Here is a 57671-nt window from a genome sequence, read left to right as displayed (position 1 = left end):
AACTGTTCGCCTTTTGTACCATCAAAAAAATCGGTTGATAACGCAGGAAATTTAGATCGATTAAAAAACTTCTTTCTACCAATTTCAAACGTTTTGTGAATTATATCGGAGAAATTTCCGTTGCCGGTATTTCTTTTAGCAATATTCTTTTCTGCCAGATTTCCTTTATGCAACGATGCTATTTGGTTTAAAACCTTTTCTTTTCGGTCGGGATAATGTGTTTCTAACCAATTTTTAAAAATAGGTTCCACTTCATCGTTCAAACCTACTAAAGTATATCCAAAAGAATTTGCTCCGTTTTCAGCAACTGTTTTTAAAATAGGTAGAATTTCCATGCTGTTTAATCCGGGGATTATCGGCGCAACCATTACGTGTGTAGGAATCTTGTTTTCCGCTAAAGTTTGTAGTGCTTTCAGCTTTGTTTTTACCGATGATGTTCTGGGTTCTAAAACCCGACGCAAATCTTCGTTTATGGTAGGAATACTTAAGGATACATTAACCAGATTTTTAACAGCCAGTTGTTTTAAAATATCTAAATCGCGCAATATTAAGGCGTTTTTTGTTATGATACTCACCGGATGGCGGTAATCTAGGCACAACTGTAATATTTTTCTAGTGATTTCTAATTTGCGTTCTAAAGGTTGGTAGCAATCTGTGTTGCCTGAAAGTTGAATGGTTGATGCTTTGTAACCACGCTTTAAAAAGAATTGTTCTAAAAGTTCCGGAGCATTTTTCTTTACTAAGATAATGCGTTCAAAATCTACACCGGCGCTAAATCCCCAATATTGGTGCGTAGGTCTAGCGTAACAATACGCGCAACCGTGTTCGCAACCCTGATACGGATTTACAGAATACAGAAAAGGTAAGCTGTTGCCTTTTACTTTATTGACAATGGTTTTTGGAAAAACTTCTAATATCTGAGTTTTTGCAATATCATCTTCATAATCATCTTGATAGATCGACGTTTTATACCTGTTCTTAAAAAACCGATTGTGAATGTTCTCTACAGCTCCTTGTCCTTTTATAAATTCCTTTTTCATAATAACGATTATTGCACACCATAAAATTAATAGGCTAATATGGCATTAAACGTCGTTTATAAAATGAAATCTATAACTTCAAATAAAAATCTTTTGTTAGGTCGATGTATTCTGGGGTGTATTTGTGGCGATCTGTTTCAATGATTAATTCATCAACAAATGGTTGTTGTTCTATTCGTGAAAAAGCTAGTAAACTACGTTTGATTTCAGATGTTCCATTTCCTTTAACGCGAGTTATTTTCAATGGAAATAATCCAATAGATTGCGCTAGTTCTATAAAACTTTCTTCTTCTTTATAAGGAATAATAACCGCGAAAATTCCGTTTTCTGAAAGTAATGCTTGTGCCGATTCTATTAATTCATCAAACGGTAAAGCTTCCTGAAAGCGTGCTTGGTCTCGTTTGTCATTACCTGATGAATAATTTTCGGAATAAAAAGGTGGGTTCGATACAATTAAATCGTATTCTTCTTCGTCTTCAAAAAGTTCTTCGGTGAATTCATCAATCGATGCATGATAACAAAACAACCGATCGTTCCATTTACTTTGTTCAAAATTTTCTACGCATTGTTCGTAAGCTTCTTCGTCAATCTCTACCGCATCTATCTGCTGTGCATGGCTTCTTTGAGCTAACATTAAAGAAATTAAACCGGTGCCTGAGCCAATATCTAATATATTAAATGGTTTATGGGAAATAGGAGTCCAAGCGCCTAACAAAACGCCGTCTGTACCAACTTTCATGGCACAACGATCTTGTTCTATGGTGAATTGTTTAAATGAGAACATTGAAGTAGAATTTACTTCAAAATTACTGTTTTAAAATGAAAATAAGTGGTAATTAAATATACAAATCAATCAATCCCTCTGGAGTATTGAAGAGAATTGACTTGTTTTCGCGGTTTACTTCAATGATGAATTCATCAATTAAAGGAATTAAAATAATGGCTTCGTCTTTTTGAACTTCAAACAAAGCTTGTACGCCATTATCTAAAATTCTTAAAACGGTTCCGAAGTTACCTAATCGCTGATCTATGGCGTCAAAACCAACAACTTCGTGGTAATAAAATTTATTGCCTTCTAAAGTAGGAAGCATAGTAAGAGGTAAGTAAACATCTTTGCCAACAATGGTATCTGCTTCTTCTTCAGATTCCATATCTTCAAACTTTGTTCGAAGGAATTTTTCTCTATGGATTGATGATCTTTCAATAAAAAAAGGAACCAAATGTCCGTTTGTTTCAACGAACATTGATTCCAATTCTGTGTACATTTCAGGTTCATCCGTATCTAAATAGACCAAGACTTCGCCTTTGAAACTAAATTTCTTTGCGATTTTTCCTAAATAAAAACAATCTTTTTTACGCATTAAAAATCGCTTACAAATTATGCTTCAGTTTCTTCTGTATTTTCTTCTACTTCTGGAGTAGCTTCTTCTGCAGTTGCAGCTTCAGCAGCAGCTTTAGCTTCTTGTGCAGCAGCAATACGTTTTGCATTTACTTCTTTTTCTGCATTTAATGCAGCTGTTCTAGTAGCAGCTTTATTGTCAGCTAATCCAGAAACTTTTGTGCCTACTTTGTTTGCTTTTTCATCTAACCAAGCAGTGAATTTAGCTTCAGCTTGCTCTTCTGTTAAAGCACCTTTACGAACACCTCCGTTTAAGTGGTGTTTCAATAATGCACCTTTGTAAGATAAAATAGCGCGAGCAGTATCTGTTGGTTGTGCACCGTTAAATAACCATTTTGCAGCAGCGTCAACGTTTAAGTCAATTGTTGCAGGGTTAGTGTTTGGATTGTAAGTTCCGATTTTTTCTAAGAATTTACCATCTCTTTTAGCACGTGCATCAGCAGCTACTACCCAGTAAAAAGGTTTTCCTTTTTTACCGTGTCTTTGTAATCTAATTTTTACAGACATAATCTTTAAATGATTTAATTGAGGTTCCCGACCTCTTTGTTATTATTTGAAGTGCAAAAGTAATTATTTTTTTTTTATGATTGATTATAAACCATTAAAAGTTAGTGTTAAATTGTTAAAATTAAAAAAAGTTAAATAATTATTAAAAAAAATGATAGCCTATAAAGAAAAAATTCTATTTTTGTTTGGTAACATTGAATTCAGAATCTATAACGAATATGAAAAAATACTTTTTATTTGCATTAATGGCGTTCTCATTGGTTTCGTGCGAAGAAGAACTAACTATAAATAACCCAACGTTTGAAGCTATGAATAGCTACGATTTTTGGAGAGCTACCAAAATGACAGCTAATGTTGATAACGGTAATTTAGTAATTGTTGGTGCAACCGATTCAGAAAACGTTACTTTATTCATACAAAACTATGAATCAGGGAAAGAGTATGAATTAGGTACAACTAATTATCATGTTGCTACTTACTCTAAAATAGAAAAAGATACGGTTTATCTTTACAGTACCTCTTCATCAACAGGAAAAGGTTATATTAAGTTAGATGCTCCAGAAAAGCAGCAAGATGGAACAATTTCAGGAACGTTCTATGCCGAAATGGTTCCAGTAGATCCAACGTTGGTTTTACCAAATACACCGCTTGTTAATTTTAATAAGGGTGTGTTTTTTAGAATTCCTATAGTTTATCCACCAATAGTAGAAACTCCAGAAACACCAAATCCGTAATAAATAAACGTGATTAATATATACTTAGGTCGTTCTTTTTAAGAACGACTTTTTTTTATTGTAACTTTGTATAAAATCAACCTAAATTTTAACCATGTATATTATTTTTGATACAGAAACAACTGGTTTACCTAAAGATTGGAACGCACCTATTACAGATGTTGATAACTGGCCGCGTTGTATACAGATTGCTTGGCAGTTGCATGATGAAATGGGAAATTTAATAGAACACGAAGATTATCTTATTAAGCCCGCTGGATTTGATATACCTTACGATTCTGAACGAATTCACGGTATTTCCACTTTATTAGCTACCGAAAAAGGTGTCGATATAAATTCTGTTCTTGCCAAGTTTAACACGGCTTTGGGTAAAGCTAAATTTGTTGTAGGACAAAATGTGGGTTTTGATTTGAATATTATGGGAGCCGAGTTTCATCGTGCTCAAAAAACTACTCCCCTAAACACTATCGCGGTTTTAGATACCTGTACCGAAGTTACGGCAAGTTTATTGAAACTCCCAGGTGGTCGTGGTGGTCGTTTTAAATTACCAACTTTAACAGAATTACACGAATATTTATTTGGAGTGCCTTTTGGCGAAGCGCACAACGCAACTGCCGATGTGGAAGCTACTACAAGATGTTTTTTTGAATTGATTCGTAAAAATGGTTTTACTGAAACGCAATTACAACAACCAAACGGTTATTTAGAGAAATTTAAAGAAGTAAATCCGCAACCTTTTCAGTTAATCGGGTTAAAACACATCAACCTTAAAAAAGCATCCGAAGAAATTCGCAAGCAGTTAGAAGCTGCTGGTGTTATTAAAGACGAAGCTCAAAAAACTACGATTTCTGCCGATGTTAAAAAAGCATACAACGAAGCTGTTTTTGCTCATTTACATAATCATACGCAGTTTTCGGTTTTGCAATCAACCATTGATATTGGTGCAATGATTAAAAAATCGGCGAAAGAAAAAATGTCAGCCGTTTCTATGACCGATCACGGGAATATGATGGGCGCTTTTAAGTTTGTAAGTGCAGTTTTAGATCATAACAAAAACGTAAAGAAAGCCAACGAAGCTGCAATTGAAAATGGAGAAGATCCTACGGAAACCGAGATGAAACCAATTGTTGGTTGCGAGTTTTTTGTGTGCGAAAATTATACAGATAAATCAAAAAAAGACAACGGATATCAGATTGTTCTTCTGGCAAAAAATAAAAAGGGATATCACAACCTTGCGAAATTATCGTCAATAGCGTCAATCAATGGTTTTTACTACGTTCCGCGTATCGATAAGCAAGTTCTTTTGCAATATAAAGAAGATATTATTGTGCTTTCCGGAAATTTATATGGTGAAGTGCCAAGTAAAATTTTGAATATTGGTGAAAAGCAGGCAGAAGATGCGTTGTTATGGTGGAAAGAACATTTTAAAGATGATTTTTATTTGGAAATCATGCGCCATAATCAGGAAGATGAAGATCGTGTAAATAAAACACTGATTGCGTTTTCTAAAAAGCATAACGTAAAACTAATCGCGACAAACAATACTTATTATTTAGAAAAATCCGATGCCAATGCACACGACATTTTACTGTGTGTAAAAGACGGTGAAAAGCAGGCAACGCCAATTGGTCGTGGTCGCGGTTATCGCTACGGCTTACCAAATCAAGAGTATTTTTATAAGACTCAAGATGAAATGAAGGCACTTTTTAAAGATCTGCCCGAAGCTATTATTAATATTCAGGAAATTGTCGATAAAATTGAAGTGTATTCTTTATACAGAGATATTTTACTTCCAAAGTTTGATATTCCTGCCGAATTTATTAATCCAGAAGATGATGTAGATGGCGGTAAACGTGGTGAAAATGCTTATTTACGATATTTAACGTACGAAGGTGCGAAGCGACGATACAAGGAAATCGACGATGTTATTACCGAACGATTAGATTTCGAACTAAAAACAGTAGAAAATTCTGGTTATCCGGGATATTTCCTAATTGTTCAAGATTTCATTGCCGAAGCGCGTAAAATGAATGTGTCGGTTGGGCCGGGTCGTGGATCTGCAGCAGGTTCAGCGGTGGCTTACTGTTTGGGAATTACCAATTTAGATCCTATAAAATATGATTTGCTTTTTGAGCGTTTCTTGAATCCCGATCGTGTGTCGATGCCCGATATTGATATCGATTTTGATGACGAAGGTCGTGGTCGCGTAATGGATTATGTAATCAATAAATATGGTGCAAATCAGGTGGCGCAAATTATTACCTATGGTAAAATGGCAACAAAATCGGCTATTAAAGATGCGGCGCGTGTATTAGATTTACCTTTATATGAATCGGAACGAATCGCTAAAATGATTCCGACTATGATGCCAAGTAAGTGGAATTTACGTCGATTTTTATCTGAACCCGAAGATGTAATCAAAAAAGCATTGCGATCTGATGAGTTTGATGCTGTAAAAGAATTAATAAGTATTGCCAATCAAAACGATCTGCTTTCGGAAACCATTCAACAGGCAAAAATTATCGAAGGATCTATGCGTAACACGGGAATTCATGCGTGTGGAGTAATTATTACGCCCGATGATATTACCAATTTCGTTCCTGTGCAAACCGCAAAAGATTCTGCTTTATATGTAACTCAGTTCGATAACTCGGTTGCCGAAAGTGCCGGTTTGCTAAAGATGGATTTCTTGGGCTTAAAAACCCTTACACTAATAAAAGATACAGTTGCTATTATAAAACAGCGTATTGGTTTAGAGATCGATCCGGAAGAAATTCCTATTGACGATGTTAAAACCTACGAATTATTCCAACGCGGAGAAACGGTTGGGGTTTTTCAGTACGAATCGCCCGGAATGCAGAAATATATGCGTGAGCTTAAGCCTACGGTTTTTGGTGATTTAATTGCCATGAATGCTTTGTATCGCCCGGGACCGTTAGAATATATTCCGTCGTTCGTTAAAAGAAAAAATGGTGAAGAAGAAATTACGTATGATTTAGATGCGTGCGAAGAATTTTTAAAAGAAACCTACGGAATTACCGTTTATCAGGAACAGGTAATGCTTTTGTCGCAAAAATTAGCTGATTTTACAAAAGGTGAAGCTGACGTTTTGCGTAAAGCAATGGGTAAAAAGCAAAAAGATGTTCTGGATAAAATGAAGCCTAAATTTGTAGAACAAGCAGCTGCAAAAGGGCACGATCCTAAAACATTAGAAAAAATCTGGAAAGACTGGGAGGCTTTTGCATCCTATGCCTTCAACAAATCGCACTCTACCTGTTATGCGTGGGTGGCGTATCAAACTGCCTATTTTAAGGCGCATTATCCGGCAGAATATATGGCTGCGGTACTGTCAAACAACATGAACGATATTAAATCGGTTACGTTTTTTATGGAAGAATGCCGTAGAATGGGATTAGATGTTTTAGGACCTGATGTGAACGAATCGCACTATAAATTTGCGGTGAACGAGAATTATCAGATCCGTTTTGGAATGGGTGCGATAAAAGGAGTGGGCGAGGGTGCTGTGAATACCATTATTGAACATAGAAAAGACGGGAATTATAAATCTATTTTTGATTTAGCGAAACGAATCGATTTAAGATCAGCCAATAAGAAAGCATTTGAAAACCTAGCATTAGCTGGTGGTTTCGATTGTTTTACCGATACACACCGCGGACAGTATTTTTATACAGAAGGCGACGGAATTACCTTTTTAGAAAAAGCCATGAAGTATGGTGGAAAGTATCAGGATAACGAAAATTCGGCACAAGTAAGTCTGTTTGGCGAATCAAGCGAAGTGCAAATTCCCGAGCCTGTAATTCCAAGTTGTGATGAATGGACAACCATGGAAAAGTTGGCTAAAGAAAAAGATGTGGTAGGAATTTATATTTCGGGACATCCGTTAGATGATTTTAAGTTTGAACTGAAATATTTCTGTAACGTGAAGCTGGAACAATTGAAGTATTTAGATCCTTTGGTGGGCAGAACGGTAACTTTTGGTGGAATGATTACAAATGTGCAGTTTAAAACATCGTCTAAAGGAAAAGATTGGGCGATTTTTACGGTTGAAGGATACGATGAAAGTATTGAAATGCGCATGTTTAACGAAGATTATTTGAAGAACCGACATTTTCTGCTGAACAATACCTTTGTGTATTTTAAAGTATATATTAAAGAAGGGTGGATTAAGAAAGATACCAACGAACGATCTGAACCGCGCATGCAGTTTGTGGAATTAAAGCTGTTAAACGAAGTAATACCAACGTTTGCAAAAAAACTAATTATTCAGATCGATGTTCGTAAACTGAAAGAAATGGAAGTTGAAAAAATAAGATTTGTAATGGATAAAAATCCAGGTACAAAGGCGGTTGTTTTTGAAGTGTTTGAATTAGAAGAAGTTCAAAACAGACTACAAACACAGGTGGTCCACAAACTTTTAGAAGATACATCGGAAGAATTTCCAGACGATGTTTCAGAAGAAATCGAAGAAAAAACACCCGAAATTGAAGTGCCCGAAGTACAGTATCTAAAGAAAAATCTGTTAGAAATGCCAAGCAAAAATATGCGCATTGAAATATCATCAGATTTGTTGGAAGAGTTAGAGCGTATGCAGGTTTCGTTCCGTTTAAATTAAAAACCTTTATGTGTTATAGATATTAGTTATGGTTGTTAACTTGTGACAATTAAAAAAATAACTAAATTTGTATATAATAGATTTAAAAACTAAAATTATGGCTTTAGAAATAACAGATGCAACATTTGAAGAAGTAGTATTAAAATCAGCTCAACCAGTAGTAGTAGATTTTTGGGCAGAATGGTGTGGTCCTTGTAAAATGTTAGGTCCAACAATTGAAGAATTAGCTGGCGATTTTGAAGGAAAAGTAGTTGTTGGGAAAGTAGATGTAGATGCAAATCAAGATTTTGCTTCACAATACGGCGTAAGAAACATACCAACAGTGTTAATTTTCCAAAACGGAGAAGTTGTAGGTCGTCAAGTTGGTGTTGCGCCAAAACAAACTTACGTTGATGCACTTACCAAATTGTTGTAAACAAAACAAAATATATTAAAAGATACCAGAATTTAGTTCTGGTATTTTTTTTGTAATGTACTGAAAAGTAGCGTGCTGAAAAAAATATTTAAAAACACCTCTTATTTTTTTTAAAAAATGTTTGCACCGTTAGTAAATGGTCGTATATTTGCACCGTTGAAATGATGAAGCAATAGCAACATTAAGTTAACAAACGGTTTGGTAGTTCAGTTGGTTAGAATACATGCCTGTCACGCATGGGGTCGCGGGTTCGAGTCCCGTCCAGACCGCAAAAAAAGAACACGGTTCTTAATTTTGCGAAAGTAAAATTTCTTTGACATAAAACATTATCTTGGTTTGGTAGTTCAGTTGGTTAGAATACATGCCTGTCACGCATGGGGTCGCGGGTTCGAGTCCCGTCCAGACCGCCAAGATACAATAGCCCTTCGGTTACGAGGGGCTTTTGTGCCCTATAATGTTTTGGTTTGGTAGTTCAGTTGGTTAGAATACATGCCTGTCACGCATGGGGTCGCGGGTTCGAGTCCCGTCCAGACCGCGAGATTCTCGCTTTTTAGAATCAAAAATAGTTGTGTTGTTTAGGTACGCAAGTACCTGGTTTAGTAGTTAGACCAATGAAAAGCTTTCCAAATAGGAGGGCTTTTTTGATTTTTATCTTTCCTTAGAAAACCATAGTTTTGTGTTTAACAATACATAGCCATGAAAAAAACACTTTTAATACTATTTGTATTTCTTACTTACAACTTTTCAGCATTAGCACAAGACGAGGTTAAATCATTTGTTCAGCAAAAAGCATATCCAAAAGAAGGCTTGCAAGTTTTTATGAAAGAATTTGTAAATAAATTCGATTATAAAAACGCAGATAAAATACCTAACGATGTTACCGAAATTAAATTACGTGTAAAATTTATTGTAGAAAAAGACGGTACGTTTAACGACATAAAGTTAATTGATGATACCTACAATTTTAAAAATGAAGTAATACGTATTTTAAACGAAATGCCTGTTTGGAACGCCGCTATGCACGAAGGTAAAAACGTTCGGTCTGCATTCACATTGCCTATAACTATTAGAATAACTCCATCGGAAGTAACTTCACCAGACGAAATTGTTTTTAAAACACCAGACGAAATAAATACGTTCAAGGCTTCTTTAAAATCGAATAAAGTCGATACTGATTATTTTGATTTAACTTGTAATTGTACGTTAGCGAGAAGTTCAAAAAATGATGAATTGAAATCCGAAGAATTTTATATGCCTTCACAAGATCAAACTGCATCTTATAACGTAGCTTTCAGAAAATTAAGTTCGCAACAAGCAAAAGAAGAAATTGAAACTATTAAAAGTGATGCCGTAAAGCAAAATTCTGTTGTTAAAAAAGTGTCATTTAATGGGATAGAAGCTACAGAACTCCATGTAAATGTTCCTAACGGGGATTATGTAAATGTTTACCGAATGCTGTTTTTTTATCATAATGAACACGTTATCGCTGTAAGTGTAGTTACGTATAAAAAGCAAATAGCAGATTTGTTATTTGAGCATCTTAAACAAAACTTTAAATTAAAAATATAATTATATTTATAAAAAAAAAAACAGAAATATGAAAAAGATAGTTCTTTTATTTATTTGCCTATTATGCGTTATTTATGCACAAGCGCAAGAAAAAATATATAAAAACAATGAAGTTGATGTGGTTGCCGAACCGTATGAAGGAATAACAACATTTTACCAAACAGTTGCTAAGAAAATTAATGTGGTTAATACAGATAAAGCCGATTTTAACGTGTTTTTTGTGGTGGAAGCAGACGGAAGTTTATCTAACTTTAATGTAGAAGGCGTAAGTTTTGGGCAGGCAGAAAATGTAATTACCATACTAAAAGAAATGCCTAAATGGACAGCTGCTGTATATAAAAGCGAAAAAGTTCGTTCGCAAATTGTTTTACCCATAAAAGTAAAAAATAATAGAAATAAAGATTAAATGAAAAATAGTTTAGTTATTGTAATTGCATTTTTAATAGGCTTACAGCTAACAGCACAAGAGTTAACAGTAACAGAAGATAAAATTCACTCTTTTGTACAAGAAAAAGCATCTCCAATAAACGGATTTGAAGATTTTTATCAAGCTTTTGCAGCAGAATTTGATTTAAATGCCGCTGTACTTAAACAAGACGAAGTTACTTTTAAAGTAAAATTAGTGATTGAAAAAGACGGCAGTTTTTCTAACATTCAATTTCTGGGTGATGATTATGGTTATAAAGAAGAAACAAAAAGAGTTCTATATTTAATGCCTTATTGGAAACCCGCGAAACATAAGGATACCATTGTTAGATCTTACTTTACATTACCAATAAAATTAAAGAAACCTACCGAGCCTATTTTGTCCAAAAATACCGTTGTTGAAACAAAAAAAGCAGAACCAAAAGAAGGTTTGGCTGTGTTTATGAACGATTTTGTAAAGCAGTTTAAGTACGATAAAAAAGCAGTTAAAAAAGCTAAAGAGTTTAGTTTTAGGTTGGTGTTTTATATTGAGAAGGATGGTAGTTTAACGGATATACAAGTGATTGAAGATGAGTTTAATGTAGGTCAAGATGCTGTTAGAATAATGAAATTAATGCCAAGCTGGAATCCTGCAATGCATAACGGTTATATTGTGCGTTCACGTTTTACTATACCAATTAAAATAAGAGTAAATTAAAGTGTTACTAACTAAATGTATAAAAATAGAATATTTAGGTGTTTTACAGTTATAATTTTTATGCATTTTGGTGTATTACAGTCCATTACCCAAGAATCAAATGAAGTTGATCCGGACAAAGTATATAGATTTGTTCAAAAAAAGGCAGAACCAAGGCAAGGAATGTTCAAATTTTTGCAAGCCTTTACAAGTGAATTTAATTCGTTAGTTATTCCGCCGAAATTTGATGAGATATCTTTTAAATTAAAATTCATTATCGAAAAAAATGGTACGCTTTCTACTATCGAAATAGAAGAAAATGAGCATGCTTACGCTTACATCGAAGAAATTATAAGAGTTTTAAAAAAAGCACCTGCCTGGAAACCTGCCGAAATTAAAGGAAAAATAGTACGGTCTGTTCATGTAGTGCCTATTAAATTAAGGTTTCCAATGAGGAATGTTGATAAAGCACTATTGGAAAAATCAATTTTAGAAAGAACAGTAAGCACGGAATATTTTCAGTTTGAGTGTAATTGTAAGTTAATCAACAGCAATACAAACCAATACAATAAGGTTAAAGAATTTGCTTATAACACAGCAGATAACAGCGTTTTTTATTCAATTACTTTAAGGGAAATATTGTTAGCCAATGTAGAAAATCATTTTGATATAATTAAAGCCAATGCTGAAAAGCAGAACGCAACAACTAATGCGGTTGATTATAAAAATTACCAAGCTTTAGAAAGTAATTTTGCTGTTAATGGTAACGAAAATACGTTTTATAACAATACAATCCACTTTATCGCTGGTAATTATTTAATAAATATAACGGTGATTTCAACAAACGAACAAATTTCAAAATTTAATTTTGCCGATTTAAAACAAACGTTTAAGCTAAAAATAGATACATTATGAAAAATACAATATTAGTTTTCTTTTTTCTCTTCATAGGATTTAAAACAATTGCACAAGAAACAATAGATGTTGATGATATTAAGGTTCACAGCTTTGTGCAAAGAAAAGCTGAACCTAAAGAAGGTTTACAGTATTTTTATAAAAATTATATGCGTAAATTCAATTCAGCAAAATTTTCATCATCCACCGGCACATTAGATGTAAGATTAAAATTTGTTGTAGAAAAAGATGGTACTTTTAGTGGTATTCAAGTTCTAAATGAAAGTACTGAAGGTTTAGGCGAAGAAGCAATTCGTGTTTTAAAGACAATGCCAGTTTGGAAACCAGCTACTCATAACGGCAAAATTGTTCGTTCTGCTTTTACTCTACCAATCAAAATACGTGTTAATGAAGAAGATGAAAAAACTGAAGATATTGATGAATTAGAAGAAACAGACGCTATTATAACGGCTTCAATAGTAGAAACCGAATATTTTAAATTTGATTGCAATCAATGTAGTGTTCGGGATACAGGTTTGGCAACAGCCGATTACAGAATTGAGAATAAAGATAAAACTGTGGAATATCAGGTAACTATAATGCAAATGCCTGAAGATTTAGGTAATGAAATGGTGGAAATGTTAGATAATAATGTAAAAGACCCTTTAACAACTTTTGAAATTTCATTTTTAAATATGTCTATGAAAGAATTTGGTTTTTATGATGTGTACTTGAAAAATCCATATATACAAATTTTTTCATTTTACAAAAATGGTCATTTTATCAGCATTAGTGCGGGATCGTACAAACCAGAGTTAGCTGTGAGATTTATGAATGAATTAAAAGAAACCTTTAAACTTAAATTATAAATATGAAAAATATTTTTTTAGCCATTTTTATTCTTTTCGTAGGATCACAGGTAGTTGCTCAAGAATCAGATAAGGTTGATAATAACAAAGTACATAAGTTTGTTCAAAAAAAAGCTGAACCAAAAGAAGGTTTAAAGAAGTTCTATGAAAAAATGAGTGAAGAGTTTGATTCAAAAAAAATTCCGCCTGTTGATACTAAAGAAGTTCGTATTACCATTATGTTGACGGTTGAAAAAGATGGTTCGCTTAGTAATTTTACAGTATTGAAGGATGAATTTGGTATAGCAGAAGAAACAATTAAGATTTTAAAAAACATGCCAAAATGGAATCCTGCCCAAATAAATGGCAAAGCTACAACTTCACGTTTTAGTTTCCCAATTAAAATATCTGTAAATTAAAACCAAACACTCCAATATTTCCAAACGGTGTGAATGTAAATTCCAAATAAAACCATACAAAACACAAACTTTATAAAGGTAGATGCCAGAAAGCCTAAAAAGGATCCGGTTGCGGCTTTTAACGCTCGTTTAGAATCGTTTTGATCGAAAATCAGTTCACCAATAAAAGCACCCACAAATGGTCCGATGATAAATCCAAACGGAATAGGAGCCAGAATGCCTACGATCAATCCAATATTTGTGCCCCAAATTCCGTACTTGCTTCCGCCAAAACGTTTGGTTCCCTGTGCAGGAATCACGTAATCTAAAATCACAATGATCAGCGTAAAAACAAAGGTAATTCCCAATGTCCAATAGTCAAATTCAATGCTTGGCATGGTATAAAGTATCAACAAACCAATCCAACTTAAAGGCGGTCCTGGTACCGCAGGCAGCACACTTCCTGCAATGCCCACAAGCACAAACAATAAACTTACAATGAGTATTAAGATTTCCATAGTTATTTTGTATTTTTGCTTTTAAATTTACGATTTAATTTTTCATGAAAAATTATTGGGCATTTGTTTTTTTTACTTTTCTGCTTACTTCCTGCAATTTTGTTCAGAAAGAATTACCCAATTCCCAAGAGTTGCTAAGACGTGAACTGCATGCGATTGACTGGAGTAAGGTAGACACGTATCCTTCTTATGATTCATGCGAAAAACTGACCGATGCCATTGAAAATAAGGAATGTTTTTTTGATCGATTGAATTTCGAAGTGGTTAGAGTTTTAAAAACCGATTCTCTTGTTAAGATTTCTACGATCGATTCGGTTCAGCTTAAGGTCAGTATTTCATCAAACAGTGAAATTGATTTTAAGACGGAAGCTGTGAACGAAAAATTAATTCCGAAATTTATGTTAGATAGTATTCTGAAACAGCATCGTAAAAGTTTTTCTAAAATACAGCCAGCAACAAAACGCGGAATTCCAGTTACAACTCAGTTTGTGCTGAATGTAAAGTTCGATCCTTCTTCGGATTAAAAATTAGCAAAAAGAAACTTCCAATCGAAATAGGAATTACTAAATTCAATAACCAAATTAGTGCGGCAACAAGGGTTACGATCCAGCCATTAACACCAAAAAAGCTGAATAAATAAATAGCGACACTTCCTTTTAAAGCAAAATCTACCGCTTGAAAATTTGGCAAGCTCGATGCCAGCAGATAAATACTTGCAACAACCGCCAATAATACAAAATACGGAATTTCGACACTGAAAAGCGTGTACAGAATAAAGTACTGATGTATTAAAACCAAATACCTTAACAACGCCAGCCCCATGTTTTTTCGATGGATACTTTTAGGGATTTCGTTTAAACTTTTAAACAATGTTTGTAAAGAATAACCTTTTATTCTTATGTTTTTTACTAGAAGTATTACTAACACAATCGCGGTTAAAATCCCAAAAAACAATAAAATATATTTGGTGTCAATAAATTGGTGTAATGAATTTATGTAAATCGTACCAATTAACCCGAAAGTAACAGAGAAAATCACCTGAATTCCGTTGCATACCGCGTTTAAAAAAACAATTTTAACGGCGTCTTTTTTGTCGTAAAACCAAGCCTTGCCTGCATATTCGCCAATGCCGTTTGGTGTAACAATGCCAAATGTAATGCCAATTAAAACTTGTTTGGTACTTTCCCAAATGCTTATTGGTTTTACAACTTTAGCTAAATTCTGCCATTTTAAAATCTCTAAAAAACGGTTTAAAAATGTTAGCAGTAAAAGTATCGATACTAAAATCCAAGCATTGGTTTTTTGTAATGTTTGCGAAATAATATCCCAATTAAAATCTTTTTCTGTAAGCTGATTTCTTATAAAGAAAAAAGCACCGCCCACTACCAGTAACTTAAGTAGTAATAATAAGATTTTTTTAAGTTGGGGCGTCAGAAATTTCATACTGCAAAGGAATGATTTTTTTAAGCATACACATACTAAATTAACGATTTATATTGATGATTAATTTTGAACCTTAAAAAAATGCTCCAAAATTTTTGGAGCATTTTTTTGATAATCTTGAATTTGTAAAGTGTGTTATTAGATAAATTATCTTTTTGAAACTATGGATCAAAAAATATTATCTAATTCTTTATACATATCGTCACTTCATAGTAGCGCAACGTATCGAGAAGTTCTCGACAAGCTCGAACTCACGAATAGTTCATAAATTCTATTCTAGATAAAGTTTTGAATAATCATTATTTAATTTTAATTAAACTTCTTCGTTTTCTTTATCTAAATATTCTTGAACAATTTCAATAGCGTTTGTAATAACATCGCTTAACGCAGTAATAAAAGTTCCGTCTTCGGCGCTGTTTATTGCGTGTTTAATTGCTTCGGTTTCTTTAGTGATGATTTCATAAGTAACGGTACGTTCAGAACTAGAAATCCCTTCCATTATCAAGTCGATGATTTCTTCTTCGGTTCTGCCACGCAAATGTTTTTCTTGTCGAATAATAATATGATCGAACATTCGTGCAGCAATCATGGCACATTCTTTAATATCTTCGTCTCTACGATCGCCAACACCGGCAATAATTCCGATCTTTTTAGTAGCATCAACTGTACTTAAATATTCTTCCACACCTTTGTATCCAGATGGATTATGAGCAAAATCAATCAATACTTTAAATTTCTTGAAATCGAAAATATTCATTCTTCCCGGAGTTTGTGCGGCACTTGGAATAAATGTCTGTAACGATAAACTAATATCTTCAATTTTAAAACCTTGTAAATAAGCCGCTAAAGTTGCTGCTAAAACATTTGCAATCATAAATTTAGCCTTTCCGCCTAATGTTAACGGAACGTGCGTAGCTCTTTCAACTCTAATTTTCCATTCACCTTTTTTAATAGTTATAAAACCGTTTTCATAAACAGCTACAATTTCGCCTTGTTTTGATAGTTTTTTTACTGTTTCAGAATCTTCATCCATACTAAAGTAGGCAATATTGCAATTTAATTCGTTTGCCAGTTTCATGCAATATTCATCGTCGGCATTTAAAATAGCCCAACCTTCTTTATTCACACTTTTAACAACAGTTGCTTTAACACGTGCTAAATCTGCTAAGGTATCAATGTCGCTTATACCTAAGTGATCTTCTTGAATGTTGGTGATGATTCCAATATCACAACGGCTAAACCCAAGACCTGATCTCAAAATTCCTCCACGGGCAGTTTCTAAAACAGCAAATTTTATGGTTGGATCTTTTAAAATATATTCTGCAGAAATAGGTCCTGTGGTATCACCCTTTTCCATCATGTGATTTTGAACATAAACCCATCAGATGTTGTAAAACCAACTTTGTAACCATTGTTTTTTACAATGTGTGCAATTAATCGGGTAGTGGTGGTTTTACCATTGGTTCCGGTAACTGCAATAATTGGAATACGGCTTGGTTTTCCAGGTGGATACAACATATCAATCACTGGCGATGCAACGTTTCTAGGCAAACCTTCGCTTGGTGCCAAGTGCATTCTAAAACCTGGAGCAGCATTTACTTCTAAAATGCAACCACCGTTCTCTTTTAATGGCTGCGTTAAGTTTTCTGCCATAATATCAACACCGCAAACATCTAAGCCAATTACTCGCGAAATACGTTCGCAAAGGAAAATGTTTTCAGGGTGCATCATATCGGTAACATCTACCGAAGTTCCCCCAGTACTTAAATTAGCGGTCGATTTTAAATAAACAACTTCTCCACGGTTAGGAACGGTTTCTAAAGTATAGCCTAATTTCTCCAATAGATCTGTTGTATCTCTGTCAACATCAATTTGCGTTAAAACATTTTCATGTCCGTAACCACGTCTTGGATCTTGATTGGTTTCATCAATTAATTGTTGAATGGTTTGCGTGCCATCGCCATTTACATGGGCAGGTTCTCTTTTGGCAGCAGCAACCAGTTTATGATCAATAATCAATACACGAAAATCAAATCCGGTAATAAATTTTTCAACAATAACTCGGCGACTGTAATTTTTTGCATACGCTAATCCAGTAACGGCATCTTCCCATTTTGTTACATTGATAGATGCGCCTTTTCCGTGATTTCCGTCTAAAGGTTTAATTACAATCGGGTAACCGATTTTTTTAATTACATCTTCTAAATCTTCTTCATCAACACAAATTCCGCCACTTGCAACAGGAATTGATGCTAATTCTAACATACGTTTTGTTTCTTCTTTATCGCAGGCAATATCTACTGCAATATTACTTGTTTTACAGGTTATGGTAGCCTGAAAACGCATTTGGTTAATGCCGTAACCTAGCTGTACCAGTGAATTTGTTCCCAAACGAATCCAGGGAATGTCACGAGCAACAGCTTCTTCTACGATACTCCTGTAGATGGCCCCAAACGAACGCGTTCACGAATTTCTCTCATTTTCTGAATATCGGCTTCTACATCGTATTCAGTTGCTGAGATTAAAGCTTCGGCAATTCTTACGGCACTTTCGGCGGCAAACATACCTACGCTTTCTTCGGTATAACTGAAAACTACATTGTAAACGCCCGGAGTTTTCGTTTCTTTAGTTCTTCCAAAACCGGTTTCCATTCCAGCTAAAGTCTGAATTTCTAAAGCAATATGTTCAATCACATGCCCCATCCAAGTACCTCTTTCCACACGTGAAAAGAAACCACCTCTGCAACCTTCTGAACAACGATGTTCAATCATGGTAGGAAACATAGTTTCAATACGTTCCCTAAATCCTTCAATCTTATTTGTCGGAAATTGTTCCATTTCTTCCAAATCTAAACGCATTTGGATTAACTTTTTTCTTCTAACACTCCAAATGTTTGGCCCTCTTAATGCTTGTATTTTTAATATCTTTATAAAAAACAATAATTTTTTTTCAAAGTAGTCATTATTTTGTTAAATACAATAATTTATATTATTTAAGGTTGATTTTTACAGATAATTTTATTAAGAATAATGTTGAGCTGTTTTATGTATGAATTATATTAAGGAAGTTTTATTTTGTTGTAGATTTTTCAAAAAAAACATTTATTTTATTAGATTGATTTGTGCACTTTAAAGAAATAGTTATTTTTACCACATGGAAATATTAGGAAAATTAATAATTATTGGGGGCGCTGTAGATAAAGGAAGTTTTACAGAGACAAATTTAGATAAGGATGCTGTAAAGAATCTGAATTTTTTTGAAACAGGAATTCTAAAAAGAATCATTCAAGAATCAAAATATAAAGAAGAATCTCGTATTGAAGTGATTACAACTGCTTCAAAAATCCCAAGAGAAATTGGTCCAGAATATGTAAAGGCATTCAGCTATTTAGGGGCGAATAATGCCGATGTTTTATATATTGAAAAACGTGAGCAATCAAATGACCCGGAAGTTTTAGAACGATTACAAGCGGCAGAAGTTGTTATGTTTACCGGTGGTGATCAATTGCGTTTGACTTCGATTTTAGGCGGAACACCTTTTGTTGATTTGTTGATTTCGAAATACCAAAATACAGAATTTATTTATGCAGGAACATCGGCAGGTGCTGCTGCAGCTTCAAATAATATGATTTATCAGGGCAGCAGTTCTGAAGCATTGTTAAAAGGTGAAGTGAAAATTACATCGGGCTTAGGTTTGATTGATGATGTAGTAATTGACACGCATTTTGTACAAAGAGGACGAATTGGTCGTTTGTTTCAGGCAGTTGTTGGAAATCCAAAAGTAATGGGTGTTGGTTTAGGTGAAGATACTGGTTTGTTGATTACTAAAGGGCATCAAATGGAAGCTATTGGATCCGGTTTGGTAATTTTGGTTGATGGAAGAGAGGTTAAAGATACCAATTTAACGCAGGTAGAATTAGATCAGCCTATCTCTATCAATCATTTGGTTACACACGTAATGAGTCACTTTGATAAATTCGATCTGAACACGTATAAAATGAGCATCCATTCTTCGCAATACACCTAATCACAAACAAAAGAGTAATGAAAATCATTATACATGGCGGTTTTTTTTCTGAATCATCTACAAGTTCAGAAACAAAAATTGCAAAACAACAGGCACTTTTACGCATTGTGAAAGATTCGTATGCGTATCTCCAAAATCATTCGGCATTAGAAACCGTGGTATATGCAGTTTCTCAATTAGAAGACGATGAATTGTTTAATGCAGGAATTGGATCGCAAATTCAATCTGACGGAAAAATTAGAATGAGTGCTTCTTTAATGGATGGCGAATCGCAGAAAATGAGTGGTGTTATTAATATCGAAGATGTGAAAAATCCCATTCAGGTAGCACCCGTTTTAATGCAGGTTGATGACCGAATTTTAGGCGGAAGTGGAGCTACAAATTTTGCCAGACAAAATGGATTTGAAGCTTTTTCGACTGAAATTCCACAGCGAAGAGCCGAATACGAAGCAAAAGTAAAATCTTTAGGAACAGGAACCGTTGGATGTGTGGCTTTAGATAAAGACGGAAAAATTGCAGCAGCTACTTCAACCGGTGGAAAAGGTTTTGAAATTCCGGGAAGAATATCCGATTCTGCAACAGTAGCTGGAAATTACGCAAACGAATTTTGCGGTGTAAGTTTAACGGGTGTTGGCGAAGATATTGTAAGCGGAGCGGTTGCTGCAAAAATTGTAACCCGCGTTACCGATGGATTTTCATTAGAAAAAGCGTTTGAAAAAACATTTACCGAATTAAAACCTTACGATGGTTTTGCTGGCGCAATAGCTATTGACAATCATGGAAATATGCTGCATCAAGATTCTCATCCAAGCATGGTTTTCGCTAGTTTTGATGGTGTTAATGAAGAGGTTTTTCAGTAAACAAACGTTTATCAGATTGAAAATGTTTGATTTTTCCAGATTTCTATTTTAATTAATAAATTAGAATTTATATAGATACTTGTCATTCCGGACTTGATCCGGAATCTCATAGTATTTATGAATAATGAGAAGCTGAAACAAGTTCAGCTTGACAATTGATAATAAATCATTGCAAAATCTTTAAATAATAGTTGTAACTTTCGTTGGTAAAATTTAATTTATTATCTATTTGATAATAAATTGTTTGTGTTTTAAATTTTGCATTACGTAAATCAACAAAGACTATTTTGGCTGCAGAACGAATTATATTAGGGATTGATCCCGGAACTACAATTATGGGTTTTGGTTTAATTAAGGTTGTGAAAAATTCTATGGAATTTATACAGCTAAACGAACTGAATCTTGCCAAAATGAGCGATCCGTACTTAAAATTGCAACGTATTTTTGAACGAACTATTGAGTTGATTGATACGCATCATCCCGATGAAATAGCAATCGAAGCTCCGTTTTTTGGGAAAAATGTGCAATCCATGTTAAAATTGGGTAGGGCACAAGGTGTTGCCATGGCAGCTGGATTATCGCGTCAAATTCCCGTTACCGAATACGAACCCAAGAAAATAAAAATGGCAATTACTGGTAACGGAAATGCCAGCAAAGAACAAGTTGCAAAAATGTTGCAGCAATTGTTGGGCTTAAAAGAACTGCCTAAAAACCTTGATTCTACCGATGGTTTGGCAGCAGCCGTTTGTCATTTTTTTAACTCAGGAAAAACTGTTGTCGGCAAAAGTTATTCGGGTTGGGATACCTTCGTTAGTCAAAATGCAGACCGCGTAACCAAAAAATAATGGCGGGCATTTACCTACATATTCCTTTTTGCAAGCAGGCGTGTCATTATTGCGATTTCCATTTCTCTACTTCTTTAAAAAAGAAAGAGGAGATGATTTCGGCTTTGCGTCGTGAGCTTTTCTTGCGTAAAAATGAAATTACAGAACCTATAGGAACCATTTATTTTGGTGGTGGAACTCCAAGTGTTTTATCGAGCAATGAAATTAATCTGTTAATTGACGAGATTTATCAGTTATTTGATGTTGCTGAAAATCCAGAAATCACTTTAGAAGCCAATCCTGATGATTTATCTGAAGATCGAATCAAGCAATTGGCAGAATCAAAAATTAATCGTTTAAGCATTGGAATTCAATCGTTTTTTGATGAAGATTTAAAAATGATGAATCGTGCGCATAATGCAAATGAAGCTTGGAATTCGTTACAGGAAGCCAAAAAGTATTTTGATAATATTTCAATTGATTTAATTTACGGAATTCCTGAAATGACGTTAGATCGCTGGCAGCAAAATGTACAAAAAGCGTTAGATTTAAATATTCCGCACATATCAAGTTACGCGCTAACCGTTGAACCAAAAACGGCATTGGCTAAATTAATTAAAAACGGAAAAATCCCAACACCTGATGACGGTATAGCTCACGAGCATTTTTTGATGATGATTGAAATGTTAGAAAAAGCAGGATTTATTCATTACGAATTATCTAATTTTGGTAAGCCTGATTATTTCTCTAAAAACAATTCTGCGTATTGGTTAGGAAAAAAATATTTAGGAATTGGTCCGTCTGCGCATAGTTTTAATGGAACAAATCGTTCGTGGAATATAGCCAATAATTCGTTGTACATAAACGCCATTCAGCAAGATAGATTACCGAACGAAGTTGAAACGTTATCAATAAAAGATCGATACAACGAATATGTTATGACAGGTTTACGAACCGTTTGGGGCGTATCATTTAAAAAAATTAAAAACGATTTTGGACAAGATTATTTAGATTATTTGCTTAAAAATGCCGACGTATTTCTTACAAACGAAAAGCTGATTATTGAAAATACTATTTTAAAAACAACTTTAAAAGGTAAATTCTTTTGCGACGGAATTGCAAGCGAATTGTTTATGATAGATTGATTAAAAAAGTATAAGATGGAAAAAATTACTTATAAGAAACTACTAAAATCAATTTTTCCTTTGTTGGTTACAAATTTAATGATTCTTTGTGTCTTCTATTATTGGTTTTCAGATGATGTATCTATATTTAAGAACACTTTTTTTATTATAGGAATTTTTTCTATTTTGATTATTCCTGTTATTATTCAACTAATAATTTTTATTAATCATTATAAAATTAATAAACAAACAATATTAAATGTTAGCAATAATAAAGTCATTATAACTTATAACAATAAAACGTTTACTATTTGCGATAATAATATTTTATCTTGGCAATTAATAGGTACATCAAGTAAAATAAAAGATAGTTCTATTAAATTTTCTCTTATTGATGATTTGTTTTATGTAAGGATTTATGTAAAAGACATTAACGAACCGATAATATTAACATCGTTATTAAATTCTAAAATAGATATTTTACTTCAAGTATTATTTCCTTCACAAAGATTAAATGATACTTCAAGTATATTTCCGTTTATAAGACCAAATACTAATTAATTGAATGATTTTTAACAGTAAATTGAGATAGAAATATAAAAATGAAAACAACCATACAACATAATAACAAAACATACGAAATTGATCTGTTGAAACCAATCGATATTTCTTTACCTATTCAAAATAACGAACAAAACCCAATTGCGTGGTATTTAGATCAGCCCGAAATAAATCCGGTGGTTATGGGCGATTTTGTGGGCAGTGTAGCATCGGGAAAATCATCTACAAACTTTAATAGTATTTTGTTCAATCCGCACGGACATGGAACACATACCGAATGTTTGGGTCATATTACAAAAGATTTTTATTCGATCAATAAAACATTAAAAACCTTCTTTTTTACAGCCGAATTAATTTCTATTGAACCTGAAATGATTGATAATGATTTTGTTATCACAAAAAATCAGATTGAAAAATCATTGAATGGTAAAACATCTGAAGCTTTAATCATAAGAACGCTTCCAAATTCAAACGAAAAAAAGCATAAAAATTATTCTAATACCAATCCGGCGTATTTATCAGAAGAAGCGTCTGTTTTTATAAGAGAAATTGGTGTTGAACATTTACTGATTGATTTACCAAGTGTTGACAAAGAAGTTGATGAAGGCAAATTAGTGGCTCATAAAGCCTTTTGGAATGTGAAAAATGTAAACGAAGTGAATGTCGACGCGCGTTTTGACTGTACGATTACCGAATTGGTATTTATTGATAGCGAAGTTACAGACGGATCGTACATTTTAAACCTGCAGATTTCATCGTTCGAAAATGATGCATCGCCAAGTAAACCCGTAATTTATAAATTGCTATAAAAAGAAACTCCTTCAATTTGAAGGAGTTTTATATGTAATTAATCTTGTTTTTGACCGTGATTAATATCGTTTCTGTGTTCTAAAACATCCAAGTTTTCGTCAACAAAATAAGCACTACCAAAGCCATTAACGTACGATCCTTTAACTGGGTTTAAAGCCAATAAAATAAAATCTTCCATTGGGGCAATAACTTCAACAACTTTACCGTGTGTTTCTTTTAATTTTTCAACAACCGTATTCCATTGGTCAGAATTTCTTGCGACTTGCGTAATGGCAACATCAAAAGTTAATCGTTCACGAGCATAAATCTGTTTAGAATTACTTTCATCTGCAATAAACATCATTGATGCTTTTTTCTGATCTCTTAAGTTTTTTGTATGGCGCGCCATAAAAGAAACTAAAATGTAGAACTTATTGTCAATATTTACGAAAGGTGCGTAGCTAGAATTTGGATTACCTTCAGCATCAACCGTTCCTAAAATAATCGATTTAGAATTTGCAACTAATTCTTTTACTTTTGGTGCTATAGGTTTAACCTCTTTTTGTGTAGCCATAATATTATCTTTATCGCTTACAAATATAGCTATTTATATTGGTTTTAAATAATTAGTTTCGATTTTTAATTGTTATTGGTATAGTAAATTTTGAGCGAACTGGTTTGCCATTTTCAATAGCAGGATTCCATTTAGACGATTTTATTATGCGTATTACTTCTGAATGAAAGAGAGGAGTATTGGCTTCTGCTACTTCTATATTTGTAAGTGTGCCGTCTTTTTCTACAAAAAATATTAATCGCATTTTAATATCATAATTTACTTTATTACTATCAAATTTAAATTCTTCTATAAATCGGTTCATAAAATTTCTCACTCCATCTTTTGGAGTAGCTTTTCTATAGACTTGTCCGTTGATTGGCTCTTCTTCAATGGTGTACTGTATAGGTATAACCAAATTAAATGCTTTTCTAGAAACTACCGCCATTCCGTTTTCGGTTTTAGGATTCCATTTAGGCAATTTTTCAAGAGCTTTTTTTAAGGATGATTCTAATTGTAGCGAATCATTTTGAATTTTTGGGTTAAAAACTGAACCGTCTTTGGTAATCGTCAGAATAAAAGTGATATCAATAGAACTGTTTTGATATTTCTTGCTGATTTCCTCAGGAATTTCTAAGTTGGTAGCCAATAAATCTAAATATTCATTCGTAGGAATTGTCGTTGAAGCTTCCTCCGTTTGTGCTTTCATTTTAAATGAGAAAGCAATAACAAAAAGTAAAAGTAGTGTGTTTTTCATGATTAATTTTTTTGCAAAAACAAGAAAAATTGTTCTTGTTAATATTAGGTTAGGCGTGTATCAACCTTAAAAATTTTCATAAAAAAGATCGTGGTAAAATAAAGTTTAGTAATTTTGTGAAGATTAAAAATAGTCATCACTACATTCTCAGTCGACTAGTGATTTGAAAGAAGATTTACATATTTATGGATAAAAAAGATTTACGAAGCGTTATTTTTCGTCATTTAGACGGAATTGTAACGCTGCCGGTTTTGGTTACGCTTAATAATGCCGATATATTACAGTTTATTTCGAACAATGAGAAAGTAACTTTGAACGAGCTTGCAACTCAATTTAATGCCAATGAAGGCTACTTAAATGTTGCTTTACGCGTGTTGGCGTCGCAAGGTTTTTTAAATTATCAAGTTACTCCGCAAGTTTTGGTTCAGAAAACTATAAAGTTCGATCAAATGTTACGCTATGTAGATTCGTTGAAACCGGTCATGGAAATGATCCAGTTTTCGCAAGGATTTCATAATCGTTTGTTCGAAAAAGAACCATTTTTAAAATTGAAACCACTGTTAGAAAGTTATCAGAACGATACACTTTTGCCTTCAGCTTTAAACGATGAAGACAATGAGATTCGTAAACAGTTAAATTATTATGTGGAAGGTTGTTTGGTTGGCCCCACAATTGTACGATTGGGAATGAACGGAATGTTCCACAAATATTTTATGGAATCGAGTTTTAAAGCTGAGGAATATCATAAAGATCCGGAAAGTTTCGAAAAACTGCTTGATTTTCTTACGCATTTAGGCTGGTTTCAAAAGAAAAACCACAACTACAGTTTCACAGATCAGGGCTTGTTTTTTGCACGTAGAGCAACTTCGTACGGCGTTACGGTTTCTTATTTGCCTATGTTGAGTCAAATGCAGCATCTGTTGTTCGGAAATGTTTCAGAAGTTAAACAAGACAACGGTGGACAGCAGGAAATTCATGTAGACAGAGCCATGAACGTTTGGGGAAGTGGTGGAGCACATGCAACGTATTTTAAAGCGGTTGATGAGTTGATTATCGAAATTTTCAACAAACCTTTGAACGAACAACCAAAAGGAATTTTAGATATGGGCTGCGGTAACGGTGCTTTGCTGGAACATTTGTTTGAAACTATTGAAAACAGAACGTTGCGTGGAAAACATTTAGAAACGCATCCGCTGTTTTTGGTGGGTGCCGATTATAATCAGGAAGCACTGAAAATTACGCGTGCCAATTTAATTGCGAATGATATTTGGGCAAAAGTTATTTGGGGCGATATTGGAAATCCTGAAAAATTAGCAGCCGATTTAAAAGACGAATACAATATTGAATTGAATGATTTGTTGAATATGCGAACCTTTTTAGATCATAACAGAATTTGGGAACAACCCGTAAAAATTGACAATTTGCAAGAAAGTCTTTCAACAGGAGCATATGCAACCAACGGGATTTTGTTGCCGAACGAATGGGTTGAACAAAGTTTGGTTGAACATTTACAGAAATGGCAGCCTTTTATTTCTAAATTCGGATTGTTGGTAATTGAACTTCATACGATTGACCCTGCAATAACATCAAAAAATATCGGATTAACAGCAGCAACAGCTTATGATGCTACGCATGGTTTTTCTGATCAATATATTTTAGAATTAGCTGTTTTTGAAGAATGTGTAAAACGGTCGGGATTATCTATTGATGATAATTATACTCGTAAATATCCTGCTGATGAACGCGCAAACATAAGTATTCATCTAATAAAATAAGAAAAGCCGCTTTTTAAAAGCGGCTTTTATATGACTAATTTTCTAACGGAAGAAAATGATAGTTTTTAGAATAATACAACATTTGTTCTGCAAACGTTTTAGGGTAGGTTACCACAATATCGGTAATTTCTCCTTTATCGTTTGTAATTGGAACCAATACCGGATTTACAAATCCGCGGTAAGGTGCGTTATTGAATTTTTTGCTGCGTTCTAACACTTCTTTATGCAGTTGGTTGTCAACTTTTACGCCGTAATTTTCAACCAATTCTTTCGCTGCTTTAAAATCTCCTTCTGATTTTATACGTTGTGTTTCACGCAACAATTGTCCGAATAAATCATGCAAACGCGCATAATCATTTATTTTAAAATAGGTTTTATTGTCGCGAACAACTTTTTCAATCACATTGAATTCTTTCCCTTTTTCAAAAACCCAAGCAGAAACCCATTGACGGTTTCGCATGTGTGCTTCTTCAATATCCTGACCTGGTTCAATGCGAACCAACTGTGTCATTAATCCGTTGCGAATGTAATCGTTATAAGCCGTCATTCCCAGATTTTGCCAGTTATCAACCAAACCTAAATCTTGAATTTTTTTATCGTATAAATAATAAAGTGCAACCAAATCGGCACGACCTTCTTCTAAAGTAGATGCATAACTTTTCAGTGTTTCTTTTGGCGTACCCACTCCCGGGTTTAACTGACCCGATGCATGCCCAATTACCTCGTGCAACGCTGTGTGTAACTTATCTGCCAATTCGCTGTAACGTTGTGAAAGTTTAATTTCGTTTTCATCAAAAGCAAATTCTTTTAATTTATCGCCACCGCTTGCTTTGTTGTACGCGTCGATGATGTTTCCTAACGAAATTGATTTAGAACCGTGTTCTGCACGAATCCAGTCTGCATTTGGCAGATTCACACCAATTGGCGTTGCTGGTGACGTATCGCCACTTTCGGCAGCCACAATAACGGTTTTGTATGATACACCAACCACGTTTTTCTTTTTATGTTCGGGCATTAAAGGCGAGCTGTCTTCAAACCACTGTGCACTTTTAGAAATAACTTCCATTTTTGCCGACATGTCGAAATCTTTAATCTGAACCGTTGATTCATAAGATGCTTTATGTCCCAATGGATCATTGTAAACTTCGATAAATCCGTTGATGTAATCAATATTTCCTTCGGTAGCTTTTACCCAAGCCACGTTGTAATCGTCCCATTTTTTAAGATCACCGGTTTTGTAAAAATCAATCAAAATCTTCAATGCATCGGCTTGTGGTTTGTTTTCGGCAACTTCCACGGCTTTCTCTAACCAATAAACAATTTTATCAATCGCAGCACCGTACATTCCGCCACTTTTCCAAACACGTTCTTCAATTTTTCCCGATTCTGTTCTGACCAATTTTGAATTCAATCCGGTAGATAAAGGTCGTAAAGTGTCAGCAGGAATCATACTTCCGTAAAAACGTTCTACATCTTTTGCATTTAAACCTTTTCCGTAGAAATTAACTGCAGATCCTTGTACCAAACCTTTAGATTCGTTTAAATTTACTTTTTTAGCATCAACATCGTTAAAAAGAACTTCAACAATAGTAGCATCTAAATTTGTTTTGGTTTCTTTTAGTAATTTTTGAAGATATGTTTGCGGAAAATCAGGTTTTATTTTACTATTTGAATAATGATGGTGAATACCGTTAGAAAACCAGATGCGTTTTAAATAAATTTCGAACTTTTTCCAGTTCGCCTCATTTTTATCGCCTTTGTAGTTTTTGTAAACATTTTCTAAAGCGGTACGTATTTTTAAGTTGTTTTTGTAGTTTTGATCCCAAAAGATATCTCGACCCGAATACCCAGCCTGAGCCAAATAATAAACCAGTTTTTTCTCTTTTAACGTCAGTTTTTCCCAACCAGGAATATCGTATTTTAAAACCTGAACATCTGCAAATTGTTCTGTTTCAAACTGCACGCTTTGCAAACTATCTGTAACGCTATTGTAATTGCTTGTTTTATCGTGTTTGTTGCAGGCTGTTAACGTTGCAACAGCTATTGCTATAATGGTAAACTGACTAAATTTCATGCTTAATATGTAATATGAAAAACAAATATATTAAAATTTAAATTGTGATTTTTTACTGTTGTTGAAACTATTATATAAAAAAAGAGCTTTGAAATTTTCAAAGCTTATTAATTTTGGGGTAAAACGTTTTTAAGAAATTCGTTTAACTGATCGAACAAATCTTTCGGACTTGAATACAAAATATGAAAATTGCTTAAAGCAAACAGTAAATCGTTTGTTTCGGCTTCGGCTTTTTGCAGGTATACAATAGGTTTTCGTTTTGCCTTTGCATAGCCTAATTCAATACACGATGTTACGTTAACCGATGTGGCTTCAATGATTAAAAAGTTGCTAGAATCTATTTCTTTCATTGCTTTCTGCATTAGTTCGGCTTCTTGACCGGCTTCAAACGGATATTTATCAACAAAGATAAATTGTTCCACATTTGCCGTGCTCATTGCCATGCCTAGTGCAATAATTTCTTTTCCTAAAGATTTTCTTGTAATTGTATCAACCGATATATATGCTTTCATTAACTAGCAGTTTATGTGGTAAAGATAATTAAATTATTCGGTAACAACGGTTTCTCTGTCGCTTTCTTCGGCTTTTCCTTCTTCAATCATTTCGGTAACTTCTTTATAATCGTTTTTCTCCAAATGTTCTACCAAATCTTCCTGATCGTCGTTTATTTTATCGATAAAAAACTTGCAGTATAAAGGCAAATGGTCAGACCCAACGGTTGGCATCGCTTTTAATTCTTCTACAAAAATATCTGTGGTATGAAACATTTGATCGATCGGGAAACGCAACAAGCGGTATTTTGCATGAAAGGTTGATATTAAACCGCGACCAATTCTGGGATCAATTGTTCCGGATGTTTTTCTGAATAAAATAGATGATTTTGCCCACGCCACATTATTAAAATCACCAATTACTATGGTAGGCTTGTGATTTTCTTTCACTTTTTTGGCAACCGATAATAATTCGCCGTCACGCTCTTTTGCATTTTCTTCTTCGGTTGGACTTGGTGGTGGCGGATGCACTCCAAAAAATACAAACTCAAAACCGTTTTTTGTTTTAAAAGTAGCCTCAATACTCGGAATATCATCGGCAACATAATAATGAGTCAGGCAGTTGGTCATTTCAATTTTAGAATACAGATGCATTCCGTAGGTGTTTTCTAAACCAATTTCACAAAAATACGGATAGTTCGGTTTTAAAGCTTGCAACGCATGTTCCCAATCTTTGTTCGATTCCATTGTAAGGATAATATCGGGATTTTCGTTCTCTAAAAACTTCAAAAATCGATCGTATTCTTTATTAAACTGATAAATATTGGTGGAAATAATTTTTATACTTTCAGACGATTTATCGGTTTTCTGCTTTTTTTCGATCTTATAAAAAGGCGTGTACGGGTACAGCAGATAAATTTCGTAAACCATACAGCCTACCAAAATTAACTGTGTAATGTAAAAACCGGTGGTTTTTTGCAGAAACGCCCATGCAACAATAAAAACGATAAACTGTAATACTAAAATTTGGACTTTACCAAAATCGAAAATCCTGAAAAACCAATGTTGATCTTGTACCAGCGGAATTAACGATGCAAAAATTAAAAGGGTTGATAAGCTGAAAAAGGCAATTTCCATTACGGTCTTTTTTACAAATCTAAAAATTTATAACCAAGCATTTTATAACCAACTGCAAATAGTTACGGTCTTTTAACTGTTAAAGTAATGTTTTGCTGCGTTCAAGAGTTTTTTGCCGTTCGGTTTGATAAATTATTTTGAGTAGATATATATTGTAATGTTAATTTTTATATTTTTAAGCAAATGAAACTATTATGAAAAAACTACTGTTACTACTTACATTGATTGTTCAAAATAACTTAACAGCTCAAGTTGATGATTCAAAATTAATGCAATTAAACAAGCGCAAAGAAATTAAGAGCGATTTAAATCCTGATTTTTTTTTAAGACTAATAGAAATATATCCAAATTTCAATGATAATGAACTACTTATAATAGAGTTTTATCCTAAAAGTGAAAAGTGTACGCTAAATTTAGTTGAAGAGGAGATGCAACAATATACCCTCGAATTTCAACAAAAAGTTAATAAAGTTACAGAAAAAAAAACGATATGTATTGTAGAAAATCAATTAAACAAGAATGATCAAAATGATTATATGAGTGAAATAATTAATAAATTATTATTAACCCAATCGTACCATTGTTACAATAGAATTTTAGTTTATAAAAATAAATTTATTGCCTTATTGGGAGATTATAATGATGATGAAGCTTTACAAAGAATTAAGAAATTGATAAAATAAAAAGTACTTAAAGTAAAAGAAGGTGAGGAGTTGTATGATTAATAAATCAATAATAAAACTATATGAAAAAACTACTGTTGTTATTTGTATTAGTTGTCCAAAATACAGTTAATGCACAAAGCTATTACGACGCGGATAATAACAAAATTGACAAAGCTACGTTTAATAAATTGCTTGCTGGTAAAGAATATTATCATGTAGAAAACGATTCTTTAAAAGCTTTCAAGTTAATGTATCGAAATAACAGAGGAGAAAAAGGATCATTAGGCGATTCAGAAAATTTATTTAAAGAATTAAATGAAAAACTCAATTTAAAGCTCGATTTCAGCAAACCTTTGATAATTTATTATTACCCTGGAAAAGATCCTTGTAATTCTAGTGGAACATCCACTCAAAAAAGTCAAATTCAGTGGAATAAAGAATTAGAAAAGAAAGTAAAAAAAGTTGCCGATGTCAATGTATTAAGAATTTACAAAGACAAAGAAGGTATAAAAACGATAAATGATTACGATTGGAAAAAAGATCCCAATGCATTAATTGAGAATCTATTCTTTAATTATCATTATGGTTGCCGAAGTTTTATAATTATTAACAAAGATAAATATTCGGCTTTTTTTGGAGAATACGGTCAAGATCAAGTGGCAGAATCTTTAAAAGAAATCTTGAAAAAATAACTTGAAATGAAATATATAATAGTGCTATTTCTTTTAGTACAAGTAAATGTTTTCGCTCAAGAAAATAAATTAATTTCTCAAGAAGCAAACTATCAATTAAAAAACGAACAGTTGGTTTATCAACTTAAAATGAAAAATGGTAAACAATTATCGGTTTGTATTGATAAAAATGAGAACTATATTGTTTATAGATATGGTTCGAAAAATAAAATCGAGTTGGAATATCCTAAAGAAAAAAATTTATCAAGTTTTGATATGTTTGAATATTCTGAATATAAGAGGTGGAGGTACTCAAAATTCAGCAATGGAATTAACCTATTTAGCTTTTACTAATAATGGAATTAAATATGTTATTTACGATACCTATTTTTCAGAAGTAGATAAATTAGAAGCAGGAATAAAAGTAAAGGAATCAGAAACCAATATCACGGATTTAAAAGGATTGACAAAATCAAGAAAAGGAAATTTATCTGATTTGAAAGATAAAGTAAAAGAAGGTGAGGAGTTGTACGATTAAACAAAAAAATCGCCTTTAAAAGGCGATTTTTAATGAAACACTAATTTAATTATTTAGCGTCAGCATATTTTTTAGCAACAGCGTCCCAGTTAACAACATTGAAAAATGCGTTAATGTAATCTGGTCTGCGGTTTTGGTAATTTAAGTAATAAGCATGTTCCCAAACATCTAAACCTAAAATCGGCATACCTTCGCATCCAATTCCTGGCATTAAAGGGTTGTCTTGGTTTGCAGTAGCACAAACTTCTAACTTACCATTTTTAACACATAACCAAGCCCAGCCCGATCCAAATTGTGTAGCACCAGCTTTAGCAAAAGCATCTTTAAAAGTATCGAATGATCCAAAAGCTTCGTTAATTGCAGTAGCTAATTCACCAGTTGGCTCACCACCTGAGTTAGGCGCCATAATTTCCCAAAATAAATTGTGGTTGTAAAAACCGCCACCATTATTGCGAACAGCTTTGTTGTTTAAGTCTAAAGAAGTTAAAATATCTTCGATAGATTTTCCTGCTAAATCAGTTCCTTCAATCGCTGCATTTAAATTTGTTGTGTATGCTTGGTGGTGTTTAGAGTAGTGAATTTCCATTGTTCTAGCGTCAATATGAGGCTCTAAAGCGTCGTAAGAATATGGTAATTTTGGTAATTCGAAAGCCATAACTATAATATTTTAAAGATTAGTATTATTTTTATTCAAATTTAGGCAAAATCGCGCTACAATAAAAATTATTGTGTGTGTTCTTTGTTAACTTTTTTATAATTTATTTTGGAAAAAAAAGCCTTTACCATTTATAATGCATCAGCCGGCGCCGGTAAAACGCATACGCTTGTAAAAGAGTATCTTAAAATTTTGTTAGGATATTCTAATAAAGACGATGCTTACCGAAACGTGCTTGCAATAACCTTTACAAACAAAGCCGTTAACGAAATGAAATCGCGCATTGTTTCGTGCATTTATGCGTTTACGTTGAACGAAATTCCAAAGAAAGAATATCAGTTGTTGGAACAAATTGTTCAAGAAACTGAGTTTACCGAAGCATATATCCGAGAAAAATCGAAAAAAATATTAAAAAACATCATTCATAATTATGCGGGTTTTGATATTTCTACAATTGATAAATTCACCCACAAGGTAATTCGTTCGTTTGCGTTTGATTTGAATTTACCTTTTCAGTTTGAAGTTTCTTTGGATACCGAAGCTTTGTTGCAGGAAGCCGTTGATGCCTTGATTTCGCAAGCCGGAATTGATGACGAATTAACGAAGCTATTGGTCGATTTTTCTATAAGTAAAGCCGATGACGATAAAAGTTGGGATGTTACCAACGAGTTAATGGAAATTGGTCGTTTGTTATTGAACGAAAACAACAAACAAGAATTGGAAGCTTTTGAAAACATTGAAATGCAGACGTTTTTGTCATTGAAAAGTTGGTTGCACGATCAAATCAATCAGTTAAAAGCCGAAACGGTTACGTTGGCTCAAAATGCGTTGCAGTTGCTGGAAACCAATGGTATCGACAATAAATCGTTCAGCGGTGGTTATTTTCCAAAACATTTAATAGGAATTGTTGATGGGAACTACAACAACGCTAATAAAAAATATTACGAAGCAGACGATATAAAAATCAATAAAACCGCAAAAGATAAAGAAGCAATAGAACAGTTAATACCCGATTTATTAGCGATTACAAAAAAGATTTATCCGCTGTTCGGAAAAATCTATTTTTACGAAGCTTTTCTGAAAAATCTGGTACCACTTTCGTTGCTGAATTCTATAAGTAACGAAATTAACCGCATACAAACCGAACAGCAGATTCTTTCTATATCGCAGTTCAACAAGATTATTTACGAAGAATTAAAAAATCAGCCTGCACCTTTTATTTATGAACGTTTGGGCGAAAAATACCGACATTTTTTTATTGATGAATTTCAGGATACATCCGAAATGCAATGGCAAAATCTGGTTCCGTTGATTGATAATGCGCTTTCTGGAGAAGACGATTTTGGCAAACAAGGTTCGTTAATGATTGTGGGCGATCCAAAACAGGCAATTTACCGTTGGCGAGGTGGCAAGGCAGAACAATTTATGCAGTTGAGCGATGGCGAAAATCCGTTTTCGAATCCGTCAAAAGCAACCATAAGTTTAGATACCAATTACCGCAGCTTTTCGCAAGTGATCGAATTTAACAACGGAATTTTCAAGTTTTTGGCAAATCAGTTTAATAACGAAGCGTATCAAAATCTGTACGAAAATTATTCGCATCAAAACACAAATCCTAAAAAAGGCGGTTTCGTAAATATTGCTTTTTTAAACAATGATTTATTGGTTGATGATGAGGTTACAAAAGACGATTTGTATCTGAACGAAGTTTTAAAAACCATTGAAAATGTTCTGAATCAAGGTTTTTCGTTGGGCGATATTGTGGTTTTAACACGTAAAAGTAAAGATGGTGTTAAGGTTGCAAATCATTTAACAAAAAATGGAATTCGTATTTTATCGTCGGAAACCTTGTTGATTAATAACGCTACCGAAGTACAGTTACTGTTGAATTTGTTACGATTTTTAAAGAATAATCACGATAAAGAAGCAAAAGCGCTGATTTTATATTACGTTGGTCGATTTATTCTGAAAGATGCCAAAGTGCACGATGTGATTGTGAAGGGAATGGCGATGGATAATGAAACCGATTTTCAAGACTATTTAAAAACATTCGGCATTGAAATCAACTTTAAAGAACTCCGTAAAAACAATTTGTACGTTGCGGTAGAACTAATGGTCTCGGCATTTATCCCGACAAAGAAAACCGAAGCTTATGTGCAGTATTTTCTAGATTTAATTTTAGAACGAACCGTAAAAAATCAATCAACAATAGCCGATTTTTTAAATTATTGGGAACAGAATTATCATAAATTAAGTATTCCATCGCCCGAAAACGAAAATGCTGTAAGATTAATGACGGTTCATAAATCAAAAGGATTGGAATTTCCAGTGGTGATTTATCCGTTTGCCGATGAGGATTTCTCCAAATCACGTGATAAAATATGGGTAGATTTAGAAGAAAACGATCAGTTGGTTATCCCTAAAGCATTGGTCGATTTAAAAAACGATGTGAAAATGTATGGCGAAACTGCGCAACGGTTGTACGATCAAAAAAAGCAAGAAGAACTGTTGGATAATTTGAATGTTTTGTACGTGGCGTTAACCCGTGCCGAAGAACAATTGTATATCATTAGCAATTACAAACGATCTAAAACCGGAACGTTACCCAATACATTAGCTACATTTTTTGTGACCTATTTGGAAGATTCAGGTCGATTTTCTGAAAACGAATTAAATTATCCTTTTGGCGATGCAATTAAAGTTTCTGAAGAAAAAAACGATGAACTTGTAAAACCAATTGTGATAAAATCGGTAGAAAAACCAATAGATCAATCGGTAATAAAAATTGCAAAGCGCGAAGCAATAATGTGGGATACCAAGCAGCAACATGCCATAGAAAAAGGAAATTTAATACACGAACTGTTGGCTGAAATTATTACGGCTGATGACATTGCTTTTGTGGTAAAAAATGCAGTATCGAAAGGAATGTTGCCTACAACAGAAGAAGTTGAAATATCAGAAAAAATTACAGAAATTGTTCAACATGCAGATTTGCAACCTTTCTTTAATAAAGAAAATATCATTTATAACGAACGACCAATTTTGCATAAATCGTTCAAAAACATAAAACCAGACCGAGTTGCAATTAACGGAAATAAAGCCTATATTATCGATTATAAAACAGGGGAAGAACAAGCAAAATACATCCAACAAATTAACGATTATGCTTTGGCAATAGATGAAATGGGTTATGAAATTGTAAAAAAGACCTTGTTGTATATTCAAGACGATTTAAAAATAATAAATTTGTAACCTATCAATAGTAAATAAAAATAAATCATATAACTATGTACGGAAGTATTAAAGAGTTTTTACAAACAGAAATTGATACCATTAAAGAAAATGGTTTGTATAAAAAAGAACGTATTATTACATCGCCTCAAGATGCCGAAATTACCATTAGTACAGGCGAAAAAGTATTGAACTTTTGTGCCAATAACTATTTAGGATTATCGTCGCATCCAGAAGTTGTTCAGGCAGCTAAAGATGCGTTAGATACGCACGGTTTCGGAATGTCGTCTGTTCGTTTTATCTGCGGAACACAAGATATTCACAAACAATTAGAACAAGAAATTGCCGATTTTTACGGAACCGAAGATACTGTTTTATACGCAGCAGCTTTTGATGCAAACGGTGGTGTTTTTGAACCTTTATTAGGAGCCGAAGATTGTATTATTTCAGATAGTTTAAACCACGCTTCAATTATCGATGGTGTTCGTTTATGTAAAGCAGCACGTTACCGTTACGAAAATAACGACATGGCAGATTTAGAAAAGCAGTTACAACAAGCAGTTGCCGATGGTCGCCGTTTTAAATTGATTGTTACCGATGGCGTTTTCTCTATGGACGGATTGGTTGCGCCGTTAGATAAAATTTGCGATTTAGCAGATAAGTACGATGCTATGGTAATGGTTGACGAATGTCACGCAGCCGGATTTATTGGCGCTACAGGTAAAGGAACGTTAGAAGCTAAAAACGTAATGGGTCGTGTAGATATTATTACAGGTACATTAGGTAAAGCTTTAGGTGGTGCAATGGGCGGATATACTACAGCTAAAAAAGAAATCATTGAAATATTACGTCAGCGTTCACGTCCGTATTTGTTTTCAAACTCATTAGCTCCATCAATTGTTGGTGCATCTTTAAAAGTTTTTGAACTGTTGAAAAAAGATACCAAGTTAAGAGATCAGTTGGAATGGAATACAAACTACTTTAAAAAAGGTATGAAAGCTGCAGGATTGGATATCATTGATGGCGATTCTGCAATAGTTCCAGTAATGTTGTACGATGCCAAGTTATCGCAGGTAATGGCAGATAAATTATTAGAAAAAGGCATTTACGTTATTGGATTTTTCTTCCCTGTTGTACCAAAAGACAAAGCGCGTATTCGCGTACAATTATCGGCGGCACATACACAAGAACATCTTGATAAAGCCATCAAAGCTTTTGCAGAAGTGGCTAAAGAGTTAGGGGTAGTATAAAAAAATCTTATAAAAATGTTAAAGGTTTCACTAATTTATTTTGTATATTCGTTGAAACAATTTATTTTTGTGAAAATATTACGTAAAGTAGAAAATTGAATAGTTATGAAACAATTAAAAGTATTTGCAGCTGCTTTGTTATTAGCTGGTACAGCTACACAAGCACAAAATGCTGATCAGCCATGGGCTATTACCGTGGGTGTTAATGCTTTGGACGGTGGACGTTCAAGTGTTGCCACAGACTTTGCAGATCGTTTTGGTCAATATTTCCAAACAGATAACTGGAGCATCTTACCATCTGCTTCTGTTTTAAACGTATCTCATTATTTAGGTGCTAATTTCTCTTTTGGTGTTACAGGTTCTGTAAACAAAATGAAAAGAGTGGTTATGGATGCTAACAGTAACCTAATTGGTGCGGATTTTAACGGACAAAGACGAGTTGATGCAGCAGATTTGATGTATTATGGAATTGATGGTCAATTTAAATACAGTATCGGTGGATTAATCGGTTCAAAATGGTTTGATCCTTCTATTCACGTTGGTGGAGGGTACGCTTTCTTAGGAAAAGCATCATCTGGTAATGTTAATGGAGGTTTAGGTCTTACATTTTGGTTAACTGAAAACATTGGTTTAAACTTATCATCTACTTATAAACATCAGTTAGAAGACGATGGTGTAGTGAGAGCGAACGATGTTTCTGTTCCAACACATTTACAACACGTTGCAGGAGTTTCTTTCCGTTTTGGTGGAAAAGATACAGATGGTGACGGTATTTTAGATAAATACGATGAGTGTCCAGAGTTGTTTGGATTAAAAGAGTTCAATGGTTGTCCTGATTCTGATAAAGATGGTATTCCGGATCATTTAGATCAATGTCCATTCGAATTTGGTGATGCAGCTATGAACGGTTGTCCTGATTCTGACGGTGACGGAATTCCTAACCACGAAGATGCTTGTCCAGATGAGCCAGGATTAAAAGAATTCAACGGATGTCCTGATACAGACGGTGATGGAATTGCAGACGCACAAGACGAATGTCCAGAAGAAGCAGGTCCAAAAGAGAACAACGGTTGTCCTTGGCCAGATACAGATGGTGATGGAGTTTTTGATAAAGATGATGAGTGTCCAGAAGTTGCAGGTCCTGCATCTAACAAAGGATGTCCAGAAGTTAAAGAAGAGCACATCAAACAATTAAACGAGTACGGTAAAACAATCTTGTTTAACACAGGTAAATCTACTTTCCAAGAGCAGTCTTTCGCAGTGTTAGACAATATGGCAAGAGTAATGAACCAATTCCCTAATGCTAAATTTGCAATTGAAGGTCATACAGATAGTACAGGTACTGATAAAATCAACGACCCATTATCAAACGATCGTGCAAATGCAGTAAGAGAATATTTAATCTCTAAAGGAATTTCTGCAAGCCGTTTATCTTCTCAAGGTTTTGGTTCTAAAAACCCAATCGATGATAACAAAACTGTTGCAGGACGTGCTAATAACCGTCGTACAGAAATTAAATTAGTAAAATAATTTACAATTTAAATATTATTGAAAACGTCCCGATTTGTCGGGACGTTTTTTTATTTTTATAAAATGAATACAACTTACTTTCTACATAAAATAGCACAGCAAATCGCAAACGATTGTAACTTGAATTTTACAAATACGGTTATTGTTCTTCCAAATAAACGTGCAAGATTGTTTTTGTTAGAGGCTTTTAAAAGCACATCATCCAAAACCTTTTTTGCACCTGAAATTATTAGTATAGAAGATCTAATAACAAGAATTTCAAAGATGAATACCTTAACAGGTGTTGAACAGCTTTTTGAATTTTATGAAGTTTATAAGGAAATCACTCCGCAAAATGTACAGCAAGATTTTGAACAATTCAGCAATTGGGCAAAAATGCTGCTACAAGATTTTAATGAAATAGATCGTTATTTGCTAAAGCCAAGTCATGTTTTTGATTATCTTAAAAACATTGATGATATAAACCATTGGTCTGTAAAAGCAGAAGATCGAAGTGCTTTAATAGATAATTACCTCACGTTTTGGGATCAGTTACCAACCTATTACAATGCGTTTACCAAACATTTAATAGAGCAAAATTCAGGCTATCAGGGATTGGTTTATAGACTTGCTGTTGATAAGCTTGATGTTTTTATGAAAGAAAATACTTCTAAAACCATTTATTTTGCTGGTTTTAACGCATTAAATCAGGCAGAAGAACACATTATACAAAAATTATTAAAAAACGGTTTAGCGAAAGTTTATTGGGATACCGATGCTGTTTTTCTAAACGATCCAGATCACGGCGCAGGATATTTCGCTCGAAAAATCAAACAAAATTGGTCGTACTATAAATCGCATCCTTATGATTGGATTGTTGATGAATTCAAACAGTCAAAAAATATCGAGATTATCAGTACTCCGAAATCTGTTGGGCAGGCAAAAATTGTGGGATCAATTGTAGAAGAACTTCAAAAATCTAATGAAAATCTGCAAAAAACGGCGGTTGTTTTATCCGAAGAAAATTTGTTGATTCCAGTACTTTATGCGTTGCCAAATACAGTAGCCTCGTTGAATGTAACAATGAATTACGACAGTAAATCAAACCCAATACAATTGTTTTTTGCAAAGTTTTTTAAAATGCACGTCAATGCGTTGAACCGCGGAAAAAGCAAAGCAACTTTTTATCATAAAGAAGTTTTAGATGTGTTGTCGCATTCGTTAATTGAAAATCTAGCAGCTTCAAAAAAGGTTGTTGATGGCATTAATAAACGAAATTTATCTTTTTTTAGTTTCTCTACATTAGATTTTGTTCCAACAGATAATTCTTTTTTACAGCTGATTATTAAAGATTGGAATATTGATGTTATTGAAATCATTGACAGAATTGAAGCGATTGTTTTTGAAATTAGAACGTATTTACGACAGAATAACGATGATGTTTCACTTACATTTCTCTACGCATTTCATCAGGTTTTAACGCAGATTAAAAATTATCAATTAAAATATAAAGTTATTGAAAATGCCCAGCAATTTGTAACCATTTACAAGCAGGTCGCAGATCTGGCTGAAGTATCTTTTGAAGGCGAACCGTTGGAAGGTTTACAGGTAATGGGTGTTTTAGAAAGTCGAGTTTTAGATTTTGACAATGTGATTATTACTTCATTAAACGAAGGGAAATTTCCTGCAGGGAAATCGGCTAATTCGTTTATTCCGTACGATGTGAAAATGGAATTGGGTTTGCCAACTTTCCGAGAAAAAGATGCTATTTATACCTACCATTTCTACCATTTGTTGTTGCGCGCTAAGAATATTTATCTTTTATATAATTCAAATTCCGAAGGTTTAGATGCTGGCGAAAAAAGTAGATTTATAACGCAATTGATTTTAGATCCGCAGGTAAATCACAACATAAAAGTGAATAATTACTTTGCAAAATATCCCGACACAATTAGTGAACCTTTAGTGATTGAAAAATCGGAATTATTGCAAAATCGATTGAAAGAAATTGCTTCAGATAAAGGCTTTTCTCCTTCGGCAATCGGAAATTATATGCGTAATCCCATGCAGTTTTACATGCAGCGTGTTTTGGGTATTCGGGAGTTAGATGAAGTAGAAGAAAATATCGCCTTAAATACTTTGGGAACTATTATTCACGGCGCTCTGGAAGAATTGTACAAGCCTGTTATAAATCAAAAATTAACCATTGCAATGGTTGATGAAATGTTGCAAAAGTATCAAACAGAAATTGTGAAGCAGTTTCAACTAAATTATTCCGAAAGTGCCGATAAATATGGAAAAAATCTTTTAGCGTTTGAAGTTGCAAAACGTAACGTGTATCATTTTTTAATGTTAGAAAAAGAAATGTTAGAGAATGGAGATGATGTTACCATAATGGGTTTAGAACAAACTTTGGAAACTGTTCTTGAAGATGCCAATTTACCGTACGCTATAAAATTGTCGGGAATTGCCGATAGAATTGAAATTCGTAATAATGTGGTCCGGATTATTGATTATAAAACAGGAAAAGTAGATTTAAATCAGGTTCAAATAAAAGAAATTAGTGGAATTACGACAGATTTAAAGTTCGAAAAAGCAATCCAATTACTTATGTACGGTTTAATGTATAAAAGCAATACCTATTTGCCTGTTCAAGCGGGTATTTATTCGTTTAAGAATAGAAAATCGGGATATTTACTTTTTGGTTTAAAAGAAGATAAAGTTTTAAACGAGTTTATTACCGATGATTTATTGATTGATTTTAAAGCGGAATTAATCAGTTTACTGAATACTATTTTAGATCCCGAAACGGTATTTGAAGAAACGGTAATTTAGCCGTTTTTCTTTAGAAATGATGTAATGATTGTAGCGATTTTAGCTTCTTGTTCAATAGTTGAAACATGTCCGCCGGGAATAATTTCAAAAGAAACTTCGGCATCTGCAACTTGATTTTTAATATCATCTAAAGGAATAATGGTGTCGTTTTCGCTGGCAATAATCAATTTCGGGTACGGACTAAAATGCAATAATGCTTCGCGATCTATTCTAATTTTCATGCCTTCTAAAGCAGCAATAATTCCTTGTAAAGGCGTTTTTAAAGCTTGTTGAGTAAAAGCTTCTATTTTATCGGCAAAAAGGTTGTGTGCATCTTTATCGAATAAATTTTGTGTTGCCATTCTAATAAAAGCATTACTGTTCTTTTTTACCACATCAATTGCACGGTCGCGATTTATTTTACGTTCATCAGAATCTGGCTGTGCAGATGAATTTGAAAGAATCAACGATCGAACATTATCAGGATACAATTCGGCAAAAGCCAACGCAATGTATCCGCCCATAGAATGCCCAATTAATGAAACCTTGCGCAAACGTAATTCAGAAATCAAAGCAAAAAGCATGTCAGCCTGATCTTCCATTGTATGTACATATCCGTAGCATTCACTTTTTCCGTGACCTAAAAGATCAACAGAAATAACTCGGTAACGTGTTTTTAAATGCGAGGTTAAATCGTTCCACATGAAAGAATCTTCTAAAAAACCATGTACCAACAATACGGCGTTGCCTTTACCCAAATCGCTGTAATGTATGGTTGTATTTTTGTAGTTAAACGTTTTCACTTTTTTTAAGCAAAAATAGCAAACTAAAACAAAAAAATAAAAATTATGTTATTACTAACTAAATTGTATTTTTGTAAGTATTAAAAACATACTTATTTACTTATGAAAACAAAAATTGTTTATTTATTTTTTGTGCTGTTTACATTAAATGTAAGTGCACAAACAGCAGCAGAAAACAAAAAAGTTGTTATTAGAGAACTTCCTGTATATCGTGATGTAGATGTTATGGCAACTTATCGTGGAGGGTATGAAGTGATTCTTAAACAGATTAAAGATGCTACTAAAAATTGTAAAAGAGGATCTTTTAAAGGAAAAGATTCTACGGTTATTATTGATGTTTTAATTACAGATAAAGGTAAAGTTGCTAAGGTTGAGTTTGTAAAAGCTGATGTTGATTTGTGTAATAATGAAATTCAAAAGGCTATTGAAAAAGCAACGCAGTGGATTCCGGGTCGTATAGATAATAAACCGGTAAACTCCTATTTACAGTTAACGGTGAATTTAACAAATAATAGTGAAAGTGGTAATACTTTAATTAGACGTTTAAATTAAAAAAAAACAAAAAAAACAGTTGATCTGTTTTTTTATTTAAAAAATTGTTCTACATTTATAGAACTAATTCTAATTTTATAGAATATGAAATTAACAAATGCAGAAGAACAACTTATGCAATACATTTGGAAACGTGATAAAATTGTTCTTAAAGATTTAATTGATAGTTACAGCGATCCAAAACCTGCTAAAACGACTGTTGCTACAACAGTAAAAAAATTGATTGATAAAGGTTTTGTTGGATACGACGAAATTGGAAATACCCGTTTGTATTTCGCAATTGTAAAGAAAGAAAACTATTTTTCTAAACAAATGAAAAATATGATTAAACATTTTTTTGATAATTCCACGTCACAATTTGCTTCTTTCTTTGCAAAAGAGGCAACCCTGACAAAAGACGAATTACAAAAACTTCGCGATTTAATAGATGATGAACTTAAAAATAAGTAGTTATGATGCTTTATTTTATAAAATCAACTTTTTTACTATTGATATTTTGTTTGATATTTAAATGGAATTTAGAAAGTAAAAAATCATTACAATTTATAAGATATTATTTACTTGCAAGTATTGTTTTTGCATTGGCTGTGCCTTTGTTTGATTTTCAGTTTTTAGTGCCGCACAACAAAATTGTTGAAACTAAAGAGTATATTTTTGATCAGTTACCCAACATTCCTGTTATAATTGTTGAAAATGTTCCAGAAAAAGGCATTTCAATTTTAGCCATGCTTTATGTTTTTGTTAGCAGTGTTTTCCTTACGCGCTTTTTATATAATCTGTTCAAAATTTTACGAATTAAAAAATCGGGCAAAAAAGTCAGTACATCGTTTGGAAACTTAATTATAAGTAATAAAGTTATTGCACCTTTCACTTTTTATAACACAATCTATGTAAGTGATGTGGAATGGAAAAGTAAAGCTTTAAACCCGGCTATTCTGTATCACGAACAAGCGCACGTAAAACAAAAACATTCAATAGATATTTTATTAGTAGAAGCATTAAAAATAGTGTTGTGGTTTCAGCCTTTAATCTACTATTTCAAAAGAATTATCCAAGAAAATCACGAATATCTTGCAGATGAATTTAGTTTGCAAAAAACAAATAATCTTAAAAATTACCAAGAACTAATTTTGGACTATTATGACAATAATCAGCCAATTGTTGCATTAAGCAGTTCTATTCATTTTAACAATTTAAAAAAACGATTTATTATGATGAAAAACACACAGAAAGGAAAAGTATGGGGAACAATTTTTTATTCGTTAACCATTGCAGTAACGTATGTTGGTTTTGTTGGAATTGAAACCAAAGCAGCCGAAATTAAAAAGGTTGAAGATAAAATATCAAATGTAGTTGAACAAGCAGTTAATCGTCCTCAAGAAATTAAATCTACCGAACCAATTAGTGAAGAAACAAAAGATGAGATTAAGAATAACCCAATTATTCTGGCTTATATTAAAGGTGAAAAAAGCAGTGGCTACTTTAGTCATAAAGGCAGTGTTTATTTTTATGTTGTAGATGAAAATTTAAAAGTATCAATTTACAATAGATATGGAGTTGTTCAAAATGAAAAAGATTTCACATACGAACTTAAATCGGTATCTAAAGAAGAAAAAGAGAAACTAACTTTAGATGAATTAAAAAGATCTGCACAAGTAAAAAATGATTATCAAGATATAAAAGAAATAGAAAAAAAATATGCTGATGCTCATAGTTTTGTAGAGAAAAAGGCTGCTCCAAGAGAAGGTCTGCAATCTTTTTTTCATAATTTTATGAGGGCTTTTGATACAAAAACAATTACTACAAATGATACATTAATTTCAGCCAGATTAAAATTTATTGTAGAAAAAGATGGTAGCTTTTCAAATATTATTGCAGTAGGCGGTGGAAATGAAACAGCAGCTAACGAAGCAATACGGGTTTTGCAAACAATGCCTAAGTGGCAACCCGCAGAAAATGAAGGTCAAGTTGTACGATCAACCTTTACACTGCCTATTAAAATTAAGATAAATCAACCGTTAAATGAAGTTGAAAACTAAATGAAGATAGCCATTTTATTTTTTGTAGTATTTCTTGTTTCCTGCAAAATCAATCAGAAAAAAAATGGAGTAGAAGTCGGCAGATGGAAATACGTTTCAGGCACAAAAACAGAAAAGAGTATAATTAAAGGTAAATATGATAAGTATGGTCGAGAAAAAGGTGTTTGGAAATATTACAATAACGATACACTTTTTCGGTCAGAAAAATATTTTTATCCCTATTATGTAGATGTGTTGTATCATAAAAACGGAAAAATAAATCAGATAGGAAAAAGTTATACAACTAAAAAAACATGGACTAAAATTGGTACTTGGTACACATTCAACGAAGAAGAGAAGCTAACCGATTCCATCACTTTTGAAAACTAAAAACACCTCATTGAGGTGTTTTTTTATCCGTGAATCGTTTCTTTTGTTCCGTAATTCTGAATTAACTGACCTTCAAAATCTAGCCATTCTTTCCAGCGTTTATCAACATTTGCGCGTTCACTGTATTTTTTTGCAAACTTTAAAAAAGTAGTATAATGGTTGGCTTCAGAAATCATTAAATCTCTGTAAAACTTCGCTAATTCTTCGTCTTTAATATTTTCCGAAAGCACTCTAAAACGCTCACAACTTCTAGCTTCAATCATGGCAGCAAATAGCAAACGATCAATAAAAGCATCGTTTCTAGAACCATCTTTGCGCATAAATTTAAACAATTGGTTCACATAATCGTCTTTACGTTCACGTCCAAAAGTAAAACCACGTTTTTTAATAATATCGTGTACCATTTTAAAATGTTCCATTTCCTCAATTGCAATTTCTGTCATTGCGGTAACTAAATCTTCATGTTCAGAATTGTAGGTAAGAATGGTAATGGCATTTGTAGCTGCTTTTTGTTCGCACCACGCATGATCGCTTAAAATTTCTTCTAGATTATCTTCGGCAATATTTGCCCATCTTGGATCGGTCAATAATTTAAGTCCCAACATAAACTTTGTTTTTTGCAAATTTACAAATTAATTGCACAGTTAGCATGTTTTACAATTTAGGTCGATATTTGCTTTATGAAATTACGTGTTTTAATAATTGGTTTGGTTTGGCCAGAGCCTACTTCATCGGCAGCTGGTTGGCGTATGTTGCAGTTAATTAATGAATTAAAAAAAATATCAAACGATATTCATTTTGCCTGTGCCGCATCTAAATCGGTTGCCTCGCATCCGTTTGATGAATTGGATGTTGTTTCACACGATATTGTTTTAAACGATTCGTCGTTTAATGATTTCATTGCCGATTTAATCCCAGACATTGTTGTTTATGATCGATTTATTACCGAAGAACAATTTGGTTGGCGAGTAAAACAAGTATTTCCAAACATTGTATCCGTTTTAGATACCGAAGATTTACATTTTGTGCGTAGAGCTCGAACTACAAGTTTTAAAACGAATACCGAAATAAATTATGATACGCCTGATACATTCCGAGAATTATCGTCTATTTATAGATCTGATTTATCGATTATTATTTCAAAATTTGAATATGATTTGTTGATCGATCATTTCAATATTCCTTCAAAACAATTATTGTATCTGCCATTTATTGAAGCCGAAATTTCTAAAGATAAGAAAGATGATTTTTCAGATTTCAATAATCGAAAAGATTTTATGTTCATTGGCAATTTTATTCACGAACCAAATTATCAAACGGTACTTCAGCTTAAAAAAATATGGACATTCATTAAAAAACGATTGCCAAATACGCAGATTCATATTTACGGAGCCTACGCATCGCAAAAAGTATTACAGCTAAATAATGCTAACGATGGTTTTATAATTAAAGGAAAAGCCGATGACGTGAACCAGATTATGCAGCAATATCGGGTTTTGGTTGCACCAATTCCGTTTGGTGCGGGTTTAAAAGGCAAGTTCGTTGATGGTTTTAAAAACGGATTACCAAACGTAACGTCTAAAATTGGAAGCGAAGGAATGTTTGTCGAAAATTGGGGTGGATTTATTGCCGAAACAGAAACAGATTTTGTTGAGGCTGTTTGCAAATTGTACCAAGATGAAGCAGAATGGAATAGGGCAGTAGCCAATGGATTTGATATTTTGAACAAGCAGTTTTCTGTAAATATTTGGGGTGGAATTTTAAAAGACGCTGTTTTGAAAATTTATGAGAATACTGAACTTCATCGAAACAATTTATTCATTCAAAAAATATTGTGGCAAAATGGTTTACAGGCTGTTAAGTATATGAGTTTGTGGATCGAACAAAAAAATAAATAGATTTTTTTAATGTTAACTTTTTGAAAATTTATCAAATAAAGAGTATCTTTAAGAAAAGAAAATTCAAATTGTTATGGAAAATCCGTTAGTAAATCAAATTAAACAGTACATTACGCCCGACTTTATTTCAAGTTTGGCAGTTAGTACAAACGAAACAGAAGCATCAATAAACAATGCTTTTGATGTTGCCATTCCGGCACTACTTTTAAAAATGCATCACAAAGGCGATGCGTATTTAAGACCAATGTTTAGCGAAATTCAGAATGTTTTTGCAAACTCTGTAAACGAATTCGAGTTTAAATTAGAAAAAACAGCTTCTTATTTAGACGATTTTTTAGGAACAGATAAGCAGGAATTTGTAGAAAGAATTTCGGCTTTTTCCAACATTTCTCAAACATCGGCACACAGCGTATTAAAAACAGCGTTTTTGGGAATTATCGATTATTTTAAAGGCTTAGATGCCAATTTCGATCTTTCAACAATAAACGGCGTAATGTCAAACAATCTTACATCTTTAAAATCTATGATTCCTGTAGGTTTTGGATCGTTAGGTGCTGTAGATTCTACAATTAACCAACCGACTGCTGTACATACAGAAGAACGTGCACATGCCGATGCCGTGATTAACAATGTGGTGAACAATAACGAAAAAGATCAATTTAAAACAAATGAATCGCCTTATGCTGATCCTAACAAAGGTGGTAATATGCTAAAATACATGTTAATTCCACTTTTATTGGGTATTGTATTGATCTTCTTTTTATATCGTGGCTGTAATCGGGATGTTACAATTGAAGAATCGGTTGTTACAGATACCATTCAAAGCGATACATCAACTACAGTAACCACAACCCGAACAACAAAAGAAATTGTGGTAAACGATCAGATTAAGCTAAATGCGTATAGTGAAGGAATTGAAGATCAAATGGTTGCTTTTTTAAATAAAGGCGAATACAAAAATATGACTGAAGATCAGTTGAAAGAAGTTTGGTTTAATTTCGATGATTTAAATTTTGAACATGGAACAGCAAATGTTTTGCCAGAATCGCAAAAACAGTTAGATAATATTGCTCAAATTTTAAAAGCTTATCCTGAAGTAAAAATAAAAATTGGTGGATATACCGATAAAACCGGAAATGAAGCCGTAAACAAAAAAGTATCTACAGAACGTGCTATGGCTGTTAAAAAGTTTTTAGATGATAAAGGTTTAAGCAAACAAGTTGTTGGTACCGAAGGGTACGGATCTGAATTTGCAGTTCATTCAGCAGATGCGTCAGAGGAATTAAGGCTCACCGATAGAAAAGTAGCATTAAGCATAAGAAATTAGTAAAAAAGGCAACATTTTAAATGTTGCCTTTTTTACTGAATTTAATATTTTAAGCAAACTAATTTAATAAGCTAAAAAAAGATAGTATATTTGCGCTGTTTTAAAATTGATTACAAAAAAAATATATAGATAATATGAGTCATAACGGTCAAGACAAAAGCGGAAATTCATTTAAATTTAGTTTAATTCCTTTAATGTTAGGAATTGTAGTAATTTTCTTTTTATACAGAAGTTGTGGTAATTCAACTTTTCAACCCGAACCATCAAAAGGAACTACAACAGTTATTGCTGAAGAAGAACTGTCGCCAGAACAACCATTGGTTAATGTTGATACAACTGCATTAACTACAGAAGTTGTTGAAACAGTTGTAAATGATACAGTGCAAGCTGCAAAGTAATTTTGTTTACATTATAAAAAAAGTCCACGTCGTAATTGAAGTGGACTTTTTTTATTACTTAAAATTTTAGTGATAGTTAGCGTGATTACTGGCATAAATTATTAATAATCTAAAAATTTAAAACTTAAGTTTTGTTATTTTGAAAAAACTACTATTTTTATGAAAACCAAAGCATATTTTTTATGAAACTAAAATACTTATTATTAATACTTCTTTTTGTTAACACCTTAAAGCATCAAGCACAAATAAATTCTCATATTATTATTCCCAAAGCTGTACGTATAGATTCTGATCTTACAACGAATAATAGTATTTATTCCATTGTAAATTTTAACACACCATCTTATGCTATTCAAAATCAAACTATAACAAATGTTAGTGGTATGGTAGGTAATAATTTAGGGTACGATACTGCAATATTAAAATTTAACGGCAACTTTGTATTACAAGACTATTGGCATTTTGGAGGAAGTGGTTCAGAAGGTTTCACTGTAATCCATGAAGACAATAATAAAAATGTATATGCTTTATTAGAAATACAAGCAGCTATTACAATTGACAATGTTTTATATCAAGCACCCCCACAATCGGAAATTCATAGTTTAATAATTAAATTCAATAGTAACGGTCAAATTGCTTGGGTTAAAAGGATTAATGAATTTTTAATTCAACCTAAAATAAAAACTTACAATAACGAAATATTTATTGCAGGACAGTATAAGGGAATGAGTTTAACAATAGAAAATACAACGGTGTCTGGAAATCAAGTACATCCGCAATTATCAGAAACCTTTCTGGCTAAATTTAATGCAACAAACGGCTCATTACAGTGGTTAAGAACTTCAGAAACTACAGTTGGTGTTAATGAGAATAATATGGGAACACATTGTGTAGATTTAGAATTAGATCAAAACGGAAATGCTGTTTTAATTGCTAACTTATTTTCGCCGGCTGTAAAATTCGGTACTACGAATGTATCTTTTGTGACTAATAATGCTGTTAGTAATAATGCTGTTACTGTTATTGCAAAGTATAGCAATGCAGGAAATGTATCTTGGGCTAAAGCACCCACTGTAATGAACAATAGATTGTTATTTGCTGAAGATTTAGATATTGATGGAACAGGAAATATTTATGTATCTGCTAATGCAACAGGTGGTGTTAATTATTGGGGTACATCTGTAAATCCTTCTTTTACAACTACTGGAATGTATGGGCATCTTTTTAAATTAAATGCATCAGGAAGTTTTCAATGGGCTAAAGCTAATACAAATATACAAGGTGGTTTAAAGATTTATGGTATAAAATGTGTTCAAAACGATGTTGTGGCAACATATCACGCATTAAATTCTCAAATTATAGATAACCAAACCATAAACATAAGTAATACTTCTGCAATTTTAGGTGTCTTTGGAAGTAATGGAACTTTAAAAAGTTATAAATTACATGTGCCTGATAACCCTGATCCAAATCGATTTTACATAACAAATATTCTGCATTATAGTTCAGCAGGTTATATTCTTTCTGGTAATCAATCTGCAGATATAATTTTAGATAATTCTTACCCAATGCCTTTACCAAATCCAACAAATTTCACTAACAATTTTATTATTAAGTCAGGTGAATTTGCATCTGCTAAAGAAATTGTTGTTGATAAATGGAAATTATATCCCAACCCTGCCAAAGACGAATTTTTTGTAGAAGGTGAAGAACTTTCTTTACAATATAAAATTTATGATTTAAGCGGAAGAATAGTTGATGAGAATTCACTGAGGAACTCAAAAATTAATATATCAAATTTATCAAACGGAATTTATGTAGTTGAATTAGCAAATGATGAATTTATGCAAAGAGTAAAGATTATAAAAGAGTAAAGATTATAAAAGAGTAAAAAAAATCCACTTCGTAATTGAAGTGGATTTTTTTTATGATTTATTTAGACATTTCTGTAAAATACTTGTAAAACAACGGAATAGTCTCAATACCTTTTAAATAATTGAAGATCCCGTAATGTTCGTTTGGCGAGTGTATCGCATCAGAATCCAAACCAAAGCCCATCATAATAGTTTTAGATTTTAATTCTTTTTCGAATAAAGCCACAATAGGAATTGATCCGCCTGAACGAACCGGAATTGGAGTTACGCCGAAAGATTCACTGTAAGCTTTTGATGCTGCCTGATATCCAATAGAATCAATAGGTGTAACATAGCCTTGTCCGCCATGATGTGGTTTTACAACAACTTTAACCGATGCCGGTGCAATGCTTTCAAAGTGCTTCTTGAACAATTCGGTAATTTCTTCCCAATCTTGGTTAGGAACCAAACGCATAGAAATTTTTGCAAATGCTTTAGATGCAATTACAGTTTTAGCACCTTCGCCCGTGTATCCGCCCCAAATTCCATTAACATCTAACGTTGGTCTTATAGAATTTCGTTCGTTGGTTGTGTAATCGGCTTCACCGTGAATTTCTTTAATATCCAATGCTTTCTTATAATCGTCTAAAGAAAAAGGACGTTTGCCCATTTCATCGCGTTCTTCTCTTGATAATTCTTCCACCTTATCATAAAAACCTGGAATAGTAATATGATTGTTTTCGTCGTGCAACGAAGCAATCATTTTAGATAAAATGTTAATTGGGTTTGCAACCGCACCACCATATAAGCCTGAGTGTAAGTCACGGTTTGGACCTGTAACTTCAACTTCTACATAACTTAAACCGCGTAAACCTGTAGTGATTGATGGTTGTGTGTTAGAAATCATTCCGGTATCAGAAATCAAAATAACATCGTTCTTTAATTTTTCTTGATTTCTTTCAACAAACCAAGCCAAAGATGCCGATCCAACTTCTTCTTCGCCTTCAATCATAAACTTAACGTTACAAGGCAACGTGTCAGTCTGCATCATTAATTCTAATGCTTTAACGTGCATAAACATCTGCCCTTTATCATCGCAAGCACCACGAGCAAAAATAGCACCGTCTGGGTGTAGTTCGGTTTTCTTGATAACTGGTTCAAAAGGCGGAGAATCCCATAATTCGATAGGATCTGCAGGTTGCACATCGTAATGTCCGTAAACTAAAACAGTTGGCAGGTTGTCGTTAATGTGTTTTTCGCCATAAACAATCGGGTAACCTGGCGTTTCGCAGATTTCTACAGTATCACATCCTGCTTTTTCTAAAAATTCTTTTACTTTATCGGCAGTATTTAAAACATCTTGAGAGTATGCGCTATCGGCACTAACTGAAGGGATTTTTAATAAGTCAACTAGCTCATCAATAAAACGTTCCTTATTTTCTTGAACGTATTTTTTTATTACTTCCATTTTATGATTTGAATGATTTCAATTGTTTACAACAAATATAATGATAAAAATTTAATGAAATTTTGTTGCAGAATAAAAAAGCATTTGTATATTTGCAACGTCTTAAAAGAACAATAGTTCTTAATCAAAAACGCCGCGGGTATGGTGAAATTGGTAGACACGCCAGACTTAGGATCTGGTGCCGCAAGGTGTGAAGGTTCGAGTCCTTTTACCCGCACAAAACCTCTGATTCATTTGAATTGGAGGTTTTTTATTTTAGTGTATTTTTAACCGTTAATAACTAAAACAGCTTTTCTAGATACTTTTTAGTTACTTCGTATTTTAATTTTTTAAAATGAAATTTACTTCATACGAATACAATCTGCTTAAAACCATAATTGCAAAGGTGTTGGAACAGAACAGTGCTTTTGCAGATAATGAAAGTAAAACAAAATTACTCACAGATTTATACGAACGGTTACAGCTTGAAAAAATTGTGATGGGTGTTTATCTGCATGAACTAAATATGCAGATTAGAATGTATGTTAGTCAAAATGAATTGACCAATGACGTGAAAACCAAATTGGAAAATCTGTCTATGAAAATGAAACGAAAATCGCATGCTACTCGATAATTTTATCAAACCCAAGAATAGTGCTGTAAATATTCTTAAACAATCACAATAACTACCTTATCTTTGCAAAAATTGTATTGTTGCAAATGAACACAAAAATAAAAAAAGGACTTAAATATACAGGCATTTCACTGTTGGTGTTGATAGGATTGATACTTATTGCGCCGCAACTTTTTAAAAATTCAATAGAAAGTGCTGTAAAAGATGCCACTGCAGAATTTGTTACCACACCAGTGAATTTCACCAAATTAAACGTATCGTTTTTTAATAATTTCCCAAATTTAAGTGTATCGTTAAAAGATTTAAGCATTCAAGCTCCTGCAGCATTCGGTAATCTTAAAATTGTTGAAAGCAATTCTGTAGATTTGGGGATCGATTTGTTCAGTCTGTTTTCAGATCAGATTAAGTTTACGAAATTATATGTAAACGAGGGGAAATTTAATGTGGTAACCGACAGTCTGGGCAATTTTTCGTTCGCTATTTTTAAATCTTCAGATGAACCCTCTACCGACAGTTCTTTTTCTTTGGCGTTGAACAAAATCCATGTTAAAAATACCGATGTACTCTATCAGGACGATCAATCTAAAATAGAAATTCAGACCAAAAATACCAATATCGGCGGAAATGTTCAGGTGACCGATAAAGATTTGAATTTTGAAACCGAAGCCGATATAAAATCATTGTTTTTCGGGTTGGATCAAAGTATTTTAGTCGATCATAAACCATTGAAAGGAATCATAAATACCAAGGTGAATTTGGATCCTGTTTCTATTGAATTTAATAAAAGTGAACTGCTTTTGGCGAATTTACCTTTAAATGTTTTGGGAAAAGTAGCAGTTCTAGAAAAGGGAATCAATTTTAATTTAGATGTAAAATCCAACAATGCATCGCTTGAAAATCTATTTTCGCTTGTTCCGCAGGAATATCAGAAATGGTATGACGGTATGACGTTCAAAGGAATATCGAATATTCATTTAATGTTGAAAGGATTGATGCAGGACAGCGTTTCAAATCCCGATTTAAACATTAAACTTGATATTGCCAACGGATCAATTGCTGCCAAACAATTTCAAAATATTCCGGTTCAAAATCTGCACACAAAAACCGAACTGAATCTACCGCAGTTAAATCCCGATTCGTTAACGGTAACTATTCCCGATTTCGCGTTTAATTTGGGTAAAGGTCATGCAAAAGGCAGGGCGTTGTATCAATTTCCTATGTTTGTTGATGCTGATTTAAATGCCGCTTTAAATGTTACGCAATTGTGGCAAACGCTTGCAATTTCGGGCATGCAGCTAAAAGGTGATGTTGTTTTAAACGGAACTGCAAAAGGAAATTACACCACTCGTTCTCACAAAAGTAAACAGGGAATTTTAATTACAGAAATTACCGAGATTCCTAAATTTAACGTGCAGGCAAATTGGACAAACGGTTATTTTAAATGGAACGAAATGCCTTTGGCAATTGATCAGTTAACCTTCGATTTGAATGCCGAAAATACCAATGGAGACTATAAAACTACGAAAGTTGATATAAAAAATATCGATATAAAAGCAGCGGATGATTATGTGAAAGGACGCTTTAAAATTGATAATTTAATCGATTTTAATACCGATACCGATTTGCGTGCTTTCGTGAATCTTTCAAACGTAAAAAATATTTTTCCTATTAAAGAAGTTGATTTTGGCGGACAGTTAACTGTTGATACCAAAGCAAAAGGACGCTTGGATCTGGATCACAATAAAATTCCTGTTACAACATCAATCGTTAAACTTAAAAACGGTTATCTGCGTTACAACAGCTTGCCCGATCTGCCTTTGGAAAAAATTAATCTGGAAACGCATATTTCATCGCCGCGCGGTTCGTTGAACGATTTGCGTGTAAACGTACTGCCAATCTCGTTTGTTTTGGCGGATGAACCGTTTATGATTGATGCCAATCTGTTTAATTTTAATAATTTGACGTTTGATATCGGAACAAAAGGAAAACTGAATCTGGGCAATCTGTACAAGGTTTTTGCAATTGACGGATTAAGTGTTTCAGGACAGTTGGAAACCGATGTGAAATTGAAAGGAAAGGGTGGGGCAGACGATCCTTCATCGCTTAACAACCGTGGATTTGTGCTTTTGAAGGATATTCATATAAAGTCGGAATTTTTCCCACATGATTTTGTTTTTACCGAAGGAAAATTTAAGTTCTTCCGTAAACAAATGAAGTTGGAAAATATTAAAATGAACTATGCCAAACAAACGTTTGTGTTAAATGGCGATCTGGAAAATTACATCAATTATTTTCTAACTCCGAATGCTACACTGAAAGGCAAATTGGCGGTTACATCGCAGTTTATCGATGTTAATTCGTTTATGTTGTCGGCAAATCCGAATGCAACGAAAACAGCATCATCTGCGTCAAATTCTGGTGGAAGCGTGATTTTGGTTCCCGATAAAATTGATTTTGAACTAACCGCAGATGCTCAAAAAGTTAAATTCAACGATTTACAGTTAGATAATTTAAGCGGTGTTTTAAAAGTGTTCGATCAGAAACTGGCATTGCACGAAGCAAAATTTGGTTTAATTGACACACAGTTTTTATTAAACGGAGCGTATCAACCAATAAACAACAAAAGCGCTTTGTTTAGTTTTGATATTGATGCACAACAATTCGATATTCAGAAAGCCTACAAACAAATGGCATTGTTCCGCGAAATGGCTCCGGCTGCAGAAAGTGCTTCGGGTCTGGCTTCTTTAAAATATCAGTTGCACGGAACGTTGAATCAGGAAATGTTTCCGAATATGAAATCTATCAAAGGATCGGGCGATCTAATTTTAGAGAATATTCAGTTTAAAGGTTTTAAATTATTTAATGCCGTTGCCAGCGAAACAAAAACCGATGCTTTACGCGATGCCAACGTAAAAAATGTGGTGGTTAAAACGTCAATAGCAAATAATGTAATGACGATTGAACGCACCAAATTTAAGATAGCAGGCTTCCGTCCGCGAGTGGAAGGGCAGGTTACGTTAGACGGTAAAATGAATATTGGTATGCGATTGGGCTTGCCTCCTTTTGGCATTATAGGTATTCCCATTACAGTGAATGGAACCAGCGATAATTTAGATATTAAACTAGGGAAATATAAAAACGAAGATTTGGAAGAAGACGATGAAGATTACGAAGCCTATAAAAAATCTATTGATACTTTAAAACAACAATAAATCAAAATAATAATGAAAAAAACACTGTTGCTAATTTTATTTTTAACATCTCTTATTACAAATGCACAACGAAGCATAGAGCCCTATCCCAAACAAGGAATAGAAATGCTTACAAAACAAATTGAAGAAAAATTATCTATTCCTTACAGTTATTATGAAAAAGAAGGCTTTGCAATGCAGGTTACCGTAGATAGTTTGTCTAATGCTAAATTAACTTCGTTGGATCCTTATACTTCATTATTTTATAAAGAATTAAAAAAGTTTGTAGAAAATACCGAATGGGTTGCCGGAAAAAATAATGGGTTAGCGAATACACAAACCATCTTAATTCCAGTTAAATTAGATAAAAGAAAAATAGCAAACATGGAGAAAGCGTATCCTAAAGAAGGTTTAAATGCGTTTTACGAATCGTTTGTAAAATATATTTCCACCACTTACTATAGAAGTTTTAAGCATTCCTCTTATTCAGTGATGTTTGAAGTTGATGAGAAAGGAAAAATCAATATTAATGAAATAAAACCTGTCGATGGAGGCTTTAAATTTGAAGTTACACGTTTCTTAGAACGTAAAACAGAATTATGGACACCAGCTAAAATTGATGGAAAGCCGGTAAAATCTACATTTACGTTACCTATTAAATTTCAATAAATGAGTAACTAATATTGAAATTAATAAATATCTTTGTAAAGTACTAAATAATCTAAATATGAAAACATTAAAAGGAATATCAATGTTATTTTTAGCAGCTACGCTTTTAGTAAGCTGTAAACAAAATTCTAACAAACAAGACGAAACTACAACAACTAATACAGTAACAGATACTACAAATGTTGTCGAAGATAATGTTGCAAGCGACGGTATTAGTGGTGTTATGCAAAAAGCAACTTTCCAGGTAGAAGGAATGGCTTGTGCGGTTGGTTGTGCAAAAGTTATTGAAGGAAAATTAGCAAAAATGGACGGCATTAAAAGTGCTGAAGTTGATTTTGATACGAAAACTGCTACGGTAGAGTTTGATGATGCGAAGCAAAATACCGATGCTATTAAGAAAATGGTAGAAGAAATTGCAAACGGAGCTTATAAAGTAGAGAACGTAAATGTATCTAAAGAAATGGCAATGCTTTTCCAAGAAGATAAAACAGATCAAAAGAAATGTTGTTCATCTCACAAAGACGGTAAATCTTGCGGAGATAAAAAAGGTACAGATAAGAAAAAAGATGGTTGTTGTAAAGACAAAAAAGATAAAAAAGTTACAACAAAGCAAAATATAATCTAAAAAAATGAAGCCGTCTCAATATTAAAATTTGAGGCGGTTTTTTTATTAGAATTAATTTCCAA

The 57671-nt window shown here is 33.3% G+C and carries 52 protein-coding genes, 4 tRNA genes and 1 pseudogene (1 of these 57 running past the window's edge); 41 read left to right on the top strand and 16 right to left on the bottom strand.

Annotation, left to right across the window (positions count from 1 at the left end; genetic code table 11):
- The 4 genes from EG242_RS01320 to EG242_RS01305 all read right to left on the bottom strand — a co-directional run.
- Positions 1 to 1040: the 5' portion of a PA0069 family radical SAM protein gene (locus tag EG242_RS01320; RefSeq protein ID WP_124898118.1), read on the bottom strand. It extends 13 nt beyond the left edge of the window; only the first 1040 of its 1053 coding nucleotides appear in the window; it begins with the start codon at positions 1038 to 1040; its stop codon lies beyond the left edge, outside the window.
- A 70-nt stretch (positions 1041 to 1110) separates the two neighbouring features.
- Complete coding sequence (locus EG242_RS01315; protein WP_124898117.1) at positions 1111 to 1824, bottom strand: tRNA1(Val) (adenine(37)-N6)-methyltransferase; 714 nt, start codon at positions 1822 to 1824, stop codon at positions 1111 to 1113.
- A 52-nt stretch (positions 1825 to 1876) separates the two neighbouring features.
- A complete protein-coding gene (gene rimM, locus EG242_RS01310) occupies positions 1877 to 2401 on the bottom strand; it encodes a ribosome maturation factor RimM (protein ID WP_124898116.1) in 525 nt (174 codons plus the stop codon).
- Positions 2402 to 2418: 17 nt separating this feature from the next.
- Positions 2419 to 2946 carry a 30S ribosomal protein S16 gene (locus EG242_RS01305; RefSeq protein ID WP_124898115.1) on the bottom strand — a complete coding sequence of 176 codons (528 nt, stop codon included), beginning with the start codon at positions 2944 to 2946 and terminating at the stop codon, positions 2419 to 2421.
- A gap of 218 nt (positions 2947 to 3164) precedes the next feature.
- Here EG242_RS01305 and EG242_RS01300 point away from each other — a divergent pair, with 218 nt between their 5' ends.
- From EG242_RS01300 to EG242_RS01245, 12 genes are all read left to right on the top strand, one after another.
- Positions 3165 to 3680 (top strand): DUF6252 family protein, encoded by a 516-nt coding sequence (locus EG242_RS01300; RefSeq protein WP_124898114.1) that lies wholly within the window; start codon positions 3165 to 3167, stop codon positions 3678 to 3680.
- Positions 3681 to 3774: 94 nt separating this feature from the next.
- Positions 3775 to 8313 (top strand): DNA polymerase III subunit alpha, encoded by a 4539-nt coding sequence (gene dnaE / locus EG242_RS01295; protein ID WP_124898113.1) that lies wholly within the window; start codon positions 3775 to 3777, stop codon positions 8311 to 8313.
- 97 nt (positions 8314 to 8410) lie between these two features.
- Positions 8411 to 8728, top strand: a complete 318-nt coding sequence (trxA, locus tag EG242_RS01290) for a thioredoxin (RefSeq protein ID WP_091517547.1) — start codon at positions 8411 to 8413, stop codon at positions 8726 to 8728.
- Positions 8729 to 8923: 195 nt separating this feature from the next.
- Positions 8924 to 8997, top strand: a tRNA-Asp gene (locus tag EG242_RS01285).
- A 64-nt stretch (positions 8998 to 9061) separates the two neighbouring features.
- Positions 9062 to 9138: transfer RNA gene (locus tag EG242_RS01280), tRNA-Asp, on the top strand.
- A 51-nt stretch (positions 9139 to 9189) separates the two neighbouring features.
- Positions 9190 to 9263, top strand: a tRNA-Asp gene (locus tag EG242_RS01275).
- Positions 9264 to 9424: 161 nt separating this feature from the next.
- On the top strand, positions 9425 to 10297 hold the full coding sequence (locus EG242_RS01270; RefSeq protein ID WP_124898112.1) for a hypothetical protein: 873 nt from the start codon (positions 9425 to 9427) through the stop codon (positions 10295 to 10297).
- Positions 10298 to 10325: 28 nt separating this feature from the next.
- Complete coding sequence (locus EG242_RS01265) at positions 10326 to 10703, top strand: hypothetical protein (RefSeq protein ID WP_124898111.1); 378 nt, start codon at positions 10326 to 10328, stop codon at positions 10701 to 10703.
- A complete protein-coding gene (locus tag EG242_RS01260; protein WP_124898110.1) occupies positions 10704 to 11420 on the top strand; it encodes an energy transducer TonB in 717 nt (238 codons plus the stop codon). It abuts the gene before it with no gap.
- Positions 11421 to 11480: 60 nt separating this feature from the next.
- Positions 11481 to 12314 (top strand): energy transducer TonB, encoded by an 834-nt coding sequence (locus tag EG242_RS01255; protein WP_124898109.1) that lies wholly within the window; start codon positions 11481 to 11483, stop codon positions 12312 to 12314.
- Complete coding sequence (locus EG242_RS01250; protein WP_124898108.1) at positions 12311 to 13162, top strand: energy transducer TonB; 852 nt, start codon at positions 12311 to 12313, stop codon at positions 13160 to 13162. The genes EG242_RS01255 and EG242_RS01250 overlap by 4 nt, the downstream gene beginning before the upstream one ends.
- Positions 13163 to 13164: 2 nt before the next feature.
- Positions 13165 to 13560, top strand: a complete 396-nt coding sequence (locus EG242_RS01245) for an energy transducer TonB (RefSeq protein WP_124898107.1) — start codon at positions 13165 to 13167, stop codon at positions 13558 to 13560.
- On the opposite strand, the gene EG242_RS01240 is transcribed toward EG242_RS01245, so the two are convergent.
- The gene (locus EG242_RS01240) at positions 13557 to 14057 is read right to left on the bottom strand and encodes a DUF456 domain-containing protein (RefSeq protein ID WP_124898106.1); all 501 of its coding nucleotides are present in this window, start codon (positions 14055 to 14057) and stop codon (positions 13557 to 13559) included. The two genes, EG242_RS01245 and EG242_RS01240, sit on opposite strands and share 4 nt — an antisense overlap.
- A gap of 44 nt (positions 14058 to 14101) precedes the next feature.
- Here EG242_RS01240 and EG242_RS01235 point away from each other — a divergent pair, with 44 nt between their 5' ends.
- Complete coding sequence (locus EG242_RS01235) at positions 14102 to 14581, top strand: hypothetical protein (RefSeq protein ID WP_124898105.1); 480 nt, start codon at positions 14102 to 14104, stop codon at positions 14579 to 14581.
- On the opposite strand, the gene EG242_RS01230 is transcribed toward EG242_RS01235, so the two are convergent.
- Complete coding sequence (locus EG242_RS01230; RefSeq protein WP_124898104.1) at positions 14532 to 15500, bottom strand: lysylphosphatidylglycerol synthase domain-containing protein; 969 nt, start codon at positions 15498 to 15500, stop codon at positions 14532 to 14534. The two genes, EG242_RS01235 and EG242_RS01230, sit on opposite strands and share 50 nt — an antisense overlap.
- A gap of 313 nt (positions 15501 to 15813) precedes the next feature.
- Positions 15814 to 18430: pseudogene (gene cphA / locus EG242_RS01225) on the bottom strand (cyanophycin synthetase).
- Between the two features lie 223 nt (positions 18431 to 18653).
- On the opposite strand from cphA, the gene EG242_RS01220 reads away from it, so the two are divergent.
- From EG242_RS01220 to EG242_RS01195, 6 genes are all read left to right on the top strand, one after another.
- Positions 18654 to 19526 carry a cyanophycinase gene (locus EG242_RS01220; RefSeq protein ID WP_124898103.1) on the top strand — a complete coding sequence of 291 codons (873 nt, stop codon included), beginning with the start codon at positions 18654 to 18656 and terminating at the stop codon, positions 19524 to 19526.
- A 17-nt stretch (positions 19527 to 19543) separates the two neighbouring features.
- On the top strand, positions 19544 to 20386 hold the full coding sequence (locus EG242_RS01215; protein WP_124898102.1) for an isoaspartyl peptidase/L-asparaginase: 843 nt from the start codon (positions 19544 to 19546) through the stop codon (positions 20384 to 20386).
- 287 nt (positions 20387 to 20673) lie between these two features.
- Positions 20674 to 21231, top strand: a complete 558-nt coding sequence (gene ruvC, locus EG242_RS01210) for a crossover junction endodeoxyribonuclease RuvC (protein WP_124898101.1) — start codon at positions 20674 to 20676, stop codon at positions 21229 to 21231.
- Positions 21231 to 22355, top strand: coding sequence for a radical SAM family heme chaperone HemW (gene hemW / locus EG242_RS01205; RefSeq protein ID WP_124898100.1), 1125 nt, complete (start codon positions 21231 to 21233; stop codon positions 22353 to 22355). The genes ruvC and hemW overlap by 1 nt, the downstream gene beginning before the upstream one ends.
- Before the next feature lie 15 nt (positions 22356 to 22370).
- A complete protein-coding gene (locus EG242_RS01200) occupies positions 22371 to 22895 on the top strand; it encodes a hypothetical protein (RefSeq protein WP_124898099.1) in 525 nt (174 codons plus the stop codon).
- 41 nt (positions 22896 to 22936) lie between these two features.
- A complete protein-coding gene (locus EG242_RS01195; protein ID WP_124898098.1) occupies positions 22937 to 23704 on the top strand; it encodes a cyclase family protein in 768 nt (255 codons plus the stop codon).
- 38 nt (positions 23705 to 23742) lie between these two features.
- On the opposite strand, the gene EG242_RS01190 is transcribed toward EG242_RS01195, so the two are convergent.
- Positions 23743 to 24258 (bottom strand): pyridoxamine 5'-phosphate oxidase family protein, encoded by a 516-nt coding sequence (locus EG242_RS01190; protein ID WP_124898097.1) that lies wholly within the window; start codon positions 24256 to 24258, stop codon positions 23743 to 23745.
- 52 nt (positions 24259 to 24310) lie between these two features.
- Entirely contained in the window at positions 24311 to 24994 is a 684-nt protein-coding gene (locus EG242_RS01185; protein ID WP_124898096.1) for an energy transducer TonB, read from the bottom strand.
- A 185-nt stretch (positions 24995 to 25179) separates the two neighbouring features.
- Here EG242_RS01185 and EG242_RS01180 point away from each other — a divergent pair, with 185 nt between their 5' ends.
- A complete protein-coding gene (locus EG242_RS01180; RefSeq protein ID WP_124898095.1) occupies positions 25180 to 26769 on the top strand; it encodes a class I SAM-dependent methyltransferase in 1590 nt (529 codons plus the stop codon).
- 34 nt (positions 26770 to 26803) lie between these two features.
- On the opposite strand, the gene EG242_RS01175 is transcribed toward EG242_RS01180, so the two are convergent.
- The 3 genes from EG242_RS01175 to EG242_RS01165 form a co-directional block, all read right to left on the bottom strand.
- Positions 26804 to 28843 (bottom strand): dipeptidyl-peptidase 3 family protein, encoded by a 2040-nt coding sequence (locus EG242_RS01175; RefSeq protein WP_124898094.1) that lies wholly within the window; start codon positions 28841 to 28843, stop codon positions 26804 to 26806.
- 107 nt (positions 28844 to 28950) lie between these two features.
- Positions 28951 to 29355, bottom strand: coding sequence for a hypothetical protein (locus tag EG242_RS01170; protein ID WP_124898093.1), 405 nt, complete (start codon positions 29353 to 29355; stop codon positions 28951 to 28953).
- 33 nt (positions 29356 to 29388) lie between these two features.
- Positions 29389 to 30471 (bottom strand): endonuclease/exonuclease/phosphatase family protein, encoded by a 1083-nt coding sequence (locus tag EG242_RS01165; protein ID WP_124898092.1) that lies wholly within the window; start codon positions 30469 to 30471, stop codon positions 29389 to 29391.
- Between the two features lie 194 nt (positions 30472 to 30665).
- On the opposite strand from EG242_RS01165, the gene EG242_RS01160 reads away from it, so the two are divergent.
- The 4 genes from EG242_RS01160 to EG242_RS01145 all read left to right on the top strand — a co-directional run bounded on the left by EG242_RS01160 (position 30666) and on the right by EG242_RS01145 (position 32345).
- Complete coding sequence (locus tag EG242_RS01160; protein ID WP_124898091.1) at positions 30666 to 31154, top strand: hypothetical protein; 489 nt, start codon at positions 30666 to 30668, stop codon at positions 31152 to 31154.
- 62 nt (positions 31155 to 31216) lie between these two features.
- Positions 31217 to 31828, top strand: a complete 612-nt coding sequence (locus EG242_RS01155; protein ID WP_124898090.1) for a hypothetical protein — start codon at positions 31217 to 31219, stop codon at positions 31826 to 31828.
- Between the two features lie 6 nt (positions 31829 to 31834).
- The gene (locus tag EG242_RS01150) at positions 31835 to 32161 is read left to right on the top strand and encodes a hypothetical protein (RefSeq protein WP_124898089.1); all 327 of its coding nucleotides are present in this window, start codon (positions 31835 to 31837) and stop codon (positions 32159 to 32161) included.
- A complete protein-coding gene (locus EG242_RS01145; RefSeq protein WP_124898088.1) occupies positions 32133 to 32345 on the top strand; it encodes a hypothetical protein in 213 nt (70 codons plus the stop codon). The genes EG242_RS01150 and EG242_RS01145 overlap by 29 nt, the downstream gene beginning before the upstream one ends.
- A 49-nt stretch (positions 32346 to 32394) precedes the next feature.
- Here the strand turns inward: EG242_RS01145 and EG242_RS01140 are convergent, their stop codons facing one another.
- Entirely contained in the window at positions 32395 to 33000 is a 606-nt protein-coding gene (locus EG242_RS01140; protein WP_124898087.1) for a superoxide dismutase, read from the bottom strand.
- A gap of 105 nt (positions 33001 to 33105) precedes the next feature.
- Here EG242_RS01140 and EG242_RS01135 point away from each other — a divergent pair, with 105 nt between their 5' ends.
- The 4 genes from EG242_RS01135 (at position 33106) to EG242_RS01120 (ending at position 41825) form a co-directional block, all read left to right on the top strand.
- Positions 33106 to 36252, top strand: a complete 3147-nt coding sequence (locus EG242_RS01135; RefSeq protein ID WP_203227670.1) for a UvrD-helicase domain-containing protein — start codon at positions 33106 to 33108, stop codon at positions 36250 to 36252.
- A gap of 35 nt (positions 36253 to 36287) precedes the next feature.
- Positions 36288 to 37481 (top strand): glycine C-acetyltransferase, encoded by a 1194-nt coding sequence (gene kbl, locus EG242_RS01130; protein ID WP_124898085.1) that lies wholly within the window; start codon positions 36288 to 36290, stop codon positions 37479 to 37481.
- 105 nt (positions 37482 to 37586) lie between these two features.
- Positions 37587 to 39011: an OmpA family protein gene (locus EG242_RS01125; RefSeq protein ID WP_124898084.1), complete on the top strand. Its 1425-nt coding sequence runs from the start codon at positions 37587 to 37589 to the stop codon at positions 39009 to 39011.
- A gap of 63 nt (positions 39012 to 39074) precedes the next feature.
- The gene (locus tag EG242_RS01120; protein WP_124898083.1) at positions 39075 to 41825 is read left to right on the top strand and encodes a PD-(D/E)XK nuclease family protein; all 2751 of its coding nucleotides are present in this window, start codon (positions 39075 to 39077) and stop codon (positions 41823 to 41825) included.
- Here EG242_RS01120 and EG242_RS01115 read toward each other — a convergent pair.
- Positions 41822 to 42607, bottom strand: a complete 786-nt coding sequence (locus EG242_RS01115) for an alpha/beta fold hydrolase (RefSeq protein ID WP_124898082.1) — start codon at positions 42605 to 42607, stop codon at positions 41822 to 41824. The two genes, EG242_RS01120 and EG242_RS01115, sit on opposite strands and share 4 nt — an antisense overlap.
- A gap of 102 nt (positions 42608 to 42709) precedes the next feature.
- Between EG242_RS01115 and EG242_RS01110 the strand changes: the two genes are divergently transcribed.
- From EG242_RS01110 to EG242_RS01095, 4 genes are all read left to right on the top strand, one after another.
- Positions 42710 to 43159: an energy transducer TonB gene (locus EG242_RS01110; RefSeq protein WP_124898081.1), complete on the top strand. Its 450-nt coding sequence runs from the start codon at positions 42710 to 42712 to the stop codon at positions 43157 to 43159.
- Between the two features lie 84 nt (positions 43160 to 43243).
- Complete coding sequence (locus EG242_RS01105) at positions 43244 to 43609, top strand: BlaI/MecI/CopY family transcriptional regulator (protein ID WP_124898080.1); 366 nt, start codon at positions 43244 to 43246, stop codon at positions 43607 to 43609.
- 2 nt (positions 43610 to 43611) lie between these two features.
- Entirely contained in the window at positions 43612 to 45198 is a 1587-nt protein-coding gene (locus tag EG242_RS01100) for a M56 family metallopeptidase (RefSeq protein WP_124898079.1), read from the top strand.
- Positions 45199 to 45567 carry a hypothetical protein gene (locus EG242_RS01095; protein ID WP_124898078.1) on the top strand — a complete coding sequence of 123 codons (369 nt, stop codon included), beginning with the start codon at positions 45199 to 45201 and terminating at the stop codon, positions 45565 to 45567.
- Between the two features lie 23 nt (positions 45568 to 45590).
- On the opposite strand, the gene miaE is transcribed toward EG242_RS01095, so the two are convergent.
- A complete protein-coding gene (miaE, locus tag EG242_RS01090; RefSeq protein WP_124898077.1) occupies positions 45591 to 46172 on the bottom strand; it encodes a tRNA-(ms[2]io[6]A)-hydroxylase in 582 nt (193 codons plus the stop codon).
- 75 nt (positions 46173 to 46247) lie between these two features.
- Between miaE and EG242_RS01085 the strand changes: the two genes are divergently transcribed.
- The 4 genes from EG242_RS01085 to EG242_RS01070 all read left to right on the top strand — a co-directional run bounded on the left by EG242_RS01085 (position 46248) and on the right by EG242_RS01070 (position 51064).
- A complete protein-coding gene (locus EG242_RS01085; protein WP_124898076.1) occupies positions 46248 to 47465 on the top strand; it encodes a glycosyltransferase family 4 protein in 1218 nt (405 codons plus the stop codon).
- A 73-nt stretch (positions 47466 to 47538) separates the two neighbouring features.
- Positions 47539 to 48792, top strand: coding sequence for an OmpA family protein (locus EG242_RS01080; RefSeq protein WP_124898075.1), 1254 nt, complete (start codon positions 47539 to 47541; stop codon positions 48790 to 48792).
- Between the two features lie 134 nt (positions 48793 to 48926).
- Entirely contained in the window at positions 48927 to 49190 is a 264-nt protein-coding gene (locus EG242_RS01075) for a hypothetical protein (protein ID WP_124898074.1), read from the top strand.
- A gap of 182 nt (positions 49191 to 49372) precedes the next feature.
- The gene (locus tag EG242_RS01070; RefSeq protein WP_124898073.1) at positions 49373 to 51064 is read left to right on the top strand and encodes a T9SS type A sorting domain-containing protein; all 1692 of its coding nucleotides are present in this window, start codon (positions 49373 to 49375) and stop codon (positions 51062 to 51064) included.
- 58 nt (positions 51065 to 51122) lie between these two features.
- Here the strand turns inward: EG242_RS01070 and EG242_RS01065 are convergent, their stop codons facing one another.
- Positions 51123 to 52511 carry a dipeptidase gene (locus EG242_RS01065; protein ID WP_124898072.1) on the bottom strand — a complete coding sequence of 463 codons (1389 nt, stop codon included), beginning with the start codon at positions 52509 to 52511 and terminating at the stop codon, positions 51123 to 51125.
- A gap of 135 nt (positions 52512 to 52646) precedes the next feature.
- Here EG242_RS01065 and EG242_RS01060 point away from each other — a divergent pair.
- From EG242_RS01060 to EG242_RS01040, 5 genes are all read left to right on the top strand, one after another.
- Positions 52647 to 52728, top strand: a tRNA-Leu gene (locus EG242_RS01060).
- A 117-nt stretch (positions 52729 to 52845) separates the two neighbouring features.
- Positions 52846 to 53124, top strand: a complete 279-nt coding sequence (locus tag EG242_RS01055; RefSeq protein WP_124898071.1) for a hypothetical protein — start codon at positions 52846 to 52848, stop codon at positions 53122 to 53124.
- Positions 53125 to 53210: 86 nt separating this feature from the next.
- Entirely contained in the window at positions 53211 to 56336 is a 3126-nt protein-coding gene (locus EG242_RS01050; protein WP_124898070.1) for an AsmA family protein, read from the top strand.
- A 12-nt stretch (positions 56337 to 56348) separates the two neighbouring features.
- The gene (locus EG242_RS01045; protein WP_124898069.1) at positions 56349 to 56984 is read left to right on the top strand and encodes a hypothetical protein; all 636 of its coding nucleotides are present in this window, start codon (positions 56349 to 56351) and stop codon (positions 56982 to 56984) included.
- 58 nt (positions 56985 to 57042) lie between these two features.
- Positions 57043 to 57609, top strand: a complete 567-nt coding sequence (locus tag EG242_RS01040) for a heavy-metal-associated domain-containing protein (protein ID WP_235831840.1) — start codon at positions 57043 to 57045, stop codon at positions 57607 to 57609.
- Positions 57610 to 57671 lie beyond the last annotated feature (62 nt).

Source organism: Paenimyroides viscosum (genome assembly GCF_003858535.1).
Taxonomy (GTDB): Bacteria; Bacteroidota; Bacteroidia; order Flavobacteriales; family Flavobacteriaceae; genus Flavobacterium; species Flavobacterium viscosum.
Note: the sequence above shows the minus strand (reverse complement) of the source record. Positions and strands in the feature narration are given on the sequence as shown.

Coding starts and splice junctions, on each gene's coding strand:
- EG242_RS01200 (WP_124898099.1), top strand. CDS start 22,371: ATGGAAAAAATTACTTATAAGAAACTACTAAAATCAATTTTTCCTTTG.
- EG242_RS01140 (WP_124898087.1), bottom strand. CDS start 33,000: ATGGCTTTCGAATTACCAAAATTACCATATTCTTACGACGCTTTAGAG.
- EG242_RS01155 (WP_124898090.1), top strand. CDS start 31,217: ATGAAAAAACTACTGTTGTTATTTGTATTAGTTGTCCAAAATACAGTT.
- EG242_RS01195 (WP_124898098.1), top strand. CDS start 22,937: ATGAAAACAACCATACAACATAATAACAAAACATACGAAATTGATCTG.
- EG242_RS01075 (WP_124898074.1), top strand. CDS start 48,927: ATGAGTCATAACGGTCAAGACAAAAGCGGAAATTCATTTAAATTTAGT.
- EG242_RS01125 (WP_124898084.1), top strand. CDS start 37,587: ATGAAACAATTAAAAGTATTTGCAGCTGCTTTGTTATTAGCTGGTACA.
- EG242_RS01110 (WP_124898081.1), top strand. CDS start 42,710: ATGAAAACAAAAATTGTTTATTTATTTTTTGTGCTGTTTACATTAAAT.
- hemW (WP_124898100.1), top strand. CDS start 21,231: ATGGCGGGCATTTACCTACATATTCCTTTTTGCAAGCAGGCGTGTCAT.
- EG242_RS01190 (WP_124898097.1), bottom strand. CDS start 24,258: ATGGCTACACAAAAAGAGGTTAAACCTATAGCACCAAAAGTAAAAGAA.
- EG242_RS01220 (WP_124898103.1), top strand. CDS start 18,654: ATGGAAATATTAGGAAAATTAATAATTATTGGGGGCGCTGTAGATAAA.
- EG242_RS01180 (WP_124898095.1), top strand. CDS start 25,180: ATGGATAAAAAAGATTTACGAAGCGTTATTTTTCGTCATTTAGACGGA.
- EG242_RS01050 (WP_124898070.1), top strand. CDS start 53,211: ATGAACACAAAAATAAAAAAAGGACTTAAATATACAGGCATTTCACTG.
- EG242_RS01215 (WP_124898102.1), top strand. CDS start 19,544: ATGAAAATCATTATACATGGCGGTTTTTTTTCTGAATCATCTACAAGT.
- kbl (WP_124898085.1), top strand. CDS start 36,288: ATGTACGGAAGTATTAAAGAGTTTTTACAAACAGAAATTGATACCATT.
- EG242_RS01235 (WP_124898105.1), top strand. CDS start 14,102: ATGAAAAATTATTGGGCATTTGTTTTTTTTACTTTTCTGCTTACTTCC.
- EG242_RS01265 (WP_124898111.1), top strand. CDS start 10,326: ATGAAAAAGATAGTTCTTTTATTTATTTGCCTATTATGCGTTATTTAT.
- EG242_RS01070 (WP_124898073.1), top strand. CDS start 49,373: ATGAAACTAAAATACTTATTATTAATACTTCTTTTTGTTAACACCTTA.
- dnaE (WP_124898113.1), top strand. CDS start 3,775: ATGTATATTATTTTTGATACAGAAACAACTGGTTTACCTAAAGATTGG.
- EG242_RS01165 (WP_124898092.1), bottom strand. CDS start 30,471: ATGGAAATTGCCTTTTTCAGCTTATCAACCCTTTTAATTTTTGCATCG.
- EG242_RS01045 (WP_124898069.1), top strand. CDS start 56,349: ATGAAAAAAACACTGTTGCTAATTTTATTTTTAACATCTCTTATTACA.
- EG242_RS01305 (WP_124898115.1), bottom strand. CDS start 2,946: ATGTCTGTAAAAATTAGATTACAAAGACACGGTAAAAAAGGAAAACCT.
- EG242_RS01245 (WP_124898107.1), top strand. CDS start 13,165: ATGAAAAATATTTTTTTAGCCATTTTTATTCTTTTCGTAGGATCACAG.
- miaE (WP_124898077.1), bottom strand. CDS start 46,172: ATGTTGGGACTTAAATTATTGACCGATCCAAGATGGGCAAATATTGCC.
- EG242_RS01185 (WP_124898096.1), bottom strand. CDS start 24,994: ATGAAAAACACACTACTTTTACTTTTTGTTATTGCTTTCTCATTTAAA.
- EG242_RS01065 (WP_124898072.1), bottom strand. CDS start 52,511: ATGGAAGTAATAAAAAAATACGTTCAAGAAAATAAGGAACGTTTTATT.
- EG242_RS01315 (WP_124898117.1), bottom strand. CDS start 1,824: ATGTTCTCATTTAAACAATTCACCATAGAACAAGATCGTTGTGCCATG.
- EG242_RS01170 (WP_124898093.1), bottom strand. CDS start 29,355: ATGAAAGCATATATATCGGTTGATACAATTACAAGAAAATCTTTAGGA.
- EG242_RS01145 (WP_124898088.1), top strand. CDS start 32,133: ATGGAATTAACCTATTTAGCTTTTACTAATAATGGAATTAAATATGTT.
- EG242_RS01240 (WP_124898106.1), bottom strand. CDS start 14,057: ATGGAAATCTTAATACTCATTGTAAGTTTATTGTTTGTGCTTGTGGGC.
- rimM (WP_124898116.1), bottom strand. CDS start 2,401: ATGCGTAAAAAAGATTGTTTTTATTTAGGAAAAATCGCAAAGAAATTT.
- EG242_RS01270 (WP_124898112.1), top strand. CDS start 9,425: ATGAAAAAAACACTTTTAATACTATTTGTATTTCTTACTTACAACTTT.
- EG242_RS01095 (WP_124898078.1), top strand. CDS start 45,199: ATGAAGATAGCCATTTTATTTTTTGTAGTATTTCTTGTTTCCTGCAAA.
- EG242_RS01260 (WP_124898110.1), top strand. CDS start 10,704: ATGAAAAATAGTTTAGTTATTGTAATTGCATTTTTAATAGGCTTACAG.
- EG242_RS01300 (WP_124898114.1), top strand. CDS start 3,165: ATGAAAAAATACTTTTTATTTGCATTAATGGCGTTCTCATTGGTTTCG.
- EG242_RS01250 (WP_124898108.1), top strand. CDS start 12,311: ATGAAAAATACAATATTAGTTTTCTTTTTTCTCTTCATAGGATTTAAA.
- EG242_RS01100 (WP_124898079.1), top strand. CDS start 43,612: ATGATGCTTTATTTTATAAAATCAACTTTTTTACTATTGATATTTTGT.
- EG242_RS01120 (WP_124898083.1), top strand. CDS start 39,075: ATGAATACAACTTACTTTCTACATAAAATAGCACAGCAAATCGCAAAC.
- EG242_RS01150 (WP_124898089.1), top strand. CDS start 31,835: ATGAAATATATAATAGTGCTATTTCTTTTAGTACAAGTAAATGTTTTC.
- EG242_RS01085 (WP_124898076.1), top strand. CDS start 46,248: ATGAAATTACGTGTTTTAATAATTGGTTTGGTTTGGCCAGAGCCTACT.
- EG242_RS01175 (WP_124898094.1), bottom strand. CDS start 28,843: ATGAAATTTAGTCAGTTTACCATTATAGCAATAGCTGTTGCAACGTTA.
- EG242_RS01080 (WP_124898075.1), top strand. CDS start 47,539: ATGGAAAATCCGTTAGTAAATCAAATTAAACAGTACATTACGCCCGAC.
- EG242_RS01105 (WP_124898080.1), top strand. CDS start 43,244: ATGAAATTAACAAATGCAGAAGAACAACTTATGCAATACATTTGGAAA.
- EG242_RS01055 (WP_124898071.1), top strand. CDS start 52,846: ATGAAATTTACTTCATACGAATACAATCTGCTTAAAACCATAATTGCA.
- trxA (WP_091517547.1), top strand. CDS start 8,411: ATGGCTTTAGAAATAACAGATGCAACATTTGAAGAAGTAGTATTAAAA.
- EG242_RS01160 (WP_124898091.1), top strand. CDS start 30,666: ATGAAAAAACTACTGTTACTACTTACATTGATTGTTCAAAATAACTTA.
- EG242_RS01040 (WP_235831840.1), top strand. CDS start 57,043: ATGAAAACATTAAAAGGAATATCAATGTTATTTTTAGCAGCTACGCTT.
- EG242_RS01230 (WP_124898104.1), bottom strand. CDS start 15,500: ATGAAATTTCTGACGCCCCAACTTAAAAAAATCTTATTATTACTACTT.
- EG242_RS01255 (WP_124898109.1), top strand. CDS start 11,481: ATGCATTTTGGTGTATTACAGTCCATTACCCAAGAATCAAATGAAGTT.